The 56,591-nt window shown below is 38.5% G+C and carries 54 protein-coding genes, 21 tRNA genes, 2 pseudogenes, 1 riboswitch and 1 other annotated feature (1 of these 79 running past the window's edge); of the genes and pseudogenes, 53 read left to right on the forward strand and 24 right to left on the reverse strand.

The genetic code is table 11. The features are described from left to right. Positions 1-37: 37 nt before the first annotated feature. The 21 genes from CKJ95_RS02705 (at position 38) to CKJ95_RS02805 (ending at position 2,343) form a co-directional block, all read left to right on the forward strand. Positions 38-113, forward strand: a tRNA-Val gene (locus CKJ95_RS02705). Between the two features lie 17 nt (positions 114-130). After that, a tRNA-Thr gene (locus CKJ95_RS02710) sits at positions 131-206 on the forward strand. A 5-nt stretch (positions 207-211) separates the two neighbouring features. After that, positions 212-287: transfer RNA gene (locus CKJ95_RS02715), tRNA-Lys, on the forward strand. A gap of 14 nt (positions 288-301) precedes the next feature. Then, positions 302-382 (forward strand) — tRNA-Leu (locus CKJ95_RS02720). A 4-nt stretch (positions 383-386) separates the two neighbouring features. Next, a tRNA-Gly gene (locus tag CKJ95_RS02725) sits at positions 387-461 on the forward strand. Between the two features lie 17 nt (positions 462-478). After that, positions 479-567: transfer RNA gene (locus CKJ95_RS02730), tRNA-Leu, on the forward strand. A gap of 19 nt (positions 568-586) precedes the next feature. After that, positions 587-663, forward strand: a tRNA-Arg gene (locus CKJ95_RS02735). Between the two features lie 5 nt (positions 664-668). Next, positions 669-745 (forward strand) — tRNA-Pro (locus tag CKJ95_RS02740). A gap of 11 nt (positions 746-756) precedes the next feature. Next, positions 757-832 (forward strand) — tRNA-Ala (locus CKJ95_RS02745). A gap of 30 nt (positions 833-862) precedes the next feature. Next, a tRNA-Met gene (locus CKJ95_RS02750) sits at positions 863-939 on the forward strand. 13 nt (positions 940-952) lie between these two features. Then, positions 953-1,029, forward strand: a tRNA-Ile gene (locus CKJ95_RS02755). A gap of 19 nt (positions 1,030-1,048) precedes the next feature. Then, positions 1,049-1,141 (forward strand) — tRNA-Ser (locus tag CKJ95_RS02760). 42 nt (positions 1,142-1,183) lie between these two features. Then, a tRNA-Met gene (locus tag CKJ95_RS02765) sits at positions 1,184-1,260 on the forward strand. Between the two features lie 204 nt (positions 1,261-1,464). Continuing rightward, positions 1,465-1,540: transfer RNA gene (locus tag CKJ95_RS02770), tRNA-Asp, on the forward strand. An 8-nt stretch (positions 1,541-1,548) separates the two neighbouring features. Then, positions 1,549-1,621: transfer RNA gene (locus CKJ95_RS02775), tRNA-Phe, on the forward strand. A 26-nt stretch (positions 1,622-1,647) separates the two neighbouring features. Further along, positions 1,648-1,723: transfer RNA gene (locus tag CKJ95_RS02780), tRNA-His, on the forward strand. 178 nt (positions 1,724-1,901) lie between these two features. Then, positions 1,902-1,975 (forward strand) — tRNA-Gly (locus CKJ95_RS02785). An 11-nt stretch (positions 1,976-1,986) separates the two neighbouring features. Continuing rightward, positions 1,987-2,063 (forward strand) — tRNA-Ile (locus tag CKJ95_RS02790). A gap of 9 nt (positions 2,064-2,072) precedes the next feature. Next, positions 2,073-2,147: transfer RNA gene (locus CKJ95_RS02795), tRNA-Asn, on the forward strand. Positions 2,148-2,153: 6 nt separating this feature from the next. Continuing rightward, a tRNA-Ser gene (locus CKJ95_RS02800) sits at positions 2,154-2,244 on the forward strand. A 27-nt stretch (positions 2,245-2,271) separates the two neighbouring features. After that, positions 2,272-2,343 (forward strand) — tRNA-Glu (locus CKJ95_RS02805). Positions 2,344-2,450: 107 nt separating this feature from the next. Here CKJ95_RS02805 and CKJ95_RS02810 read toward each other — a convergent pair. Both CKJ95_RS02810 and CKJ95_RS02815 read right to left on the reverse strand, forming a co-directional pair. Then, a complete protein-coding gene (locus tag CKJ95_RS02810; protein WP_257215706.1) occupies positions 2,451-2,624 on the reverse strand; it encodes a hypothetical protein in 174 nt (57 codons plus the stop codon). Between the two features lie 48 nt (positions 2,625-2,672). After that, a pseudogene (locus tag CKJ95_RS02815) lies at positions 2,673-3,469 on the reverse strand (TIGR00266 family protein). Between the two features lie 189 nt (positions 3,470-3,658). Here CKJ95_RS02815 and CKJ95_RS02820 point away from each other — a divergent pair. After that, positions 3,659-6,068: pseudogene (locus CKJ95_RS02820) on the forward strand (penicillin acylase family protein). A gap of 34 nt (positions 6,069-6,102) precedes the next feature. On the opposite strand, the gene CKJ95_RS02825 reads toward CKJ95_RS02820, so the two are convergent. Together CKJ95_RS02825 and CKJ95_RS02830 are read right to left on the reverse strand one after the other, a co-directional pair. Beyond that, positions 6,103-6,858, reverse strand: coding sequence for a TraR/DksA C4-type zinc finger protein (locus tag CKJ95_RS02825; RefSeq protein ID WP_099351887.1), 756 nt, complete (start codon positions 6,856-6,858; stop codon positions 6,103-6,105). A 139-nt stretch (positions 6,859-6,997) separates the two neighbouring features. Further along, positions 6,998-7,933, reverse strand: a complete 936-nt coding sequence (locus tag CKJ95_RS02830; RefSeq protein ID WP_099351888.1) for a 1,4-dihydroxy-2-naphthoate polyprenyltransferase — start codon at positions 7,931-7,933, stop codon at positions 6,998-7,000. A 370-nt stretch (positions 7,934-8,303) separates the two neighbouring features. On the opposite strand from CKJ95_RS02830, the gene CKJ95_RS02835 reads away from it, so the two are divergent. The 6 genes from CKJ95_RS02835 to menC all read left to right on the forward strand — a co-directional run bounded on the left by CKJ95_RS02835 (position 8,304) and on the right by menC (position 15,784). Next, positions 8,304-9,695 (forward strand): isochorismate synthase, encoded by a 1,392-nt coding sequence (locus CKJ95_RS02835; RefSeq protein WP_257215707.1) that lies wholly within the window; start codon positions 8,304-8,306, stop codon positions 9,693-9,695. After that, complete coding sequence (gene menD / locus CKJ95_RS02840; RefSeq protein ID WP_099351890.1) at positions 9,688-11,436, forward strand: 2-succinyl-5-enolpyruvyl-6-hydroxy-3-cyclohexene-1-carboxylic-acid synthase; 1,749 nt, start codon at positions 9,688-9,690, stop codon at positions 11,434-11,436. Before CKJ95_RS02835 ends, menD begins: the two co-directional genes overlap by 8 nt. A 2-nt stretch (positions 11,437-11,438) precedes the next feature. Continuing rightward, the gene (menH, locus tag CKJ95_RS02845; protein WP_099351891.1) at positions 11,439-12,260 is read left to right on the forward strand and encodes a 2-succinyl-6-hydroxy-2,4-cyclohexadiene-1-carboxylate synthase; all 822 of its coding nucleotides are present in this window, start codon (positions 11,439-11,441) and stop codon (positions 12,258-12,260) included. 42 nt (positions 12,261-12,302) lie between these two features. Further along, positions 12,303-13,124 carry a 1,4-dihydroxy-2-naphthoyl-CoA synthase gene (menB, locus tag CKJ95_RS02850; protein ID WP_099351892.1) on the forward strand — a complete coding sequence of 274 codons (822 nt, stop codon included), beginning with the start codon at positions 12,303-12,305 and terminating at the stop codon, positions 13,122-13,124. 79 nt (positions 13,125-13,203) lie between these two features. Beyond that, a complete protein-coding gene (locus CKJ95_RS02855) occupies positions 13,204-14,682 on the forward strand; it encodes an o-succinylbenzoate--CoA ligase (protein ID WP_099351893.1) in 1,479 nt (492 codons plus the stop codon). Continuing rightward, a complete protein-coding gene (gene menC, locus CKJ95_RS02860) occupies positions 14,678-15,784 on the forward strand; it encodes an o-succinylbenzoate synthase (RefSeq protein WP_180271411.1) in 1,107 nt (368 codons plus the stop codon). The genes CKJ95_RS02855 and menC overlap by 5 nt, the downstream gene beginning before the upstream one ends. A 36-nt stretch (positions 15,785-15,820) precedes the next feature. Here menC and zupT read toward each other — a convergent pair whose 3' ends face one another. The 3 genes from zupT to CKJ95_RS02875 all read right to left on the reverse strand — a co-directional run bounded on the left by zupT (position 15,821) and on the right by CKJ95_RS02875 (position 18,058). Next, positions 15,821-16,630 carry a zinc transporter ZupT gene (gene zupT / locus CKJ95_RS02865; protein WP_099351895.1) on the reverse strand — a complete coding sequence of 270 codons (810 nt, stop codon included), beginning with the start codon at positions 16,628-16,630 and terminating at the stop codon, positions 15,821-15,823. Between the two features lie 233 nt (positions 16,631-16,863). Beyond that, entirely contained in the window at positions 16,864-17,022 is a 159-nt protein-coding gene (locus tag CKJ95_RS02870) for a DUF1540 domain-containing protein (protein WP_099351896.1), read from the reverse strand. A gap of 97 nt (positions 17,023-17,119) precedes the next feature. Then, the gene (locus CKJ95_RS02875; protein ID WP_099351897.1) at positions 17,120-18,058 is read right to left on the reverse strand and encodes a metal ABC transporter substrate-binding protein; all 939 of its coding nucleotides are present in this window, start codon (positions 18,056-18,058) and stop codon (positions 17,120-17,122) included. A gap of 223 nt (positions 18,059-18,281) precedes the next feature. Here CKJ95_RS02875 and CKJ95_RS02880 point away from each other — a divergent pair, with 223 nt between their 5' ends. After that, positions 18,282-18,842 carry a beta-class carbonic anhydrase gene (locus tag CKJ95_RS02880; protein WP_099351898.1) on the forward strand — a complete coding sequence of 187 codons (561 nt, stop codon included), beginning with the start codon at positions 18,282-18,284 and terminating at the stop codon, positions 18,840-18,842. Between the two features lie 148 nt (positions 18,843-18,990). Next, the gene (locus CKJ95_RS02885) at positions 18,991-19,755 is read left to right on the forward strand and encodes a FixH family protein (RefSeq protein WP_142353916.1); all 765 of its coding nucleotides are present in this window, start codon (positions 18,991-18,993) and stop codon (positions 19,753-19,755) included. Between the two features lie 16 nt (positions 19,756-19,771). Here CKJ95_RS02885 and yidD read toward each other — a convergent pair whose 3' ends face one another. Further along, on the reverse strand, positions 19,772-20,011 hold the full coding sequence (yidD, locus tag CKJ95_RS02890) for a membrane protein insertion efficiency factor YidD (RefSeq protein WP_099351900.1): 240 nt from the start codon (positions 20,009-20,011) through the stop codon (positions 19,772-19,774). Positions 20,012-20,194: 183 nt separating this feature from the next. Here yidD and CKJ95_RS02895 point away from each other — a divergent pair, with 183 nt between their 5' ends. Beyond that, the gene (locus CKJ95_RS02895) at positions 20,195-20,668 is read left to right on the forward strand and encodes an S-ribosylhomocysteine lyase (protein ID WP_099351901.1); all 474 of its coding nucleotides are present in this window, start codon (positions 20,195-20,197) and stop codon (positions 20,666-20,668) included. A gap of 30 nt (positions 20,669-20,698) precedes the next feature. On the opposite strand, the gene CKJ95_RS02900 is transcribed toward CKJ95_RS02895, so the two are convergent. Both CKJ95_RS02900 and ytzI read right to left on the reverse strand, forming a co-directional pair. Continuing rightward, positions 20,699-22,162 (reverse strand): amidase family protein, encoded by a 1,464-nt coding sequence (locus tag CKJ95_RS02900; RefSeq protein WP_099351902.1) that lies wholly within the window; start codon positions 22,160-22,162, stop codon positions 20,699-20,701. Further along, positions 22,152-22,316 (reverse strand): YtzI protein, encoded by a 165-nt coding sequence (ytzI, locus tag CKJ95_RS02905; RefSeq protein WP_099351903.1) that lies wholly within the window; start codon positions 22,314-22,316, stop codon positions 22,152-22,154. The genes CKJ95_RS02900 and ytzI overlap by 11 nt, the downstream gene beginning before the upstream one ends. 163 nt (positions 22,317-22,479) lie before the next feature. On the opposite strand from ytzI, the gene CKJ95_RS02910 reads away from it, so the two are divergent. Then, on the forward strand, positions 22,480-22,920 hold the full coding sequence (locus tag CKJ95_RS02910) for a Dps family protein (RefSeq protein WP_099351904.1): 441 nt from the start codon (positions 22,480-22,482) through the stop codon (positions 22,918-22,920). Between the two features lie 72 nt (positions 22,921-22,992). Continuing rightward, entirely contained in the window at positions 22,993-24,009 is a 1,017-nt protein-coding gene (gene ltaE / locus CKJ95_RS02915; RefSeq protein WP_099351905.1) for a low-specificity L-threonine aldolase, read from the forward strand. A gap of 37 nt (positions 24,010-24,046) precedes the next feature. On the opposite strand, the gene CKJ95_RS02920 is transcribed toward ltaE, so the two are convergent. Further along, positions 24,047-24,307, reverse strand: a complete 261-nt coding sequence (locus CKJ95_RS02920) for a DUF6154 family protein (RefSeq protein ID WP_099351906.1) — start codon at positions 24,305-24,307, stop codon at positions 24,047-24,049. A gap of 177 nt (positions 24,308-24,484) precedes the next feature. Between CKJ95_RS02920 and CKJ95_RS02925 the strand changes: the two genes are divergently transcribed. Further along, a complete protein-coding gene (locus CKJ95_RS02925; protein WP_180271412.1) occupies positions 24,485-24,823 on the forward strand; it encodes a hydrolase in 339 nt (112 codons plus the stop codon). 73 nt (positions 24,824-24,896) lie between these two features. Beyond that, entirely contained in the window at positions 24,897-25,385 is a 489-nt protein-coding gene (gene ytkD, locus CKJ95_RS02930; RefSeq protein WP_099351908.1) for an RNA deprotection pyrophosphohydrolase, read from the forward strand. 19 nt (positions 25,386-25,404) lie between these two features. Here the strand turns inward: ytkD and CKJ95_RS02935 are convergent, their stop codons facing one another. From CKJ95_RS02935 to CKJ95_RS02945, 3 genes are read right to left on the reverse strand one after another with little or no spacing between them, the layout of a single operon-like run. Continuing rightward, entirely contained in the window at positions 25,405-26,214 is an 810-nt protein-coding gene (locus tag CKJ95_RS02935; protein ID WP_099351909.1) for an ABC transporter permease, read from the reverse strand. Then, positions 26,192-26,971: an ABC transporter ATP-binding protein gene (locus CKJ95_RS02940; protein WP_099351910.1), complete on the reverse strand. Its 780-nt coding sequence runs from the start codon at positions 26,969-26,971 to the stop codon at positions 26,192-26,194. The genes CKJ95_RS02935 and CKJ95_RS02940 overlap by 23 nt, the downstream gene beginning before the upstream one ends. Positions 26,972-26,981: 10 nt before the next feature. Further along, positions 26,982-27,968, reverse strand: a complete 987-nt coding sequence (locus CKJ95_RS02945) for an ABC transporter substrate-binding protein (protein ID WP_099351911.1) — start codon at positions 27,966-27,968, stop codon at positions 26,982-26,984. Positions 27,969-28,124: 156 nt separating this feature from the next. On the opposite strand from CKJ95_RS02945, the gene CKJ95_RS02950 reads away from it, so the two are divergent. After that, positions 28,125-28,934 (forward strand): alpha/beta hydrolase family protein, encoded by an 810-nt coding sequence (locus CKJ95_RS02950; RefSeq protein WP_099351912.1) that lies wholly within the window; start codon positions 28,125-28,127, stop codon positions 28,932-28,934. 144 nt (positions 28,935-29,078) lie between these two features. Here CKJ95_RS02950 and pckA read toward each other — a convergent pair whose 3' ends face one another. Further along, positions 29,079-30,668 carry a phosphoenolpyruvate carboxykinase (ATP) gene (gene pckA / locus CKJ95_RS02955; protein WP_099351913.1) on the reverse strand — a complete coding sequence of 530 codons (1,590 nt, stop codon included), beginning with the start codon at positions 30,666-30,668 and terminating at the stop codon, positions 29,079-29,081. 282 nt (positions 30,669-30,950) lie between these two features. Further along, positions 30,951-31,113, forward strand: a riboswitch (SAM riboswitch). 234 nt (positions 31,114-31,347) lie between these two features. On the opposite strand from pckA, the gene metK reads away from it, so the two are divergent. Continuing rightward, entirely contained in the window at positions 31,348-32,547 is a 1,200-nt protein-coding gene (gene metK, locus CKJ95_RS02960; RefSeq protein ID WP_099351914.1) for a methionine adenosyltransferase, read from the forward strand. A gap of 34 nt (positions 32,548-32,581) precedes the next feature. On the opposite strand, the gene CKJ95_RS02965 is transcribed toward metK, so the two are convergent. Further along, a complete protein-coding gene (locus tag CKJ95_RS02965) occupies positions 32,582-33,109 on the reverse strand; it encodes a gamma carbonic anhydrase (protein ID WP_099351915.1) in 528 nt (175 codons plus the stop codon). A 119-nt stretch (positions 33,110-33,228) separates the two neighbouring features. Between CKJ95_RS02965 and CKJ95_RS02970 the strand changes: the two genes are divergently transcribed. Further along, a complete protein-coding gene (locus tag CKJ95_RS02970) occupies positions 33,229-34,293 on the forward strand; it encodes a tetraprenyl-beta-curcumene synthase family protein (RefSeq protein ID WP_257215708.1) in 1,065 nt (354 codons plus the stop codon). 22 nt (positions 34,294-34,315) lie between these two features. On the opposite strand, the gene CKJ95_RS02975 is transcribed toward CKJ95_RS02970, so the two are convergent. Together CKJ95_RS02975 and CKJ95_RS02980 are read right to left on the reverse strand one after the other, a co-directional pair. Beyond that, complete coding sequence (locus CKJ95_RS02975) at positions 34,316-34,888, reverse strand: class I SAM-dependent methyltransferase (protein ID WP_099351916.1); 573 nt, start codon at positions 34,886-34,888, stop codon at positions 34,316-34,318. Next, complete coding sequence (locus tag CKJ95_RS02980) at positions 34,885-35,847, reverse strand: TIGR01212 family radical SAM protein (protein ID WP_099351917.1); 963 nt, start codon at positions 35,845-35,847, stop codon at positions 34,885-34,887. Before CKJ95_RS02980 ends, CKJ95_RS02975 begins: the two co-directional genes overlap by 4 nt. Before the next feature lie 240 nt (positions 35,848-36,087). Here CKJ95_RS02980 and CKJ95_RS02985 point away from each other — a divergent pair, with 240 nt between their 5' ends. The 6 genes from CKJ95_RS02985 to CKJ95_RS03010 all read left to right on the forward strand — a co-directional run bounded on the left by CKJ95_RS02985 (position 36,088) and on the right by CKJ95_RS03010 (position 42,181). After that, positions 36,088-36,372: a YtzC family protein gene (locus CKJ95_RS02985; RefSeq protein ID WP_099351918.1), complete on the forward strand. Its 285-nt coding sequence runs from the start codon at positions 36,088-36,090 to the stop codon at positions 36,370-36,372. Between the two features lie 11 nt (positions 36,373-36,383). Further along, a complete protein-coding gene (locus CKJ95_RS02990) occupies positions 36,384-36,545 on the forward strand; it encodes a glycogen biosynthesis protein GlgD (RefSeq protein WP_099351919.1) in 162 nt (53 codons plus the stop codon). 517 nt (positions 36,546-37,062) lie between these two features. Beyond that, positions 37,063-38,247: an MDR family MFS transporter gene (locus tag CKJ95_RS02995; protein WP_099351920.1), complete on the forward strand. Its 1,185-nt coding sequence runs from the start codon at positions 37,063-37,065 to the stop codon at positions 38,245-38,247. A 116-nt stretch (positions 38,248-38,363) separates the two neighbouring features. After that, the gene (locus CKJ95_RS03000) at positions 38,364-39,737 is read left to right on the forward strand and encodes a sigma-54 interaction domain-containing protein (protein WP_099351921.1); all 1,374 of its coding nucleotides are present in this window, start codon (positions 38,364-38,366) and stop codon (positions 39,735-39,737) included. Between the two features lie 338 nt (positions 39,738-40,075). Next, positions 40,076-41,395 (forward strand): GntP family permease, encoded by a 1,320-nt coding sequence (locus CKJ95_RS03005; protein WP_099351922.1) that lies wholly within the window; start codon positions 40,076-40,078, stop codon positions 41,393-41,395. Positions 41,396-41,404: 9 nt separating this feature from the next. Continuing rightward, on the forward strand, positions 41,405-42,181 hold the full coding sequence (locus tag CKJ95_RS03010; RefSeq protein ID WP_099351923.1) for a 3-hydroxybutyrate dehydrogenase: 777 nt from the start codon (positions 41,405-41,407) through the stop codon (positions 42,179-42,181). Positions 42,182-42,314: 133 nt separating this feature from the next. On the opposite strand, the gene CKJ95_RS03015 is transcribed toward CKJ95_RS03010, so the two are convergent. Further along, positions 42,315-43,379: a multicopper oxidase domain-containing protein gene (locus CKJ95_RS03015; protein ID WP_099351924.1), complete on the reverse strand. Its 1,065-nt coding sequence runs from the start codon at positions 43,377-43,379 to the stop codon at positions 42,315-42,317. Between the two features lie 411 nt (positions 43,380-43,790). Then, positions 43,791-44,024, forward strand: a binding site (T-box leader). A gap of 246 nt (positions 44,025-44,270) precedes the next feature. On the opposite strand from CKJ95_RS03015, the gene leuS reads away from it, so the two are divergent. Further along, positions 44,271-46,688 (forward strand): leucine--tRNA ligase, encoded by a 2,418-nt coding sequence (gene leuS, locus CKJ95_RS03020; RefSeq protein ID WP_099351925.1) that lies wholly within the window; start codon positions 44,271-44,273, stop codon positions 46,686-46,688. A 69-nt stretch (positions 46,689-46,757) separates the two neighbouring features. On the opposite strand, the gene CKJ95_RS03025 is transcribed toward leuS, so the two are convergent. Beyond that, entirely contained in the window at positions 46,758-47,807 is a 1,050-nt protein-coding gene (locus tag CKJ95_RS03025) for a M42 family metallopeptidase (RefSeq protein ID WP_099351926.1), read from the reverse strand. 159 nt (positions 47,808-47,966) lie between these two features. On the opposite strand from CKJ95_RS03025, the gene CKJ95_RS03030 reads away from it, so the two are divergent. From CKJ95_RS03030 to CKJ95_RS03045, 4 genes are all read left to right on the forward strand, one after another. Further along, on the forward strand, positions 47,967-48,269 hold the full coding sequence (locus CKJ95_RS03030) for a rhodanese-like domain-containing protein (RefSeq protein ID WP_099351927.1): 303 nt from the start codon (positions 47,967-47,969) through the stop codon (positions 48,267-48,269). Between the two features lie 194 nt (positions 48,270-48,463). Beyond that, a complete protein-coding gene (locus CKJ95_RS03035; protein ID WP_099351928.1) occupies positions 48,464-48,994 on the forward strand; it encodes a hypothetical protein in 531 nt (176 codons plus the stop codon). Between the two features lie 69 nt (positions 48,995-49,063). Further along, positions 49,064-49,624: a hypothetical protein gene (locus tag CKJ95_RS03040; protein ID WP_099351929.1), complete on the forward strand. Its 561-nt coding sequence runs from the start codon at positions 49,064-49,066 to the stop codon at positions 49,622-49,624. A gap of 55 nt (positions 49,625-49,679) precedes the next feature. Then, positions 49,680-49,865 (forward strand): sporulation protein Cse60, encoded by a 186-nt coding sequence (locus CKJ95_RS03045; RefSeq protein WP_099351930.1) that lies wholly within the window; start codon positions 49,680-49,682, stop codon positions 49,863-49,865. 32 nt (positions 49,866-49,897) lie between these two features. On the opposite strand, the gene CKJ95_RS03050 is transcribed toward CKJ95_RS03045, so the two are convergent. Together CKJ95_RS03050 and CKJ95_RS03055 are read right to left on the reverse strand one after the other, a co-directional pair. Continuing rightward, positions 49,898-51,172, reverse strand: a complete 1,275-nt coding sequence (locus tag CKJ95_RS03050; RefSeq protein WP_099351931.1) for an NAD(P)/FAD-dependent oxidoreductase — start codon at positions 51,170-51,172, stop codon at positions 49,898-49,900. An 18-nt stretch (positions 51,173-51,190) separates the two neighbouring features. Next, complete coding sequence (locus CKJ95_RS03055; RefSeq protein ID WP_099351932.1) at positions 51,191-51,583, reverse strand: thiol-disulfide oxidoreductase DCC family protein; 393 nt, start codon at positions 51,581-51,583, stop codon at positions 51,191-51,193. Between the two features lie 228 nt (positions 51,584-51,811). Between CKJ95_RS03055 and CKJ95_RS03060 the strand changes: the two genes are divergently transcribed. After that, positions 51,812-53,440: a putative polysaccharide biosynthesis protein gene (locus tag CKJ95_RS03060; protein ID WP_099351933.1), complete on the forward strand. Its 1,629-nt coding sequence runs from the start codon at positions 51,812-51,814 to the stop codon at positions 53,438-53,440. 82 nt (positions 53,441-53,522) lie between these two features. Here the strand turns inward: CKJ95_RS03060 and CKJ95_RS03065 are convergent, their stop codons facing one another. Continuing rightward, complete coding sequence (locus tag CKJ95_RS03065) at positions 53,523-53,675, reverse strand: hypothetical protein (protein WP_306475349.1); 153 nt, start codon at positions 53,673-53,675, stop codon at positions 53,523-53,525. Positions 53,676-53,852: 177 nt separating this feature from the next. On the opposite strand from CKJ95_RS03065, the gene CKJ95_RS03070 reads away from it, so the two are divergent. Beyond that, positions 53,853-54,572, forward strand: coding sequence for a pseudouridine synthase (locus CKJ95_RS03070; protein ID WP_099351935.1), 720 nt, complete (start codon positions 53,853-53,855; stop codon positions 54,570-54,572). Positions 54,573-54,698: 126 nt separating this feature from the next. Here the strand turns inward: CKJ95_RS03070 and CKJ95_RS03075 are convergent, their stop codons facing one another. Then, positions 54,699-54,917: a DeoR family transcriptional regulator gene (locus tag CKJ95_RS03075; RefSeq protein WP_010678476.1), complete on the reverse strand. Its 219-nt coding sequence runs from the start codon at positions 54,915-54,917 to the stop codon at positions 54,699-54,701. Positions 54,918-55,278: 361 nt separating this feature from the next. On the opposite strand from CKJ95_RS03075, the gene CKJ95_RS03080 reads away from it, so the two are divergent. After that, a complete protein-coding gene (locus CKJ95_RS03080; RefSeq protein WP_099351936.1) occupies positions 55,279-56,001 on the forward strand; it encodes an ABC transporter ATP-binding protein in 723 nt (240 codons plus the stop codon). Then, a protein-coding gene (locus CKJ95_RS03085; protein ID WP_099351937.1) for an ABC transporter permease crosses the window boundary here: on the forward strand, positions 55,994-56,591 show its 5' portion. The gene runs 548 nt beyond the window's last position; only the first 598 of its 1,146 coding nucleotides appear in the window; its start codon is at positions 55,994-55,996; the stop codon falls past the right edge of the window. The genes CKJ95_RS03080 and CKJ95_RS03085 overlap by 8 nt, the downstream gene beginning before the upstream one ends.

Raw genomic sequence — 56,591 nt, forward strand, 5'->3', positions numbered from 1 at the left:
CCCTGTGAGAGTAGGACGTCGCTAGGTTGGATGAGACGGAGGATTAGCTCAGCTGGGAGAGCACCTGCCTTACAAGCAGGGGGTCGGCGGTTCGATCCCGTCATCCTCCACCATTTTAAAATTTATATTTGCCGGTGTAGCTCAGTTGGTAGAGCAACTGACTTGTAATCAGTAGGTCGTGGGTTCGACTCCTATCGCCGGCACCACTTGCGAGCCATTAGCTCAGTTGGTAGAGCATCTGACTTTTAATCAGAGGGTCGAAGGTTCGAGTCCTTCATGGCTCACCATTTAAATTAAATATGCGGGTGTGGCGGAATTGGCAGACGCGCTAGACTTAGGATCTAGTGTCTTTGACGTGGGGGTTCGAGTCCCTTCACCCGCATTATGCGGAAGTAGTTCAGTGGTAGAACACCACCTTGCCAAGGTGGGGGTCGCGGGTTCGAATCCCGTCTTCCGCTCCAGAGGTAATTTTAGAAATGCCGGGGTGGCGGAACTGGCAGACGCACAGGACTTAAAATCCTGCGGTAGGTGACTACCGTACCGGTTCGATTCCGGTCCTCGGCACCATCTAATAAATTCATAAAATGCGCCCGTAGCTCAATTGGATAGAGCGTCTGACTACGGATCAGAAGGTTATGGGTTCGACTCCTATCGGGCGCGCCATTTTACGGGAAGTAGCTCAGCTTGGTAGAGCACTTGGTTTGGGACCAAGGGGTCGCAGGTTCGAATCCTGTCTTCCCGACCATTAAAAAAATTGGGGCCTTAGCTCAGCTGGGAGAGCGCCTGCTTTGCACGCAGGAGGTCAGCGGTTCGATCCCGCTAGGCTCCACCAATAAATTTTTGAATAGTTACTATTAATTATGGCGGTGTAGCTCAGCTGGCTAGAGCGTACGGTTCATACCCGTGAGGTCGGGGGTTCGATCCCCTCCGCCGCTACCATTTGAAAAATCTAGGACCTTTAGCTCAGCTGGTTAGAGCAGACGGCTCATAACCGTCCGGTCGTAGGTTCGAGTCCTACAAGGTCCACCATTTACAACTTCTTATATGTGGAGGAATACCCAAGTCCGGCTGAAGGGATCGGTCTTGAAAACCGACAGGGGTGTTAAAGCCCGCGGGGGTTCGAATCCCTCTTCCTCCGCCATATTATTTAAAATGGTATGGCTTGAATTTAATATTTTATTATCGCGGGGTGGAGCAGTCTGGTAGCTCGTCGGGCTCATAACCCGAAGGTCGTAGGTTCAAATCCTGCCCCCGCAACCAAAAAAGATTGTTGACAAACAAAAAAAGTTATAGTAAAATAATTTTTGTTGTTAAAAAAATGGTCCCGTGGTGTAGCGACGAGCAATACATCGTCGAATCATCTACGAGTTGTCCCGACGGACAATACTCCTCGAATAAGCTATTAGAGGAAGGGACAGTTAATGCTCAATAATTTGCGCATTATAAATCTTAATAGTTTTTAATGGTCCCGTGGTGTAGCGGTTAACATGCCTGCCTGTCACGCAGGAGATCGCCGGTTCGATCCCGGTCGGGACCGCCATATATTGTGGCTCAGTAGCTCAGTCGGTAGAGCAAAGGACTGAAAATCCTTGTGTCGGCGGTTCGATTCCGTCCTGAGCCACCTTATTTATTTTCTAAACTTTAATGGCGGTTGTGGCGAAGTGGTTAACGCATCGGATTGTGGTTCCGACATTCGTGGGTTCGATTCCCATCAGCCGCCCCATATAAAAAATATAAATGCGGGTGTAGTTTAATGGTAAAACCTCAGCCACGAGCAAAGCTTCCTAGATTATGCTACGAGTTGCCTCGACGCATTTACATCCTAGATAAGCTAGAAGAGGAAGAGGCATGTAAGGCCAGAAAGACGTATTGCTTTATCTTATATAATTAAAATTTAATGTGCGGGTGTAGTTTAATGGTAAAACCTCAGCCTTCCAAGCTGATGTCGTGAGTTCGATTCTCATCACCCGCTCCAATTTATACAATGGGCCTATAGCTCAGCTGGTTAGAGCGCACGCCTGATAAGCGTGAGGTCGATGGTTCGAGTCCATTTAGGCCCACCATATAATTATTCCGCAGTAGCTCAGTGGTAGAGCTATCGGCTGTTAACCGATCGGTCGTAGGTTCGAGTCCTACCTGCGGAGCCATTTTTTGGGGAAGTACTCAAGTGGCTGAAGAGGCGCCCCTGCTAAGGGTGTAGGTCGCGTAAGCGGCGCGAGGGTTCAAATCCCTCCTTCTCCGCCATGTCGAATCATATAAATATTTTTTTCTGGCCCGTTGGTCAAGCGGTTAAGACACCGCCCTTTCACGGCGGTAACACGGGTTCGAATCCCGTACGGGTCATCAAACGTTATGAGAATTTCTCATGGCGTTTTTTTATTTTTAGTAGATTTCTAGCTTCTTATTTCTTTATGGTTAGCAAAAAGAAAAAAACACCTGTTGCCAGGTGCTTAATCTTGAGAAATGATATCATCTTCTATTTTCTTTGCGGGGTTGTCTAAATCTACATCTGAAAAGAGCCCGGGTGATATTCCGCGGAACATATCAAATGCTAGAATTTTATCATCTGGGGCATCAAATAGTGGAGCATCGGGTTTGTTATTAACGTCGTCTTTACGTTTCATCATCCACACCTCCATTTATTATCCTCCCAGTTAGTGTCTATAATTATTCTATCTGTTATCACCGTTTAATAAATTTCCGATTCCTCCTAGTATACTTCCTTCACCTGTGCTTCCCCCATTTCTAGGTGCACTCGCGAAAATACGGTCTGCCATACGGCTAAATGGCAATGACTGTACCCAAACCGTTCCAGGGCCACGTACATTTGCGTAGAATAGACCTTCACCACCAAAGAAAGCTGTTTTTATTTTTCCTACATATTCGATATTGTAATCTACTTCCTTCGTCATCCCAACTAAGCAGCCTGTGTCAATGCGAAGGATTTCACCTGGTTGGAGCTCTTTTTTATGGATGGTTCCACCTGCGTGTAGAAAGGCTAATCCATCTCCTTCTAATTTTGCATGATGAAGCCTTCTCCACCGAAGAAACCAGTACCTAATTTGCGTTGAAAGTCTATTCCGACTGATACTCCTTTTGCTGCACATAGAAAAGAATCTTTTTGGCAAATCACCTTTCCACCAAGCATGCTTAAATCAACTGGAATAATTTTACCAGGATACGGTGCCGCAAAGGAAACATGTTTTTTCCCTATATGGTTATTTGTAAATACTGTCATAAAAAGACTTTCACCAGTCAGGACTCTTTTACCTGCACCAAAGAGTTTACCTAAGAGACCTCCACCTCCAGATTCTGACCCATCACCGAATATGGTTTCCATTGAGATTCCATCTTCCATCATCATCATTGCTCCTGCTTCTGCAATAACACTTTCACTCGGATCTAACTCGATTTCAACAAATTGCATGTCATCTCCATATAGTTTGTATTCAATCTCATGAGCGTTCATTAAATTCTTCCTTTCACTTTTAAAATGATATTAAAGAAATAATTCGTCATTTGGTTTGTATCTTCCTTTAAACTTTGCACTAAGTATGAAAATAATGTCAGTCTATTGGAGATTTCAATGACAAAATGAAAATGGGATATTATAATATATTTAGAATTTTCTTGAAATAATTAGTCTAAGGGGGATTTTATGAGTTCGGAAGTCGTTGTAAAAAGACGTATTTGGCCTAGAAAGAAAAGATGGAGGGTTATTTTAGTATCAGGAATAATAATCATCCTCCTTCTTGTCGCAAGTATTTTGGCAGGCTATTTATATTTGAGAAAAAGTTTACCGGAAATTGAAGGGACAATTAGTGTTGCTGGTATTACTGATGAGGTTGAAGTGATTCGTGATCAAAATGGGGTTCCCCATATTATTGCAAAAAACACTCATGATCTGTATTTTGCACAAGGATATGTTACAGCTCAGGACCGGTTATTTCAAATGGATTTAAGCCGTAGACAGGCCTCAGGAGAGCTCAGTGAGGTCATTGGTAGCTCCCTTATTGAGCAGGATAAATATTATAGAGCTCTTGGCTTACGTAGAGCAGCTGAAATATCGTACGATGGATACTCAACAGAAGCAAAGGGTGTCTTACAATCTTATGCGGATGGTGTAAATGCTTTTATTAGGGAAGCAAACGAAGAGAATACATTACCCGTCGAATTTACTTTTGCTGGTTATGAACCAACTGAGTGGAGTCCTATCGACTCGCTCACGATAGGAAAGTATATGGCTTATGATTTAGGAGGCCATTATAAAGGTCAAGCCTTTCGATATTACATAGCACAACATGTATCAGAAGAAAAACTACTTGAATTATTCCCTACATATCCTGAAGATGGGGCTACCGTTCTTCAAGCGATCAAAGAAAATCCTGTTGATATTTCAAAAAGTATTGCACAAGCACCTTTTCCAAATGAGTTTAACGGGAGTAATAACTGGGTTGTTAGTGGAGAGAAATCTGATTCAGGTATGCCGATTCTAGCGGATGATCCTCATTTAGCATTGGCGACTCCATCGATTTGGTATGAAACGCATTTACAAAACGACGAGGTAAACGTTAGTGGTGTCATTTTTGCAGGTGTTCCAGGAATTATATTAGGACGGAATGAACATATTGCCTGGGGGGTTACCAATGTAGGTCCTGATGTTCAGGATTTATATATTGAAAAAAGAAATCCAGAAAATCCAAATCAGTTCGAGTATATGGGGGAGTGGGAGGATGCCACGATCATTGATGAGCCAATAAAGGTGAAGGATGGAGAAACAATTCCTTATCAGGTTCAGGTAACAAGGCATGGTCCGAATTTCAGAATTCACCCATGACCATAGGGAGGAGACGGCTTTAGCTTTAAGATGGACAGCTCTCGACCCTTCGACTGAGCTAGAAGCGGTGTTGATGTTTAACAAGGCGAAAAGTTGGGATGAATTTAAAGAAGCTCTTACATATTTTCATACCCCGGCTCAAAATTTTGTATTTGCAGCTACGGATGGAACCATTGCTTATCGAGCAAATGGGTTAATTCCTATTCGAAAAAAGGGAGACAGCTCGGTACCTGTACCAGGTTGGACGAATGAATATGAGTGGGATGGGTTTATTCCATGGGATGAACTCCCAACAATTGTGAACCCGGAGGAAGGTTTTATTTCTACGGCAAATAATAAAATTGTAACAGATGATTATCCATACCATATTACGAATACTTGGGCACAGCCATATCGTCAGCAACGTATACGGGATGTCTTAATGAGTAAGAATAAGTTTTCGGTTGACGATATGCTTCAACTACAGTTTGACCAACATAATTTGCAGGCGGAGGAATTTGTACCGATTCTTCTTGATGTATTAACAAGCCAAAAAGGTAAGCTAAGGGCAATCGATAAAGAAGTCTTAGAGCAGTTTGAAGGATGGGACTTTGTGGACCGAATAGAAGATGGGGAGCCTCTAGTCTTTCATAAATGGATGGAGGAATTCGGGAATGTATTGTTTGAAGAATCCATTCCAAATGAAATTGATAACTTGTTCGAAGGTAAATCCCAAATTGTAGACCAAATGATTAGAAATGCTACAAATGGAGTCGAAGGTGTATGGTTGAGTGAAGCTGGTGGCTTAGAGCAGGTGAGTCTAGAGTCATTTAAGCGAGCTGTTGATTTTGCTGTTAAAAAACAAGGGGAACATCCAGATAAATGGCAATGGGGTGAATTTCATAGGGTTCCTTTTAATCATCCGTTGTCGGCAATTTCACCGTTAAACTATCTATTTAATCATAATGAATTTGTTCCTATGGGCGGTAGCGGAGTATCGGTAGCTGCTGCAAGTTTTAATAAGAAATCAGGAGCTATAACACACGGAGCTGCATGGCGTTCAGTAATTGACCTATCAAACATGAATCAAAGCTATAATGTGGTAGGCCCAGGGCAATCTGGTCATGTATTAAGTCAATTCTATCATGATCAAATTACTGATTGGACGACAGGGAAATATCATATCACTCATACTGAAAAAGAGAACTTTATGAAAAATAGTTATAGACTTCTTTTACAACCAATAAAGTAACAAGAAAGCAGTGGAAGATTCCACTGCTTTTAATTTAATCTTGGGCTTCATCTTGTGTGTAAGGTTCTTTTTCATATGGAGGAAGGTCACCGAACATGGTCATGATTCCTTCTTCATCTAATACTTCTTCATATCGTTCATGCTGGTTGTTTGGATAGATGATAATTTCTTTTCCTTCGATGTCTGTTGCGACGAAGTTTTCGTAATCCTCTACATAGCCCACATTTTCATCTGATTCGAGGAATACTTCATTATAACTATCAACTGGGTCAGCAAGGTCTGAAGGAGTTTCAGATGTTCCATACTTTGCGACATCTTGCCATGAATCTTCTGCATCATAGGACACATTATCTTCTTCATCAACAAACTTTCCAAATGGTGGCATTAATACCCCTTCCTCAATAGGTCGATTATGAGATACGACTTGGGTCGGGCTGTGCTCAACACAATATGTTGTTGTAGGAATTGCTTCTAACCGATCAACAGGTATTTCCTTACCGCATTTTTCACATTTCCCGTATCTACCTTCAGCAATTGCTTGTAAGGCGTAGTCAATGTCTTTTAACTCTTTTTCAATATGCTCATTAAGTGCAATGTCCTTTTCACGTTCAAATAGCTCAGTTCCTTCATCCCCTGGATGGTTATCATAAGAAGAAAGTTCCCCCACCGACCCATGGAAATGACCGCGTTCTAAATCAAAATGATCGCTATCTGTTAATTGTTCTTCAACCTCTTTTTTTGCGTTTATCAACTGTGAACGGAAGGTTGATAATTGCTCATTTGATAACATTTAAAAGCACTCCTTCCATAATGATTTCGTAACGAATCTTGTTATGTATTATATACATAAACTCGAAAATCATAAATGTAAAAAAGTGCTTGTATGAAAGAAGACAAGAGAAAAAACACGATCGTAAAAAATCGTGTTTTTAAAAGAAGTAACCGATAAAGATTCCGATGGATAATAGGAAACCAAAAAATGTATTTGTTTGGGCAGTTGCTTTCATTGCTGGCATCATTTGGATTGGCTCTGATTTACCAATAAAACCAATTATCGCTTGAACTGCTTTTGGAACGCTCACCAGTACAAGTAGGCTCCACCATGACGCTATTCCCATAAATGACAAAGCAATAATCCAGACATATGAAATAATAAACAAAACCGCTAAGAACTTAATCGCATTTTTTCTTCCTAATAAAATCGGTAAGGTACGACGTCCGTTCTTTTTGTCGCCATCTAAATCACGAATATTGTTTGACATATTAATGGCACCAACAAGGATCATTATTGGAATAGAAATTAAAATACTTGTTGAAGTAACAGTACCCGTTTGGATGAAAAACGATATTAAAATAATAATCATACCCATAAAGAAACCAGCTGCAAGCTCTCCAAAAGGTGTTGATGAAATTGGGAATGGGCCACCTGTATATAAATAACCAACAGACATACATATAGTCCCCACTAATGCTAACCACCAGCTACTATTCATACTAATATAAACACCTAAAAGTGTGGCAATTCCCATAAAGGCAAATGCCAAGTTTATGATCACTTTTGGCTTTACTCCATCTCTAACAATTGTCCCACCAATACCGACTGATTCAGCGGTATCAAGACCACGTTTATAATCGAAATACTCATTAATCATATTAGTTGCTGCTTGAATGAGAAGACAAGCAAGTAACATTGTTAAGAATAATGCCATGTTTATAGATGTATCTGGAATTGCAAGAACTGTTCCTAGAATAACTGGAACAAAGGATGCAGTTAGTGTATGTGGACGCATAAGTCTCCACCATACTTGAAACCCATTTGAAGGCTTTTTAGATAGCTTCTGATTTGACTGAAGTTCTGTATGCATTAGACTTCTCCTCTCACGTCATATCATGTATATCCAAAGTTCAGTTTAGTGAATTGGACAAGTACTGTCAATGGTTTAATGTAACAAAAAAGACATAATCATTCTTCCCATGATTTAATCCCCAGACTAACCTAACTCTCAAAACGTAATAATAAGGAAGTAAGTGGTCATAGTGCGGGTAGGTATGGTAGAATCAAGTTTGTTGACAACTATTCATTATGAGGTATATCGTAGCATTTGATTCATTAATCAAAAATTATCGGGATTATAATACTAAGGGTAAATACACGTTAATGATATACTATAATCATATACTATTTCTAAAGTAAAATTTATTATGGAATACACTTCGGGGGGATATAAGTTGGTCATGATACAACAAAAAGGATTGAAGGATTACATAGAGAAAGGAATGTTCCGTTCAAAGGAGCTTTCAAAGCCGATACTTGTAAGTCAGGTTAGAGAGATAGAGAACATAGACCCCCTATTGTTCTTTTCTACTGGGAAAAAAGAAACGTTTGAAACGCGATGTTTCTGGTCCAATCCAACAAATGATACGATAATTGTTGGACTTGGAGAAGCCTATACAATTAGCGATAGCGAGTCTACAGAACGTTTTGTTGCAATAGAAGAAGAGTGGAAAAAACTCGTTCACAATTCGATTATAGTGGATGATTTCGCACCATATTCTACAGGGCCAATCTTAATGGGAGGCTTTTCATTCGATCCATTAATAAAGAGAACTGAGCTTTGGAATCATTTTGATGATGCAAAGTTTGTCTTGCCTACGATTATGCTTTCTGTCTACAAAGGAAGTACTTATTTAACCACAAATATTATTTGTGAGCCTACAGGAACAACTTTTGTTGAATCTGATATAGAACAATTAGAAGGACTGCTTGAGGGAAATCGAAAAGATCCAATAAGCAATTCCTTTACGAAAGAAGAAGTCCAACCAAAGGAATGGATGGAATCTGTTCGAAATGCAACAAAAAAGGTACAGGCCGGCGAGGTTGAAAAGGTCGTATTAGCAAGAGAAATTAAACTGCATTTTGATAAGCCAATTGAAACAGATGCCATTTTAGCACGTCTAAAAGAAGAGCAACCAATGAGTTATTTATTTGCAATTGAGTACGGAGATTCATGTTTTATCGGAGCTTCACCTGAACGACTCATTAAGAAAAAAGGTGGAGAATTTTTAACGACTTGCTTAGCGGGTTCGATACGACGTGGCAAAACACCTTCTGAAGATGAACAATTAGCTAATGAATTACTTAGTGACCGGAAAAATCTATACGAACATGATGTTGTTGTACAAATGATTAAAAATGCAATGAAAGAATCTTGTATACGCATCTCTTCACCAACTCAACCAGATATCTTAAAAATGCGAGATATCCAACATCTATACACACCTGTAAGAGGGGTAGCAAAAGAAAATGTGTCATTGCTTACTGTTGTGGATCGACTACATCCAACTCCAGCCCTTGGAGGACAACCTAAACAAAAAGCATATGAAATTATTCGTGAGCTTGAGGTTCTCGACCGTGGTTGGTACGGAAGCCCAGTTGGTTGGTTAGATACGAAAGATAATGGAGAATTTGCCGTTGCCATTCGTTCTGGGTTAATAAATAGCAACAATGCATCCTTATTTGCTGGATGTGGAATTGTAGGAGATTCAGAACCAGAAAGTGAATATACAGAAACAATGATTAAGTTTAGACCGATGCTATCCGCATTAGGAGGCTTAGACAATGAATAATGAAGCATTAACTCGATATGTAGCATCATTTATTGATGAATTAGTCCAAGTGGGTGTCACAGAGGCCATTGTGAGCCCTGGCTCCCGCTCTACCCCGATGGCAATATTAATGGCTGAACATCCTGATATGAATGTTACAATTAATATTGATGAACGATCATCCGCTTTTTACGCGCTTGGGGTAGCTAAAGCCACCAAAAAGCCTGTAGCGATCCTTTGTACATCTGGGACTGCAGCAGCGAATTATTTTCCGGCTATTGTGGAGGCCTATTATTCAAGAGTACCGCTTATTGTGCTGACAGCGGACCGACCACATGAATTGCGTGATGTTGGTGCACCGCAAGCCATAGACCAGAACCAGTTATATGGTAATCATGCGAAATGGTTTGTTGAAATGGCGCTACCTGAAGATTCTGAGCAAATGTTGGCTTATGTCAGAACAATGGCAGGAAGAGCAGCGGGTACAGCACAATCAGCTCCTGCAGGACCGGTCCATCTGAACTTTCCTTTTCGTGAGCCGCTCATACCAAACCTCGGTCTTGATCATCTATGGGGTACAAGCAAAATGGCTAAAAAAAATGTTAATGTCGTTGTTGGTAAACCGACAATGGACGAAGAACAAGCTCAACTGATAAGTGATGTAGTCAGTGAAAAACTGAAGGGAATTATTGTATGTGGTTCACATGATCATTCTGAATTTGGACATGCTGTAGCTAATCTAGCAGAAACTCTTCAATTTCCAATACTTGCTGACCCATTATCCCAACTGAGAAGTGGTACACATCCTAAATCATACATATTAGATGGGTATGATGCTTTTTTACGAAACGAAGAGTTCCGAGAAGCTTATAAACCTGACATTATTATTCGTTTCGGAGCAATGCCTGTCTCTAAGTCGCTACTACAATATATTCAAAAACAAAAAAACACACAACAAATCGTTGTAGATGGGGACGGTGGATGGAGAGATCCTACTTTATCGGCAACCGATATGGTGTACTGTGATGAAATAGAATTCTGCCAGGCGATTACGAAACGAATTCAGAAACGTAGTGATAATGGTTGGATAAGCTCTTGGATTAAAATAAATGAGATAGTAAAAGAAAATATCAACGCGGTACACCAAGAGGAAACCTTATTTGAGGGGAAGGTATTTACTGAACTTCAAGAAATCCTGCCAAATGGTTCTACTTTATTTGTCGGAAACAGTATGCCAATTCGGGACCTTGATACTTTCTTTACAAATAATGAAAAGTCAATTCATGCACTAGGAAACCGAGGAGCCAATGGCATTGATGGACTTGTTTCAACGGCAATGGGCATTAGTTCGCAAAATGAGCATACGGTTCTAGTGATTGGTGATCTTTCTTTCTACCATGATTTAAATGGATTATTAGCAGCAAAACATCATCGTTTAAATAGTACGATCGTGTTAATTAATAATGACGGTGGCGGTATATTTTCTTTCTTACCACAATCACAGGAAGTAAAGCATTTTGAAACCCTGTTTGGTACGCCAATCGGGCTTGATTATGAACATGCTGTAAAAATGTATGGCGGGAAGTTTACTAGTGTTGAGAATTGGCCGGAATTTCGAAAAGCCATATCTGCTTCATTAAATGGTAATGGCCTTCATGTTGTTGAAGTAAAAACGGACCGTCAAGAAAATGTCATGATTCATCGGAAAATGTGGAATAATGTTTCCCAGGAAATAAAAAACCTGCTTAAAAAGGAACAATAACTATGTTTATTCCATCAAGCGGGGTTACTTATCATGTGCAAGTGATGGGTGAAGGCGAACCGATTGTGTTCCTCCATGGTTTTACAGGTAGTATAGCAACTTGGAGCAGAGCAACCGAGCCACTTCATAAAAGTTATCAATGTATTTTCATTGATATAATCGGTCATGGAGAGACAGATAGTCCTGATGACTTTTCAAGATATCATATAGAAACTGTTGCTAAAGATATCATTCATATTCTTGATGCCTTAGTTATCCCAAAAACTCATATAGTTGGTTACTCCATGGGAGGAAGACTAGCTTTGGCCATTTCTATTCTTTATTCAACTAGAGTAACTAGCCTCGTACTAGAGAGTAGTTCTCCAGGATTAAGAACAGAAGAAGAGAGAGCTGCTCGTAGAAAATCTGATGAGCAACTGGCAAATCGTATTGAGCAAGAGGGAATCCAAGGTTTTATTGATTTTTGGGAGAAGATCCCGTTATTCTCTTCCCAACAGGCACTAACGAAAGAAAGTCAACTAGAAATACGCAAACAACGTCTTAAAAATAATCCAGTCGGTTTAGCTAATAGTCTTAAGGGGATGGGGACTGGTTCACAACCCTCATACTGGGATAGATTAAATGAGCTTAACCTACCAACTTTATTGCTTTGTGGAGAGCTTGACCAAAAGTATTGTGGGATTGCTGAAGAGATGAGTTTAAGCATTCAAAATGCAAAAGTGGAGAAAATAGTAGAGGTTGGACATGCAATTCATGTGGAACAACCACATTTTTTTGGTAAAATAATAAATGAGTTTGTTTCTGATCATCATTTTTCTCAATGATCAAAATTACATACAAACCTATACATAAAGGAGGACAAGCTAATGGCTGCAGTTGAATGGGTTGCAGAACGTAAGTATGATGAGATTTTATATGAAACTTACAATGGTATTGCAAAGATCACCATTAACCGACCACATGTTAGAAATGCGTTTACGCCGAAAACAGTGGCAGAAATGATTGATGCCTTTGCTTATGCAAGAGATGATTCAAATATTGGTGTTATTGTTCTTGCTGGTGCAGGAGATGAAGCATTCTGTTCTGGTGGAGATCAGAAGGTTCGAGGACATGGTGGATATGTTGGAGACGACCAAATCCCACGATTAAATGTTCTTGATTTACAACGTTTAATCCGTGTAATTCCAAAGCCAGTTATCGCGATGGTATCAGGTTATGCAATTGGTGGAGGACATGTATTACATGTTGTATGTGACTTAACAATTGCTGCGGATAACGCTATTTTCGGACAAACTGGTCCGAAGGTTGGAAGCTTTGATGCAGGTTATGGTTCTGGATATCTTGCTCGCATCATTGGTCATAAAAAGGCTCGTGAAATCTGGTTCCTTTGCCGTCAATATAATGCGCAAGAGGCATTAGACATGGGTCTTGTGAATACTGTTGTTCCATTAGAGCAGCTTGAAGAAGAAACAATTAAGTGGTGTGAAGAAATTCTTGAAAAGAGTCCAACAGCTCTTCGTTTCTTAAAAGCCGCAATGAATGCTGATACAGATGGCTTAGCAGGTCTACAACAAATGGCTGGCGATGCTACTCTTCTATACTACACAACAGAAGAAGCGAAGGAAGGCCGTGACGCATTTAAAGAAAAGCGCATGCCAGACTTTAAGCAATTCCCTCGTTTCCCTTAATGTTCAGTTCTCAGCTTGATGAAGACCTCATCAAGCTGTTTTTGCATTTTTAATACAAACATAAGAGGATTTGAAAAAGATGAATTCAACAGAAATACCAAATTGGCTGAAACAGCGTTCGTTTTTAACGCCAAATCGAATTGCGATAAAAACTGAAAATGAAGAGATATCATTTCTAACTTTACATAAAAATGTGTTAAAAAGGGCTAACCAACTCACTTTTGCAGGGATACAAAAGGATGACGTTGTAGCTGTGCTCCTGAGAAACAGTGTTGAGATGGTTGAGGTGATTCATGCACTGAAATATATTGGGGCAGTTACAGTCCTTTTGAATATTAAACTAACAAGTAATGAACTAGAATTTCAATTGAGTGATGCTGGCACAAAAATGCTGTTAACCGAAGAGCCTTTTCTTGAGAAAGTAGCTCATCTTAATATTAAAAACATACCATTAAATGAACTTTATGAGCTTCCTGAGAAAGACTGTGAGATTCAAGAGTATTTCTCTTTAGAACAGGCAGATACAATTATGTACACTTCAGGAACGACTGGAAAACCAAAGGGTGTTATTCATACATATGGAAACCATTGGTGGAGCGCGATTGGCTCAAGTTTAAATTTAGGGTTACACCAGGATGATTGCTGGTTACTTACTGTTCCGATGTTCCATATTAGTGGGTTATCGATTTTGTATCGAAGTGTCATTTACGGAATACCAGCGGTGATTCACGAAAAATTCGACCCCAAAAAAGCAAATGATGCGATTATGAATCAAGGTGTTACAATCATGTCAGCAGTGGGTGTCATGCTAACGAGGATGATTAGAGAGTTAGGGGATGAGCGCTACCCTAATCATTTTAGATGTATGCTTCTTGGAGGAGGTCCTGCACCAAAACCATTATTAGAGGATTGTATTGCCTATAATATTCCTGTTTTCCAGACTTATGGCATGACTGAAACAGCATCACAGGTTGTTACGTTAGGACCTGAGTATAGTATTTCAAAGCTAGGTTCAGCAGGTAAACCACTTTTTCCAGTACAAATCAAAATAGATAAAGATGGTACACCTACACGTCCTAATGAAATAGGGGAGATCGTTGTAAAGGCACCAAACGTGACGAAAGGCTACTTAAATCGGATTGATGCTACGATGACTTCAATAGTTGATGGCTGGCTATACACTGGTGACATTGGTTACATCGATGAGGAAGGGTTTCTATTTGTGTTAGATCGCCGTTCAGATTTAATTATTTCAGGGGGAGAGAACATTTATCCTGCTGAACTTGAAGCAGTTCTATTGTCACATCCTAACATTTTAGAAGCGGGTGTTACAGGTGTGGATGATGAAAAATGGGGACAGGTGCCAGCTGCCTTCGTAATAAAAGAAGAAGGAAGTAATCTAGATGAAGATGAAATCATTGCTTTTTGCCATGAACAACTTGCACGTTATAAAGTTCCAAAATCCATCCATTTTGTTGATGCCCTCCCACGAAATGCATCTAATAAACTTATGAGACGGAAATTAGTTGATCTACTAAAGGATGAGAAAAATGATTAAGGTGAAAAAGGTTACCCTCCATCTCATACAACAAAGTTTGCTCTCACCGTTTGTAACAAGTATGGGGCAGGTTAATACAAGAGAGAGTATTCTTGTTGAAATGGAGGATGTTGAAGGTTTCGTTGGTTGGGGAGAAGTTGTTGCCTTTTCATCACCTTGGTATACAGAAGAGACGATTAAAACTTGTTGGCATATACTTGTCGATTATCTGATCCCGCAAATTTTACAAGAGGAGGTTGAGCATCCTCAGCAACTACAGGAATGTTTTCAATTTGTAAAACGAAATAATATGGCGAAAGCTAGCATCGACATGGCCATATGGGATTTATATTCAAAAAAACAAGGAACTTCTCTTTCTAAAGCGATTGGCGGAACGAGAGATTCTATTGATTCAGGCGTAGTCGTAAGTATTAATTCACTTGAGGAAGTATTACGTAAAATTCAGGAGCACGTGAACACAGGTTATAAACGAGTCAAAATAAAAATTAAGCCTGGACAAGATTATGAGCTTCTAAAAGAAATTAGACGGGAATTTCCAAATCTACCGCTAATGGTTGATGCGAATTCGGCTTATACTTTACAAGATACTGAAAAACTTAAAGCATTAGATAAGTTTAAGTTGTTGATGATTGAACAGCCACTAGCGGAGAATGATATTTTTGATCATGCAAAGCTGCAAAAAGTACTTTCAACACCTATATGTTTGGATGAAAGCATCACATCGGCAGAAGATGCCCGTAAGGCAATTGAAATGGGGAGCTGTCGAGTAATGAATATCAAAATTGGGCGAGTGGGTGGAATCACTGAGGCAATACGTATTCATGATATTTGTAGGTCCCATCAAATCCCTGTCTGGTGTGGGGGAATGCTTGAAACCGGAATTTCAAGAGCCCATAATATTGCCTTAGCGAGCCTACCAAACTTCACAATTCCTGGAGATATTTCTGCGTCCTCTAGATATTGGTCAAGGGATGTTATTATTCCAGAAGTTACTGTAGAAAACGGCTGCATTACCGTTCCAGATGAACCAGGAATTGGATATGAGGTAGACCGCGAATGGATTCAGCATATTACGAAACAGAAACAGGTAATGCAATGTTAACTTTATTCAGCGTGGGATGGGCCCAGCTGAATAAAGTTAGATAAATAGTAGTAGACTTAACGCCATAACAGCCATACCTGCAATTAATCCATAAATGGATAAATGTCCACTATCATAACGTTTAGAAGCAGGGAGTAATTCATCAAGAGAAATAAACACCATAATTCCTGCTACGGCAGCGAAGATTATCCCAAACATGATATCGTTTAAAAATGGCATTAAAATCAAGAAAGCAACAATGGCCCCGACAGGTTCAGCTAAACCGGAAAGAAACGAGAGCTTAAACGCTCTTTTTTTATCTCCTGTTGCAAAATAGACCGGAACAGCAACCGCTATTCCTTCAGGTATATTGTGAATCGCTACTGCAACTGCTATAGCGATACCTAGACCAGGGTCTTGAAGAGCTGAAGTAAAGGTGGCTATACCTTCAGGAAAATTGTGAATCCCAATAGCGAGAGCTGTAAATGTTCCCATTTTTAATAATTGAGCTTCTTCTAACTTGGAAGATGACAGATTCATGTCCTCCACCTTTTTTACCTCATGTGGGTTACTACTCTCAGGGACAAACTTATCAATTAAAGCAATTAAAAGCATTCCCCCGAAAAATCCTGCAACTGTCATCCAGTTCCCTAGTTCATTCCCAAGTTCAGACGTTAGCGCATCTTTTGCTTTAACAAAGATTTCAACCATGGATACATAAATCATGACACCTGCTGAGAAACCGAGTGTCCAGGATAGAAATTTGGTATTCGTTCTGGACGTAAAGAGAGCTATTAAGCTCCCTATACCGGTTGCGAGGCCAGCGAATAAAGTTAAACCAAAAGCGAGTAAAAGATTTTCATACATCGCTTATTCTCCTCTCAAGCCTTTATTTTATATTATGTTTTTTGTTTTAATGAATAATTGTTTCCTTAGTGCAACTTTTAAAAGTATCATATGTTTATTTTTTTATTTTGTCAATTATTTTATTTCAAAAAATTCGACATGTTATAAGGATTATGCAAGTATAGGGGAATTTGTTTCGGCAATTTTAAAATATAAAAAGACAGCTGAGTAAATCAGCTGTCTTGGTCACATTTCTATAACTCACTTGGTATGAAAGTTTTACAATCCGTTTCAGTTTGTTCTGATGCTGTTTTCCCTGAGTGACTTACAACATAGATTGCATCAGCACTACATTTATTGCCGTTTGCCCAATAATGACAGTTTTTAACTTCACATAATACGTCTTGTGCCATTTTACTACACCTCTTTCTTAGGAATGTGGTCTAGCATCCTTTATTTTCTCCAAGTGAAGAAGCACGGATAACAAGCAACATATCCCAAGGGTGGTAGTTAATTTAGTGCCTTTTTTAATGTATCTAGGTTTTGTGTCATTAAGCTAAAATAATCTTTGTTATCTTCGATTTCTTGTTGTGTTAAGGCCTCCAAATTATGAAGGGTTAAGCTTTTTGTACCTGTTTCTTTTTGAACCGTTTCAGCAATTTTTGATGAAATGTTTTGTTCGAATAGGATATATTCTAGGTTTTGTTCTTTTACAGATTCAATAATAGTTGTTAACTCTTTTTGAGATGGTTCATTGGAAGGGGAAAAGCCAGTAATACTTATTTGCTTTATTCCATAACGAGCTTCCCAGTATCCGTAAGCCGAATGGGCAACTAGAATTTCTTTACGTTTTGCAGAGTTGGCTACTTCCATAAATTCTGTGTTCAATTTTTCTAATTGGCCTTTTAATACGTTGAAATTTTCTTGATATACATCTTGACTAGAAGGATTTAACTCAGTTAGCGCATTTTTAATATTTTCAGCAATCTGAATGGAGTAGACTGGATCTAGCCATATATGTGGATCAATATCTCCATGCTGATGATTTTCTTCATCATCGTGGTGGTGAGTATCGTCTTCCGCATTCATGAATTCTATCCCAGATCCTGCTTCAATTAATGCAACCTCTTCCTTTTCTAGGGTCTTTTTTGCTGAAGATACAAAAGCCTCAACACCGACCCCAGTGAAAATAAAAGCATCAGCACTTGCGATTTCTGTCATGTCCCTAGGAGTGGGTTCAAATGAGTGAGCATCAGCACCCGGTGGGTATACACTATTAACAATAACATCTTCCCCACCTATTCTTTTTGTAAAGTCTGTTAAAGGAAATACGGTTGTATAAATCGTGAGCATTCCTTCTTTATCTGATGATTTATTTTGATCTGCTCCACAAGCTGAAAGTATGCCAATTACTAGTAGGAGCGCGATATATCCACTTATTTTTTTCATAAACTCTTTCTCCTCTCAAGTACCAAAGTGGTGCCTGTTTGAAATCCTTTCATATTATATCGTAATTATTCCGATTTGAGAACAAAAAACTTCTTTAAGAGAAACAATGTCATTATTAGTATCTCTGCTACACACAAGAACTTGTGAATAATAATAAAAATATTATCTAAAAGGAACAGTTTTTGATAAAATATAATGAAATAAAGAGAGAAGGGTGAAAAGTATGTCACTACTGGATAATATTCTAGAATATAACCAAGAATTTGTTGAAACGAAAGAATACGAAAAATACCAAACGACAAAGCTTCCAAATAAAAGAATGGTTATTGTAACTTGTATGGATACACGACTCATTGAACTGCTTCCAAAAGCAATGAACATGAAAAACGGAGATGTGAAAATTTTAAAGGTTGCAGGTGCGGTTGTTTCACATCCATTTGGAAGTGTAATGAGAAGTATATTAGTCGCCGTGTATGAATTAAATGCGGACGAGGTTTGTATTGTCGGTCACCACGATTGTGGTATGAGTTCACTAAACTCAGATGCGATTTTACAAAAAATAAAAGACAGAGGCGTTACTCAAGGTAGAATTGATACATTAAAGTACTCTGGAATCGATCTTGATAAATGGTTTAAAGGTTTTAGCAGTGTAGAAGACAGTGTTCGACACAGTGTTGAAATGGTTGAAAACCATCCACTCCTTCCAGTGGAAGTTCCTGTTCACGGTCTCGTTATTAATCCTGAAACAGGTAAACTCGATGTAGTGGTTAACGGGTATAAATAAGATGGAAAGAGGTCATTTGACCTCTTTTTTAATGTTTAGAGGTTAAAGAGAAGTTAATATTGGTTATCATGGATAAGAGGAATAATGTCATAAAAAAGACACAGGAAAAAGTGGTCGTTTGTTGTACCATGTAGTTGAGGTGAAAGAAATGAAAAAAATAGGCCTTTTTCTCTTGATGGCTGCAATAATCATGCTTGCAGCATGTAATAATGAGACAGAAAAGAAAAATACGAATACGACAGAATTAGTACCAATTGCGGTTGATGTAAAGCTTGATCCTGAAAAAATCAATCCAGGTGAAGAAGCAACCTTACATGCGATTGTAACTCAAGGGGTAGAAGCAGTTGAAGATGCGGATGAAGTCCAATTTGAAATTGTACAAAAAGGCAGTGAAGAAAGCGAATTTCTAGATGGGAAGCACACTTCTGATGGTGAATATACGGCTGTTAAAACGTTTGAGCAGGACGGGATATATTTTGTGACAGCACATGTAACGGCGAGAAGCATGCACACCATGCCAAAGGTTGAAGTGGTAATTGGAAACCCTAGTGCAACAGAAGAGCCAGCGGATGAACCAACAGAAGATGGCGGACACCATGGAAGTGAACATCATCATGGAAGTGGGGATGTTTCAATCGACTTCCCTCTTGAGACTGAATACCCTGTAGGAAAATCATCTACATTACATGTATCTTTTGAAGAGTCAGGAGCACCTTTGACAGATGCAATCGTTCGGTTTGAGGTTTGGAAAGATGGCGCCGAGAAGCATGAGTTTATAGATGCAAGTGAAACTGAAAATGGTGTCTATCAATCAGACTATACATTCGCTGAAACTGGGAATTATAATATTCAAGTTCACATCGAAAAAGGAGAAATTCACGAACATCTTGAAAAGACAACAAACGTAAAATAAAAAAAGGAAGGTAGCATTAATGTTGATGCTTACCTTCCTTTTTTTCGGGTACAAAGTCAATCCCGCCTGGATGGAGGGGATGACACTTTAATAAACGTTTAATGGTCAGCCAACCACCCTTAAATGCACCAAAGCGTTTGATGGCCTCAAGTCCATATTGGGAACAAGTCGGATAAAAGCGACAAGTTGGCGGTTTTAATGGGGATATAAATCTTCGATAGAAACGAATAACACCTATAAATAACGTTTGAAGCAATTTTTTCTACTTCCCTTACTTGGTTTAAGTACTTATACTATACTATAGGAAGTAATTAAAAGCATCTGTAAAGGTTGTCCAAAAAGTCACCTCATCGAATTTTTTCCAATTCAAATTAAATTGATGAAAAAAATCGGAATTAGCGTTATGATAGATATAAAGTTTATTTAGGGAGTGAAGAGAATGCCATCAGTAGAAAGTTTTGAACTAGATCATTGTGCAGTTAAAGCTCCGTATGTAAGACATTGTGGTGTACACAAGGTAGGTACAGATGGAGTTGTAAATAAGTTTGATATTCGTTTTTGTCAGCCAAATAAACAGGCGATGAAGCCAGATGTTATTCATACACTTGAACATTTACTAGCTTTTAATCTTCGTGAGCATTGTGAGAAATATGATCACTTTGATATTATTGATATCTCTCCTATGGGGTGTCAAACAGGTTATTATTTAGTTGTGAGTGGGGAACCAACAGTTTCAGAAATAATTGACCTATTAGAAGCTACAATGCAAAGTGCCTTAGAAATTACAGAAATTCCTGCAGCGAATGAAACTCAATGTGGTCAAGCGAAACTTCATGACTTAGAGGGAGCAAAGCGCCTCATGCGTTTCTGGCTAACACAATCAAAAGAAGACCTTCATAAGGTTTTTGGATAAAAAAGGACCTCAGCCACTAGGGCTGAGGTTTTATAGTTTTGGTGGAATTCGATATTTTGTTCCTTGTTCGTATGCATATGCCAATTTTATCAGTGCGGCTTCTGAATAGGCAGTTCCTGTGAAGGTGATTCCAACTGGCTCTCCTTCAGATGTATAACCCGCAGGTACCGTTATTGATGGATAACCAGCTTTAGCCGGTATACTTGCTCCAATATTGTTCGGGAATACAATGGCATCTAATTGATGCTCGTTTAAAACAAAATCAATCCCGTTTTCGGTTGAATGATAATGGTCATTCTCAAGTGCTTCAAGATATTCTTTTTCTGTCAGCGTCCCACTCGTTCTTTCTGCCTCTTCCAAAATAATTTGGCCGTATTTTAACATTTTTTCTTTATTTTCCTTGTTGAATGCAATCAAGTCAGATAAATTTCGAACCTTTACGGAAGAGTCTAGGTTTCGTAAATAAGTATTTAGGTCTACCTTAAATTCATATGTTAACACATCATAGCTCCACTTGTTTTTTGAAGAAGGAATTTTTACATCCTCAATAACAGTTGCCCCAAGTTCCTCAAGCTTCTTTACTGCCTTATCCATGACTGCACGTTTTTCCTCACTTAGGTAGTCAAAATAAACCTCTCTAGCAACACCAATCCGTGCACCTTTTAGCCCATCAGCATCTAAAAAATGGGTGAAATCGGTAGCGGTTAACGTTCTGCCTGTGTAAGTGATTGGATCCCGTTCATCTACTTCTGCCATTGCTGTTAATAGGTAAGCTGCATCCTTTACGGTACGTGCCATTGGTCCGGCAGTATCTTGTGTATGAGCAATAGGAATGATTCCTGCCCGGCTTACTAATCCAACGGTTGGCTTTATGCCGACAAGTGAGTTTTGACTTGAAGGACTTAAAATGGAGCCTGACGTTTCTGTACCAACTGCAACAACTGCAAAATTTGCGGCAATGGCTGAGCCAGAACCAGCGCTTGAGCCCCCGACATCAAATTTACCGGGTCCATATGGATTTAATGTTTGCCCTCCTCGTGAGCTATATCCACTAGGCATTCCTTCTGTCATGAAATTTGCCCATTCTGTCATATTTGTTTTTCCTAAAATAATAGCACCAGCTTCTCTTAAGAGATACGCAACATATGAATCTTCAGATGCATGCGAGTCTGCTAAAGCGAGTGAGCCAGCAGATGTGTGCATCTTATCGTTCGTGTCTAGATTATCTTTCAGTAATACTGGAATTCCGTGAAGCGAGCCACGTGGTCCGATTTCTTTTCGCTCCGCATCTAGAGCCATTGCGATTTGCAATGCATCTGGATTGATCTCTATGATGGAACGTAATGCTGAGTCATAGTTTGCAATTCTACGTAAATACATGAGTACCAATTGTTTGGCTGTTAATTCTTCTTTTTCATACTTTTCTTGGATGGAATCAATAGTTGCCTCAATTAACCAATTATTTGCAAGTTCTTGAAGAAGTTTATTTTCCATCAGAATTCTCCTTATTTTCAGGTTGGTTTAAATGTGGATTATCTTCTAAATCATCTACTGTATGTTTGTACTTATACGCTTTGGATGTCGTACTAACAGCTAAAAACAGGACAACAAAAACAATAATGATTGATAAAATTAATACGATAAACATAGCAACCTCCTCTTTTTTCCTTTATTTTAACATGAAAAATGATAGAAGATATTGATATTCCAATTAAATTGAAAAAGTATGAAATTTGTCAAGAAACAAAATTAAAATTTATGTTTCACTGTGTTATAAAGGGGGTATGTTAACAAATAAGGAGGAGATATGAATGTCAACACAATTAGTCGAAATGGTAAATAAGCAAGTTGCTAACTGGAGTGTGCTTTACATTAAGCTACATAATTATCATTGGTTTGTTAAAGGTTCTAATTTCTTCACCCTTCATGAAAAATTTGAGGAATTGTACAATGAGTCAGCAGTTCATATTGATGAGTTAGCGGAACGATTACTGGCAATTGGTGGACAACCTGTTGCTACGATGAAAGAGATTCTTGAATTATCTTCTATTAAGGAAGCAAACGGTAATGAAAATGCCGATGATATGGTAGCTACTATTTCAAATGATTTTTCAATATTAACGGGAGAATTAAAGGAAGGTATGAAGGTAGCTGGTGATGTGGATGATGAAACAACAGGCGATATGCTGCTTGCAATTCACCAAACACTTGAAAAACATATTTGGATGCTCCAATCCTTCTTAGGAAAATAAAAAATAGTTTGCCCTTCTTTCTTGTCGAAAGAAGGGTTTTGTTATATTTTTTTAGTAGGGGAGGAGAGAACTATGATCGATTTACGAAGTGATACAGTTACAAAGCCAACTGCCGAAATGAGAAAAGCAGCTTATGAAGCTGAGGTTGGAGATGATGTATATCAAGAGGATCCAACTGTAATAGAGTTAGAGCAAACAGCAGCTGATATGCTAGGGAAAGAAGCGGCATTATTTGTTACGAGTGGAACTCAAGGCAATCAAATTGCTGTGTTAACTCATACACGAAAAGGGAATGAAATCATCGTTGAACAAGATTCTCATATTTTTAATTATGAAGGTGCTGCGATTTCTGCGTTTGCTGGAGTACAGCCACGAACAATAAAAGGGAACAGAGGCGCAATGGATCCTACAGAAGTGGAGTCTGCTATTCAAGAGGATGATGTTCATAACCCTGAAACCGGCTTGATTTGTATTGAAAATACACATAATCGAGCGGGAGGTGCCGTCATTCCAATTGAAAATATGGCAGCGATTCATCATATTGCAGCTGCAAATCATATTCCTGTTCATTTGGATGGTGCACGTCTATTCAATGCAGCAGTAGCATTAGGACGACCTGTAAAGGACATTGCGCAATATACGGATTCTGTTCAATTTTGTATATCAAAAGGTTTAGGCGCCCCGGTAGGTTCGATCATCGCTGGGAGCGAAGAGTTTATTAAGCAAGCAAGGAAATGGAGAAAACGTCTTGGTGGAGGTTTAAGACAGGTTGGGATTATAGCAGCCCCAGGACTTGTTGCACTTCGCACGATGGTTGACCGTCTTGCCCTCGACCATGAACATGCAAAATTTCTTGCAGAAGGACTCGGAAATATCAAAGGGATAAAAGTCGTAAATCAGATTGATACCAATATCATTTTAGTTGACGTGAGTGAAAGAGGCTTAACCTCAAGTCAATTTGCTGCGTTATTAAAAGAACATGGTGTATTGGTTTCAACATTTGGACCTAAACTTGTCCGATTTGTCACTCATTATGATGTTAATCAAGAGTCAATTGAGGACGCATTAAGAATCGTAAGTAAACTTTAAAACTGAGTTAGGAAGGATTGTCAAAAGACAATCCTTTTTAATGTATATCCCTCAACTCATTAATCGTCATCATTTTTGATTGACCAATTCCATCACGTGCCATTTTTGCTTTAAGGTTTTCAATCATGTAGAAACCAACTAAATTTCGTAATTCTTGATCAGTTAAATCTCTTAAAAGGTCTATCAGATCTTCGCGTTCAAATTGTTCAAGCACGGAAAAAGCAATGATGTCCGCATCTTCTTCATCACCTGTTAATTTATCTCTATACAGTTCATAAATTTCATCAATTATTTTCATAAGTGGTTTCCCCTTTGCCTGCTTATTTCACATGTTTTCTTGGAAATTAGTATATGGGGGAATGTCTTAAAAGATACTAATTTTAACGAAATTTAGGCAAGGGCCATATTGAATGTTGAATATTTTTTCCACGAGAGGAAAAAGCTAAAATAACGTAAATCACTGTTAGGAGTGACCATAGTGGAACAACAGTCTAAGAAAACCTATTATATTGCTGTAGGAAGTGGGGAAATATCTCAAGTGAAGTCCGGGTCTACTTGGGAGTACAAAATTGAAGCAACAGACGAGGAAATTCATCAACTGCGAAAGCTTTTTGATTCGAATTATGCAAATGAAGTTGAAGGATTTTTACGTGCACACGTTCCTTTTGTGGAATATCATAATGATTCATCAAATGATAAGTACGACACAAACATGCTGCAGGTTTTTCAGATGGTCTATCGACTTGGAGATCAGGAAACAAAAGAATTCATACAATCACAAGGCATACTTGATGTATTAGGTAATATTGATTAAGCCACTTCTACATGAAGCGGCTTGTTTTTATGTTATCATAATAATAAAACCAACGATATTGGAGAATAAAAAAATGATTGTTTTTCAAGACATGTATCATAATGAAGTGAATTTATCGTTTACACCCAATCCTTTTTCGGACCAACCGAAGCATGTGTGGGTCATCTGTCGATATCGGGACCAATGGCTTTTAACAAACCATTCTGAACGAGGACTCGAATTTCCAGGGGGAAAGGTTGAGAAGGGGGAGGCTCCTAAGGCTGCCGCGATTCGTGAGGTAATGGAAGAAACAGGTGCTGAGGTTCAGGAAATCGAATATATTGGTCAATATAAGGTTATAGGAAAAGGGAAAACGATTATTAAAAATATTTATTTTGCTGAAATTGCACGCCTTCTTGAGAAGAATAATTATTTTGAAACAAAAGGGCCTGTCTTGCTAAAAGAAATTCCACTAGACAATGTAAAAACGGACCGACGATATAGCTTCATCATGAAGGATGATGTCTTAACCCATAGCATTGACTATGTAGAAAAGTATTTGAAAACGAAAAAAGCTCTCTAGTTGATACTAGAAGAGCTTTCTATTTAGAATCCTTTATTAGCTTTCTCTCCAGGAGTTCAACCCCTTGGTACATGAGTGTTGCGCAAATGGCAATCAATAATAAGCTTAGGAAAATGAGTGTGAAATTAAATACCTGGAATCCATAAATGATAAGATAGCCTAAGCCTTGCTTAGAAACAAGGAATTCTCCGACAATGACTCCGACCCATGACAATCCAACGTTAACTTTTAATGTGGAGATAATGGCTGGAAAGGATGAGGGGAGAATGACATCGCGGAAGATTTGTTTCCGATTTGCTCCAAAGGTCTGTAGTACTTTAATGTAGTTATAATCGACTTCCTTAAACGAAGTGTAGATGACAATTGTCGTGATAATAACCGAAATTATTGCACCCATTGCAATAATAGACACATATCCGGTGCCTAAGGCAACGATTAAGATTGGGCCTAACGCTACTTTTGGCATTGCATTTAAAACGACTAAATACGGATCAAGGATGTTTGAAAGACGTTCTGACCACCATAAAAGCGCGGCAATTAAAACCCCTAAGACCGTTCCTATAATAAACCCTAGTACTGTTTCAAACAATGTTACAGCAAGATTATTAAATAGGCTTCCATCATTTATTTTATCTAAAAATAGATTCCAAACTTTTGAAGGAGCACTAAAGATTAAAGGGTCTATCCAATGGCTACGACTCGCAATTTCCCAGAACCCGAAAAAGACAATAAAAATTAGGATTTGATAAAATCTGACTAGTCTTTTCTCTTTTTTAATCGACTGCAGATAATGGTTGTGAAGGTCTTTAATGTTCAGGTTTTGTTTCAAGTTTATCTAACTCCTCCCATATTTGCTGAAAAATAATCGAATACTCTGGGTGTTGTCTTGCATCAAAGGGAGTCTCATTGCGCAGGTTCTCTGGGATATCAAATACTTTTGCAATCTTACCTGGTCTTTTAGAAAGAAGGAAGATTCGATCGCTCATGGCAATAGCCTCACCAATATCATGTGTGACAAGAATGGCTGTTTTTTGGTATTCCTTTAAAGTTTCTGAAACAAGGTCCTCTAATTTCAGCTTCGTTTGAAAATCCAGTGCAGAGAATGGTTCGTCAAGTAGAAGAATTTTTGGATTTGTTGCAAGAGTGCGAACCAATGCGGCTCTTTGTCTCATCCCTCCTGAGAGCTGTTTCGGATAAGCTTTTTCAACCCCTTTTAAGCCAATTTCTTCAAGTAGTTCTAAGGTGTTTTTTCTTGTTTGTTCTGTTTCTAGGTTCATGATTCGCAAGCCTACAAGGATGTTCTCCTCAATTGTCTTCCATGGAAATAAGTAGTCCTGCTGCAGCATATAGCCGATGTCGGACTTCGCTTTTTCGATCTTTTTACCTTCGATTAAAACCTCTCCATAGGTCGGTTTTAATAATCCAGCAATAATAGAGAGTAAAGTGGTTTTACCACACCCACTAGGGCCGAGAAGAGAGATAAACTCTCCCTCCTCGATTGTGAGCGAAATATCCTCGAGTGCGGTCGTTGTTGAATCCTTTGTAAAGTAAACATGGTGTATATCTTTTACTGACAAAAAGCTCATAGTAACACTCCTATTTGGAAATTACTTTTTCAGCAATACTTGTGTTCACAAGTGTGTTGTAGTCAATTCTCTTTGGTAATTCTCCTGCTTCATCCATAATGTCTTGAAGGTTATTCCAAGCTTCCTCTGATAAAACAGGATTAGTTGCGTAAGAACCTTGATTCTTGTAACGTTCAATAGAAGAAGTGATTAGATCAAGCGGTGTATCTGGGAAGAACTCTTGAACGGATTCTGCGATTTCATCTGGGCTATGGGAATCCACCCATTGCTGTGCTTTATAAATCGCTCTTGTGAATTTTTCAACAGCTTCTTCATTTTCATCAATAAAGCTTTGCTTTGTCATAAAGGATGTATATGGAACCTTCCCAGATTCTTCACCGAATGATGCTACAATATAGCCACGGCCTTCTTTTTCAAAAAGGCTTGCAGTTGGTTCAAATAACTGGACGAACTCTCCTGTGCCTGACGCATAAGCACTAGAAATATTCGCAAAGTCAATGTTTTGAATGAGATTCAAATCACCTTGTGGGTCAATATCATGCTTTTTTAATACAAACTCCCCAACCATTTGTGGCATACCGCCTTTACGTTGGCCAAGGAATGTACTATCTTTGAGTTGTTCCCAGCTAAAGTTTTCGATGTTCTCTCTTGCGACTAAAAATGTACCATCTGTTTGTGTAAGAGCTGCGAAATTTATAACAGGGTCGGTTGAGCCTTGTGCCTCAACATATATGGATGTTTCAGAACCAACTAAGGCTACATCAGCACCACCAGATATTAACGCAGTCATAGTCTTATCTCCACCTGGTACAGTTGTTAATTCAACTTCTAAGCCCTCTTCTTCAAAAAATCCTTCCGTAATCGCTACATACTGAGGTGCATAGAACACCGAACGAGTAACCTCTGCAATACGAATTTTTTGGACCTGGTCATTATTACAAGCGACTAACGGAATAATAAGCAGTAATGCAAAAAGACTTGCAAGAATACGGCGCATGTATTCATTCCTCCTTGACAGTTCATCTGTCGACTTTAGTAATTACTTAAGATAGATTATGAAACGTGACAAAAATGTGTGAATGCCTATTTTTGCGTTTTTTTAGAACATTTAAAGTAAAGGTTGTACAATAATGTTGTAGAGAGGATGGATCATATGGTGGAAGGCACTATTATCGAAAAACAGAGATTTCCGTCTCCCAATCCGGCAATCAATCTTTATTTAATTACATATTGGAGTAAAGGATTAAAAGTGAAAGGTTTTCTTGCTGAACCAAAGGAAGAGGGAGTATACGACGGTTTTTTATATTTACGTGGTGGTATAAAAAATGTAGGTATGGTCCGAATTGGACGCATCATCCAATTTGCTTCAGAAGGTTTTGTGGTGATGGCACCTTTTTATCGGGGAAATCAGGGCGGAGATGGGAATGAAGATTTCGCTGGTTATGACAGGTATGATGCATTTTCTGCTTTTAAAGTGCTTGAGGAGCATGAAAAAGTGAACCCGACACGGATCCATGTCTTTGGATTTTCACGCGGGGGAGTAATGGCCCTTCTTACGGCCATTCAGCATCCACAGATATGTTCGATCGTTACATGGGGTGGCGTGAGTGATTTAAGCCTAACGTATGTGGAACGAAATGATTTGCGGCGAATGTTGAAGCGGGTAATTGGAGGGACACCTACCAAATATCCGGAACGTTATAAGTGGAGAACACCATTATACGAACTTGAAAAGCTTGAGGCTCCAGTTCTTATTATTCATGGTGAAAAAGATAAAAATGTATCTGTTAACCATGCTAATCGTCTAGAAAAAAGAATTAAGGAACTCGGAAAAGAGGTAGAAAGTTGGTATTTCCCACAATACACTCATTACTTTCCTCCACATGAAAATCGAGAAACAGTAAGACGATTAACGGAGTGGATGAAAACAAGGGAGCCGAAGACAAAAAAGCTCGAGGACTAATCTCCTCGAGCTTCCTTTACGTCTAGTTCCAGCGCCTAGCCCCTCGAGGTCACAAGCCAATCCGTCGAGAAGGTCAAAGAGCAACCTTCAAGCCGGCTCGTCTTGTGCTTGTCAGGGCTGAGCAAGGCACTTACACATTTGTTATTAAATGCGTGGTCCGCCCAATAATTCGATTTCTTTAGCAACATTAGAGAACTTTTTGAAGTTTTCTTTGAATTTAACTGCTAATTCTTTTGCTTTTACATAGTATTGACTTTGGTCTGCCCATGTTTTTGATGGTTGAAGTACATCATCAGGAACCCCAGGAATATGAATCGGAATTTCCAGACCAAAGATATCATTCTTCACGGTTTCAGCATTGTTTAACTCGCCTTCTAAAGCAGCTTGAACCATTGCGCGAGTATATGATAGTTTCATTCTGCTTCCAACGCCATATTCTCCACCGGTCCAGCCTGTATTCACTAGGAATACTTGAACATTGTGCTCATCAATCTTTCTACCCAACATTTCTGCATATTCTGTTGCAGGAAGTGGTAGGAATGGAGATCCGAAGCAAGTTGAGAATGTTGCTTGTGGAGCAGTAACTCCACGCTCTGTTCCTGCTAGTTTACTAGTATAGCCGCTTAAGAAATGGTACATGGCTTGTTCCTTAGTTAGTTTACTGATAGGAGGTAAAACACCAAAAGCATCGGCTGTTAAAAATACGATTGTATTTGGATGACCTGCAATACTAGGCACAATAATATTATCAATATTATCAATTTGGTATGCAGCTCTTGTATTTTCAGTTAATGAATTATCATCATAATCTGCTATTCTGGATTCTTTATCCACAACCACATTTTCTAACACAGAGCCAAAGCGAATGGCATCGAAAATTTGTGGTTCCTTCTCGCGTGAAAGGTTGATGCATTTAGCATAGCAACCGCCTTCAATATTAAACACTCCAGAGCTAGACCAACCGTGCTCATCATCTCCAATAAGACGACGTTTTGGATCTGCTGAAAGAGTTGTTTTTCCTGTTCCAGATAGACCAAAGAATAGTGCAACGTCACCTTCTGGGCCTACGTTTGAAGAGCAGTGCATGGAAAGGATATTTTTTTCAGGCAATACATAGTTCATCACAGAGAAAATTGATTTTTTAATTTCTCCAGCATATTCTGTTCCTCCGATTAACACTGTTCGTTTTTCAAAGGAAATGATAATAAATGTTTCGGAGCGGGTACCATCTACCTCAGGATCAGCCTTAAAATTCGGTGCGCAAATAACTGTGAATTCAGGTTGATGTGTTTTTAGATCCTCTTCTGATGGTCGAACAAACATTTGTTGTGAGAAAAGATTATGCCAAGCATATTCATTGATTACTTGGATTGGCATGCGTACTTTTTTGTCAGCACCAGCATATCCATTGAATACAAAAATCTCATCTTTTTCTGTTAAGTATGAAAGTACTTTTGTATAAAGTTTTTCATATACCTCTTCAGAAATTGGTTTGTTTACCTTACCCCAATCAATTCTATCTTTAGTAGATGCTTCTTCTACGATGTATTTGTCTTCAGGTGATCTTCCGGTGTATTTCCCAGTTGTCGCACGTATAGCCCCAGTCGAAGTAAGGATTCCCTCTTGTCTAGATAGTACTTTTTCAACTAAAATAGGAACAGATAGGTTATGGAGTGCGTTTTTTCCATTCACTAATTCTAATAGCTGCTCATTTGAAACTTCAACTGAATTCATGTTAAACCATCCTTTATTAATTTTTAAATTTCCATAAATTATCTCAAATTTACAATTAGTATAACACATTAATAAAAATAGTCTATACTATTTAACGTATTTTACGTAACATATCATTAAAAAGTGCGCACAGATTCTAAAATAGTCCTTTATAATCGATAATTCTTTTAAAGTTTGTCGATTTCGTGGAAATAGTGTGACACAGTTCGACTTTGTTTTTTTTCGAAATTCTGTTGACACCTTAAGGAATACTGCGATATGATATGTCATTGAACGGATACTCTCTTATCCCGAGCTGGCGGAGGGACAGGCCCAATGAAACCCGGCAACCATCACTTTTCTTACATATCAAATGTTTTTTTGTGAAACCTATTTAGTAGGTCTCCACATTCGTAAAAGTGATAAGGTGCTAACCTGAGCAAGGTATGACCTTGATCGATAAGAGTGAAAGGCTGGATAAACGATAAACCTTTCCTCAAAAAAGTGGGAAAGGTTTTTTATTCTTTATTGGTTTTATTGATGTTACTTAACGCGTAATGTGTGTTTAACGCAGATAACTGTTCATTAATATAGGATAGAAAATCGTGAAGGTAACAATACTAAGGGAATGAGTACCGTATCAATGAATGTCAGAACTCGAACCTATTTCGATTCTGAATCCGAAAAGGAGGAAGCGTTTGTGACAAATAGACGCCGTTTATTTACTTCAGAGTCTGTTACAGAAGGACATCCAGATAAAATCTGTGACCAAATTTCAGATTCTATTTTAGATGCGATTTTAGCAAGTGATGCAAATGCACGCGTAGCGTGTGAAACTTCTGTCACAACAGGTCTTGTACTTGTTGCGGGAGAAATTACAACTTCTACATATGTAGATATCCCAAAGATTGTCCGTGAAACGATTAAAGAGATTGGCTATACACGTGCAAAATACGGATTTGACTATGAAACTTGTGCTGTTTTAACATCCATTGATGAGCAATCACCAGATATTGCAATGGGGGTTGACCAAGCGTTAGAAGCACGTGAAGGTCAAATGACAGATGAGCAAATTGAAGCAATTGGTGCTGGAGACCAAGGATTAATGTTTGGTTATGCTTGTAACGAAACAAAAGAATTAATGCCTCTACCAATTTCATTAGCTCACAAGTTATCACGCAGACTAACAAAGGTACGTAAAGATGAGATTCTTCCATATTTACGTCCAGATGGAAAAACTCAGGTTACTGTTGAATATGATGAGAACAACAATCCAGTTCGTATCGATACGATTGTTATTTCAACTCAGCACCATCCTGAAATTTCATTAGAGCAGATTCAACGTAATTTAAAAGAACATGTAATCAATCCTGTAGTTCCTAGTGAACTAATTGATGAGAATACAAAATATTTCATTAATCCTACTGGCCGATTTGTAATTGGTGGTCCTCAAGGGGATGCTGGTTTAACTGGCCGTAAAATTATTGTTGATACGTACGGTGGATATGCACGCCATGGCGGTGGCGCATTCTCAGGTAAGGATCCAACTAAGGTTGACCGTTCAGCTGCGTATGCTGCTCGTTATGTTGCGAAAAACATCGTTGCAGCTGGTTTAGCTGATAAATGTGAAGTTCAGCTTGCGTATGCAATTGGCGTTGCTCAACCAGTTTCTATCTCAGTTGACACATTCGGAACTGGAACTGTGTCAGAGGATGTACTTGTAGAATTGGTTCGTGATAATTTTGATTTACGTCCTGCTGGAATTATTAACATGCTGGATCTTCGTCGTCCAATTTATAAGCAAACTGCTGCATATGGTCACTTTGGTAGAAATGATCTTGATCTACCGTGGGAGCGTACTGACAAAGCAGAAGCACTAAAAACACAAGCTGCAAAATAAGATAGAAAAAAAGCTCGCCTTAATGGCGGGCTTTTTAGTTTCCACGTTTTTCTTTTTGTAATTGCTTGTAATGCTGCCCTTTTTCCACATATTCACGGCGAATTCTTGCCATATCTTTTCTATCATCTTCATTTAATTCACGAATAACTTTAGCTGGTCTTCCGAATGCAAGAGTGTTTGGTGGAATCTTTTTGCCTTGTGGAACTAGGCTGCCGGCACCTATAAAAGCCCCTTCACCAACCTCGGCCCCATCAAGAATAATCGACCCCATCCCAATCAGAGCATTTTTACGGATAATAGAGCTATGTAGGATCACCTGATGTCCGATTGTGACATCATCTTCAATAACTAAAGGATTATTTGGGCTTTGATGCAAGGTTGAGTTATCCTGAATGCTCACTCTTTTTCCGATAATTGTCGGTGCCACATCACCTCGTATAACAGTATTAAACCAAATATTTGTTTCCTCACCAATTTTTACGTCACCTGTAACAGTCGCGTATTCCGCAATATAAACAGAATCGGCAATTTCAGGATATTTCCCTTTGTATGGATAAATCATAATAGATACATCCTCTCGTTTGATATTCAATAAATAATCATTTATGGTAAGTGTATCAACTTTTACAAATATCGTAAATCGTACATATATTCAATTTTCCTAAAAATGAGGTGATAGCGATGGTACCAACAAAACCAATTAGTTTAATGAAGAAAGTGTATCGTGAGGTATTTCCGATTGTACATCGTGAATTATCAATTTGGAAAAAGAAAGCGGAGGCTATTCCAAATGAGGAACTTCGGAAACAGGCATTAGCGAGTATTCAAACTAAAACGTTTCACTGTGAAGGTGGGGCGATTCTCGCCTTATTATCAGAAGGACAAATGGAGGAATGTATTCGTTTTATCGTAGCCTATCAAACGATTAGTGACTATCTAGATAATCTTTGTGATCGCAGTACCTCACTTGATCCGTTAGATTTTAGTTCGTTGCATGACTCTATGCCAGATGCATTACAACCAGGACAGCCAACAAAAAACTACTATCAATATCGAGAGGAAAAAGATGATGGAGGATACTTGGAAAGCCTAGTCACAACCTGTCAGGGTGTTCTTCATGACCTTAATCATTATGATAAGATTGCTGATTATTTACAGGAACTGGCAAGTTATTATTGTGCTTTGCAAATACATAAACATGTAAAGGTAGAAGAGCGAGTACCAAGACTTGAGAATTGGTTTAATGATCACCAAAAGAATCTACCTGGCATGGAATGGTATGAATTCTCAGCCTGTTCAGGGTCTACACTAGGGATTTTTTGTTTAGTTGCGTACGCTTTTCATGAAGAATTTAACGAAGATATGGCCAAAAAAGTTCGAAATGGATATTTTCCATATATCCAAGGGTTGCATATCCTTCTTGATTATTTCATTGATCAAGAAGAGGACCGTCAAGGTGGAGACTTGAATTTCTGTTTTTATTATTCACATGAAAATGAATTGGTGGATCGCCTTAAGCACTTTATCATGGAAGCAGATAAACATACAGCAGGGCTACCTAATGAAAAATTTCACCGAATGATTAACAGGGGGTTATTAGGTCTCTATCTATCAGATGAAAAGGTAAGGACACAACGAAGTGTATTAAAAATTGCGAAGAAAATCATTAGACTTGGTGGGAAGACTTCGTTTTTCTTTTATGTAAATGGACGAGCCTATCGTAGATTTCAACATGTGTTTGAATAAGAAAAAGATAGAGTGCTGGGCTCTATCTTTTTTCAATGGCAATAATAAAAGGTGGATTGTTCATTTGATTCATAAATCGGTACATTAAAACATGAGCACGGTTTTGGTCAAGTGTTGAACAGTATTCTAATAGCTGATCTCGTTCGACTGCACCTTCTTCATGGCCATGGTACACAACAAGTACGATGATACCTTCAGGCTTCATGATGGTAAGTAATTGCTCAATTGCCTCAATCGTAGAATCAGCCTTTGTAACAATTTCCTTATTCCCCCCTGGTAAATAGCCTAAATTAAAGACGGCCCCTGTAATTTTGCCGTGGGCTTCAGTTGGAATTATCGTTAAAAGTTGACTATGGCTTTCATGAAACAAACGAACACGCTCATATAGGTCTTGCTCTTTCAAACGATTGGTGGTGTTTTCAATGGCTTCTTTTTGTATGTCAAAGCCAAAGACCTGTCCATTTTCACCAACCAATGAAGCGAGCATTGCTGTGTCATGACCATTTCCGATTGTAGCGTCAACTGCATAATCCCCTTCATTCACAGCAAGTTTTAGTAAATTTCGGGCAAATGGAAGGATGCGATCTAATTTCATACGTTTTCAGCTACCTTCTCATAAAATTTTCCTTGATAGCTGTCACGACGTTTCAATTCAGCATCTATTGTATTTAGAACCTCCCATTTGTTAACGCTCCACATCGGCCCAACCATTAAATCAATCGGACCGTCCCCTGTAATGCGATGAACAATCATTTCCGGTGGTAGAATTTCAAGCTGGTCACAAACTAATTGTACATAATCATCAAAAGAGAGAAATTCCAATAGTCCTTTTTCATATTGCTTCACCATTGGTGTTCCTTTTAACAAATGCAGCAAATGAATTTTAATACCTTGTACATCAAGTTTCGCAACTTCTCGTGCTGTTTCCATCATCATCTCCGGTGTTTCCTGTGGTAGTCCATTAATAATATGGGAGCAAATCCGGATATTATGTTTACGAAGCTTATTAACTCCTTCAACATAACACTGAAAATCATGTGCACGATTAATTAGCTGCGCTGTTTTTTCATGTACAGTTTGTAAACCAAGCTCAACCCAGAGGTAGGTTCTTTCATTTAATTCTGCTAAGTATTCAACAACATCATCAGGCAGACAATCAGGTCTTGTAGCAATAGAGATTCCGACTACACCTGCTTGACTTAAAACAGGTTCAAACCGTTTACGCAAGACCTCTACAGGGGCGTGCGTATTTGTAAACGCTTGGAAGTATGCCATGTACTTGCCATCCTTCCACTTTTCATGCATTTTATCTTTAATCGTATGGAATTGTGTAAGTATATCGTCCGCACGGTTTCCGGCAAAGTCACCTGACCCTGAGACACTACAAAAAGTACATCCACCATGTGCGACTGTACCGTCACGGTTTGGGCAGTCAAATCCGCCATCAAGTGCTACTTTAAATACTTTATGTCCAAAGGTATTACGCAGGTGGTAATTCCATGTATGATAACGTTTATTATCTGTTGAATATGAAAATGGATTTCCTTGAGGCATTGAATCGCCCCTCCTAACTAAGTAAAAAATTTGCTACGTAAATTTTAGCACGGGGGCTTTTAAGAACTCAAATGGAAATTCGAAGAACAAAGAACGCCACTTACTGCGGCAACGTATTTGTGACCTGCCTCGTTTGGGCCTCATAAATTGGAAATAACTTTTTGAGAGAAGAAATGAAGGATGAACAAACTATAGTTGAGAAGGCTTTTGCTTCTCATTTCGAATGTAGGAGGGGGAAGAATGGCTACTCGACAATCAGTAGATGCCTTTTTACAGCGCTGCGAGGATTCAATCCGAAATGCTCAAGAACAAATTACGACTGCAAGAAGACAGGAGCATTATAATACTACGGAATATACAGATGCTCAAATGCAATTGGAAGAAGTCACGAATGAATTAGCAAAGTTAGCTCAAAGTTGTAATGACCAGCAACGCGAGGAATTGCACCGAATGAGGTTGCAATTACAGCAACTTCAAAATGATATGACATTGGATGCAAACGTGATTCAACAGTATAAGATGTAGGGGATGAATTCATGAAAAAGCGTTCGAAACAAAATAATCCAGAGCAAAAAACAAAAAACGGTGTAAACAGCAATGATGTGGAGTTTGGGCAGGATTTTGATCCTGTGAAAAAATCAAAGCAAAACTATCAAAAAAAGGGACAACCCATCAAATCAAAACAGCGTCCCGAATAAAATGACGTACCGACAAGCGAATTTCGCTTGTCGGTTTGTTTTTTTGTGTCCATTTTTAGTAGCATGGCTTCAAATTGTTTTTGGGGTACACGCTCGCGCTGAGATTGCCCGAGCATGCACCTTGATACCGTTCTTGCGGTACACGCTTGCGCTGAATATGCCCGAGCATGTACCGTGACACCACTCTAGCGGTACACGCTCGCGCTGAATCTGACTGAACATGTACCGTGACACCGCTCTAGCGGTACACGCTTGCGCTGAATTTGCCCAAGCATGCACCGTGACACCACTCTTTCTTGTCCATTTATCCCGCATTAACGGGCAGTAATTCCCCAAGGGGAAACTGCCCGTAAAAGCCCGATTGGTTCAACTAACAAACAGTGGGGGTTAAAGGCAACCCTCACTGTTTGAAGTTTCACTTTATCCGAATACTTTTTTAAATTGAATTAACGTGTGGAAAGGAATAGAATATTTATTTGATATACGATAAATACGTAAGAATGAAGGAGGTGCCCGTATGCCGAGAGCGCTTTGGATGATTATTATTGGAATGATCATTAATGTCACAGGTTCATCTTTTTTATGGCCGTTAAACGCGATTTACATTCATGGTCATCTTGGTAAATCTTTATCTGTTGCAGGTCTTGTATTAATGGTTAATGCGGGTGCAACCGTTATTGGGAATTTAGTAGGTGGCGTGTTATTTGATAAAATAGGTGGCTATAAATCAATTCTGACAGGTATCCTGATTTCATTAGTGGCTCTAATAGGACTTACCTTTTACCATGGTTGGCCACATTATGTTATTTTCCTAACCATCATTGGGTTTGGTACGGGTATGGTATTCCCCGCCATGTTTGCAATGGCAGGAGCTGTTTGGCCAGAAGGTGGAAGAAAGTCATTTAATGCCGTTTATATTGCACAAAACCTAGGTGTTGCGATTGGATCAGGACTTGGTGGATTTGTGGCATCTTATTCATTTGATTATATTTTTATGGCGAATACATTTATGTATATTCTATTTTTCTTAGTGGCATTGTTCGGTTACCGAGGAATTTACGCTGAAAAGGCTACCCAATCAAGCTTATTAGAACAGTCGAAAATGGTGAAAAATCGCTCAAAATTAAATGCATTACTGATTCTTTGTATTGGATATGTTTTATGTTGGGTGGCCTATGTGCAATGGCAAGCGACCATTTCAAGCTATACACAAGACATCGGGATCACATTAAAGCAATATAGCTTATTATGGACTGTAAATGGAGGCTTGATCGTTCTCGGGCAGCCATTACTGAACATAGCAATAAAGTCATTTGCAAAGTCCTTGAAAAAACAAATTATCATAGGAATTCTTATATTTATTTGTTCTTTTCTTATTGTTTCAGCGGCGAGCTCATTTAGCGGATTTCTAGTTGCGATGATCATATTAACGGTTGGAGAAATGTTTGTATGGCCAGCTGTACCGACCATTGCAAACGATCTTGCACCAAAGGGTCGCGAAGGTTTTTACCAAGGGATTGTTAACAGTATGGCTACTGGCGGACGTATGATTGGGCCAGTACTTGGTGGCATGCTTGTTGACTTATGGGGTATGAGCATGTTATTTACGGTATTAGCGGTATTATTGTTCGTTTCCATCTTCACTACCATGAAATATGATAAAAAACTAAAAGAAAAAACAAATGTTGTTATTACTGCATAACGAAGTAGACTTGATACGAAAAATTGGTATCAGGTCTTTTTTTATTCTCTTTAATGAATACCTATTCAGATGATATGATGAACATATAAAGGGAGAATAAAGAGGTGTGGGAATAAATGTTTAATCACAATGATTTTGAGTTCAAAAACAAAATTCTTGAAACGATTATTGACACTGCTTATGAATGGATTGTTGTAGTAGATCATCAAGGTAAAATTATGTACATGAATAAAAATTATTGTGATTTCCTTGAAGTTAATCGAGAAGAGGTTATTGGCACACATGTAACAAAGGTAATCGAAAACACAAGGATGCATATTGTTGTTCAAACCGGAGAAGAGGAAATTGGCAGTCCGCATTATATAAAAGGGAATTATATGATTGCGAATCGAATTCCAATTTATTCTGATCATACAATAGTTGGGGCAGTAGGGGCCGTTATTTTTAAAGATACAAAGGCATTAAATAAGATGAATAGCCATATTAAAAGCTTAATGTCGCAGCTGCAAACCTATATTGAGGATTGGCAGGAAAACAATGGGGCTAAATATACGTTAAATGATATTAAAACGGTTTCAAAGCAAGTACTTGAATTGAAGGAAAAGGTTAAAAATATCGCATCAGGTGATATTTCTGTATTAATTCGAGGCGAAAGTGGAACTGGGAAAGAATTGTTCGCCCACAGTATTCATCAATTAAGCGAAAGAAGTCAAAATCCTTTTATTAAAATTAATTGTGGAGCAATCCCTGAGCATTTATTAGAATCTGAGTTATTTGGTTATGAAGAAGGAGCATTCACTGGAGCAAAAAAGGGTGGAAAAAAAGGCAAGTTTGTTCTTGCACATGGTGGAACCATTTTTTTAGATGAGGTGGGTGACATGCCATTAAATATGCAGATAAAGCTATTGCGCGTTCTCCAGGAAAAAGAAGTCGAACCGGTGGGAGCAGTAAAGCCTATCCCAGTTGATGTTCGTGTGATCGCAGCTACGAATCGACCTTTGGAGCAGATGATTGAAGAAAATCGATTTCGTGAGGATTTATTTTACCGAATCAATGTAATCCCGTTCAGAATTCCGCCCCTTCGTGAACGGCCAGAAGATATTGGTCCTTTAACCCAATTTTTTATCGAAAAAGTTTCAAAGCGTACTGGAAAAAGAATTACTGCAATTGACGATGAGGTTATGAATATTTTTAATCAACATCAATGGCCAGGAAACCTTCGTGAGCTTGAAAATGTAGTAGAGGCTGCTATCCATTTAACAAGTGGAGAAAAAATAGAGATCCGTTCGTTACCGGATTATTTGGTTGACGATCCCAAATTATTAATCGGCCAAAAAACGTTAAAGGAAATACTTGAAGATACTGAAAAAAGGGTGCTCGAGAAAACATTGCAAAAATATAGTGACGATAAACAATTAGCTGCCAAAGCACTTGGGATAAGTAAATCTAGTATGTATGAAAAACTTAAGAAGCTAAAGCTAGAATCGTAAATTCCAGGAATCCGGAACGTTATTCCAGATCTCTGGAATTCTTTTTTTGCCCATGTAAACTCATTTTCTAAAAAACTAGGAAACTATCATTCCAGAATTCTGGAATGATAGGGTGGAAAATAAATTAAAATATGGCGATTTAGTGACCTTTTTGATTTTGGCATACTACTTGCAATATTTAAAACTGAAACGATCAAAAGGAGGTCTAATATAGCGAATTGAAAAAAGAGGGCGAAAGGAAATTGAAAGCGGTTACTAAGTGAGGCAGGATTGGAGATGGAGTTGCTGTATTTGGTTGACAATGTTTCACAATAAAATTTGAGTAAGGGGGATATAAAATGCTCAGTATGATTGGGTTGGTTGGGGGCTTAGTGCTTTTAATTGTTTTAACAATGAGAGGCATGAACTTACTAATTGCAGGGCCATTATGTGCTCTAGTTGTAGCTGTTTTAAGTGGCCTTCCATTGTTTCCACAGTTAGCAGGTGAGGGAGAAGCAAACTTTGTTGGCAATTATATGAGTGGATTTTCAAGTTTCGTTACGTCTTGGTACCTCATGTTCCTATTAGGAGCTATATTTGGAAAAGTGATGGAGGATAGTGGTGCGGCTGATAGTGTGTCAAAGTGGATTGTTGATAAATTAGGCATGAAATATGCCATTTTTGCAATCGTCTTAGCCTGTGCAGTTCTCACCTATGGCGGTGTAAGCTTATTTGTTGTTGCTTTCTCTGTATATCCAATGGCAATTAGTCTATTTAAAGAAGCAAATTTACCGAGAAGATTTATCCCTGCAACATTAGCTTTCGGTTCTGTTACATTTACAATGACATCAGCAGGTTCTCCAGAGATTCAAAACTGGATCCCTATTGAATATTTAGGTACATCACCATTAGCAGGTTGGGAAGTTAGTGCCATTGTCGCGGTATTTATGATGATTTTTGGCGGCTGGTGGTTAAAACGGATGATTAATAAGGCAGTGGCAAAAGGGGAAACCTTCGTTTCAAGAGAAAATGACCCAATTGTTGAAAATAAAGAACTGCCACACCCGATTACAGGACTTATTCCGTTAGTAGTGGTTCTTATTATTTCGTTTTTCTTTCATGACAAGCTTGCACAATCCGCCCTTATCATTGCTTTATTAGGTGGGGTTATTTCAACTTATTTATTAAATCGTAAGTATTTTACATCTGTTAATAAAGCACTTTCTGAGGGAACACTTGGTGCATTAATTGCGATTGGTAACACTGCGGCCGTTGTTGGGTTTGGAGGAGTTGCAAAAGCGGTTCCAGCTTTCGAGGTTGCGGTTGATGCGATGACAAGTATCCCAGGTAGCCCATTAATTGGAGGAGCAATTGCAGTTAGTGTCATTGCTGGAATGACAGGTTCAGCTTCTGGAGGTCAGGCAATCGCACTCCCATTATTAGCGCCACATTATATTGAAACAGGCGTTAATACAGAGGCACTTCATAGAGTTGTGGCCATTTCGTCAGGTGCATTGGATTCACTCCCACATAATGGCTATGTTGTTACAACTGTTCGTTCAATTTGTGGAGAATCACATAAGGATGCATATGGTGCAGTTGGTGCGTTAACAGTTATTGTTCCATTAATTGGGTTAGCCATTGCCATTATTTTATTTTCTTTAGGTCTAGGGATTTAGGAGGACGTCATGTTTACAAATCAGGTTATCTTAATTACCGGGGCAGCACGAGGGATTGGATTTGAAATGGGGAAAACCTTTGCTAAGAATGGCGCGCGTGTTGTGTTAACGGATGTAGATGAATCGGCAGTGAAAAAATCTTCATCAGAGCTTCAAGAGGCAGGCTATGATGCGATTGGTTTAAAATGTAATGTCACAAATGAACTAGAGATTGTTGAGATTATTAATAATACGGTTTCAACATACGGAAAAATTGATTGCCTAATCAACAATGCGGGGTTGCAGCATGTGTCTCCAATTGAAGAATTTCCAAAAGAAAAATTTGAATTATTACTATCCGTTATGCTTACTGCCCCATTTGTAGCAATTAAGCATGTGTTTCCGATTATGAAACAACAGAAATTTGGACGGATTATTAATATGGCTTCCATAAATGGTTTAATAGGTTTTGCTGGTAAAGCTGCCTACAATAGCGCAAAGCATGGTGTTATTGGATTAACAAAGGTTGCTGCATTAGAAGGAGCAGAGCACGGAATTACAGTGAATGCAATATGTCCTGGGTATGTCGATACACCACTTGTAAGAAATCAACTTGCAGACTTAGCCAAGACACGAAAAGTGGATCTGGAAAAGGTTTTGGAGGAGGTAATTTATCCTCTTGTCCCACAGAAGCGTCTTTTAGAGGTTGAGGAAATAGCAAATTACGTTATGTTTTTAGCAAGTGAACATGGAAAAGGAATAACAGGTCAGGCATGTGTAATTGATGGGGGCTATACAGCTCAATAAAAGTGAAAAAGAATCTCATATTCTGAGATTCTTTTTCTGCTATTTTTCTATTTTTATGGTAAACTTTATTTAGCGAATTTTTGTTGACCTTATAAAAGGGTGCCACTAGTGTACTTTTTTATAGGGTCTTTTTTTAATGTCCAACAGTTTCACTGCCGTCATCTGTTCCGTCAGCTGTAACTTTTAATAATGCAACTGCTCCCTTTGTAGCATGGTTGAACTGGTGAGTTACGATTGAGTAGGTTCCTTCTCTTGTAACCGTAAATTCGACAACTGCTCCACCGCTAGCTGGGAGCATAACAGTTTGTAGGCCTTGCATATGGTTGTATGGGTTACCATCAATATATACATCATCAAATATTGTACCAACTACGTGGAAGGAGCTCACTTCATTTGGACCAACATTATTAATATAAAGTCTTACACGGTCGCCTACTTTAGCAAGAAGTGGTGTTTCTTTTAATGAGAATGTATCACCGTTTGTGTTTAAATCTCCTTCTTTTAGGGCTTTAGTAGAAAATACGACTTGGCTAGGTACACCATTTGTAAAGTCATTTAAATCGTTGTATTTGTACCATTCGTTTTGAATGATAAGGAATTCTCTATCAATCTCTTTATCTGTTGGATACCCATCTTTAGGCTTTACAATGATCGTTCCGTGCATACCGTTTGCAATGTGTGAAAGAACTGGTTTTGTACCGCAATGGTACATAAATACTCCAGGCTTATTTGCTGGGTAAGAGAATGTTCCAGATTCATCAGGCATTACATCAATGAAATCTTTTGAAGGTGATGCATGTACTGCGTGGAAGTCCATGCTGTGTGGAATAGCTGGATCCATATTTTTAAGTGTAAAGTTAATTGTGTCACCTTCATTTACAACTACTACAGGTCCCGGTGCTTCACCGTTAAAGGTCCACGCCTTATAGATATACCCTTTGTCAATTTCAATGTCTGTAATCTGAGCAGTCATTTCAACATTAACTTCATTTTCTGATACCCTTTCTACTTTTAAAGGAACGGGTTCTTGGTTAAGGTCTTTGTGAGGTGCAATTACTTCTCCTTGGCCAGACTCAGAACCAGCTGTTTGTGCTTCTACTTTCTCCTCCTTCACTGCCTCTTGATTACTACCACATCCGGATAAAATGATTGAAGTTCCAACTATTGATGCAACCAACAATTTAATTTTTGTGTTCATGAATAATACCCCCTTGGATACTTGGTATTTGCTTTCTACACCCTTATCATATTCGGAGGGCATCTCTGAAAACGTGATTTTAATCACGCATTTTGACTTAATCTGTGGACAGTTTGTGAATTGGTGAGCATATAAACATCGTTCCAATAGTGATAAGGGTTTAAACGCTTTCGAAGCGGTGTTTTTAGTCAAAATTCCTTCACATATCTGGCCTTTTTTTCCTAAGGGAATGGTTGTCTTAATAACCCGTTTTTGATGTTAAAAGCAGCTATGATTAATGATCGAAAATCGAAATTGCATACGTTTAGGAAAAAATATAGTGGGTAAAATGATGGAGGAAAAGCCCAATTTTTCCTATTTCACTTGCAGTTCTTATATAAATTCTATACAATACTGAATATAATCAAAAATTAATGAGCGTTGAAAAGGAGTAGTAATGTTCTACACACGTGTTAGAGAGTTGACGGGTGGTGCAAGTCAATCGTTGATGAACATGAACTCGCCTTTGAGCAATAAGCATGAACTGCAAATGTGCAAATTAGTGCTTGTCGTATGATCCGCGTTAAGGGTGAATGAAGTGAGTGCACAATTTGTCACTAATGTGGGTGGTACCGCGGGAAGAATACATATCCTCTCGTCCCTTTTGGGATTAGGGGTTTTTTGTTTTTTTATAGGTTTAACTTTATTCAGTAGAATTATATTAAGTGCTGGATAGGTTTCGTAAGAGTAATAAATTCAGTGGGGTCCAATTCCCGTCTGAATAAAGTTAAAGCCTCCGGCGGATGCCTCGATTTTTCAATGGTAATTTTTCGAGCATGCTCGAAAAAAATCGGGCGCAAATACGCCAAGGCGCATTTGATAGCATTTGTAACTGATTAAGGAGGAAGTCTTATGAGTTTTAAACACCAAAAGATCGAGAAAAAATGGCAGCAGTACTGGGAACAGAACAAAACATTTAAGACAACTGAAGACCAAGGAAAGCGTAAATTCTATGCGTTAGACATGTTCCCATATCCTTCTGGAGCGGGACTGCACGTTGGCCACCCTGAAGGCTACACGGCTACTGATATTTTAGCAAGAATGAAGCGTATGCAAGGATACAATGTTCTTCATCCAATGGGGTGGGATGCATTTGGTTTGCCAGCTGAGCAATATGCATTAGATACTGGAAACGACCCTGCTGAGTTCACAGAAAAAAATATCAATACCTTCCGCCGTCAAATTAAAGAACTTGGATTTTCCTATGATTGGGATCGTGAAATTAACACAACAGATCCTAATTACTATAAATGGACACAATGGATTTTCACAAAGCTATTTGAAAAAGGTTTAGCATATGTAGATGAAATTCCTGTTAACTGGTGCCCTGCGTTAGGAACTGTACTTGCAAACGAAGAAGTAATCGATGGGAAAAGTGAACGTGGTGGCCATCCTGTTGAAAGACGCCCAATGAGACAATGGGTATTAAAAATTACGGAATATGCAGAACGTTTACTACAGGATTTAGATGAGCTTGATTGGCCAGATAGTTTAAAGGAAATGCAACGTAACTGGATTGGCCGCTCTGAAGGAGCTCACGTAACCTTTAACATTGATGGACATGAGGAAACATTTACTGTGTTCACAACTCGTCCAGACACCTTATTTGGAGCTACTTATGCAGTACTTGCGCCAGAGCATCCATTTGTTGATAAAATCACGACTCCAGAACAAAAAGAAGCAGTTAATGCCTACCTAGATAAAATCAAGAGTAAGAGTGATTTAGAGCGTACAGACTTAGCAAAAGATAAAACTGGTGTATTCACAGGGGCATATGCCGTTAACCCTGTAAATCAAGAAAAAATGCCAATCTGGATTGCCGATTATGTTCTAATGAGTTATGGAACAGGAGCTATTATGGCAGTTCCTGCTCATGATGAGCGTGACTATGAATTTGCACAAAAGTTTGAATTGCCGATTAAGGAAGTCGTTGCTGGCGGTGATGTTTCCAAAGAAGCATATACAGGTGACGGAGAGCATGTTAATTCAGATTTCCTAAATGGATTAAATAAAGAAGAGGCCATCTCAAAAATGATTGCATGGCTAGAAGAAAATAAGTTAGGTAAAAAGGAAATTACCTATAAATTACGTGATTGGTTATTTAGCCGCCAGCGTTATTGGGGTGAACCAATTCCAGTCATTCAATGGGAAGATGGAACAATGACTACTGTTCCAGAGGAAGAACTTCCACTTGTACTTCCAAAAACGAAGGAAATCAAACCGTCCGGAACTGGTGAATCACCACTTGCAAATATCACAGAGTGGGTAAATGTCGTTGATGAAAAGACTGGCAAAAAAGGCCGTCGTGAAACAAACACAATGCCACAATGGGCAGGAAGCTGTTGGTACTACTTACGCTATATTGATCCACATAATGATCAAGCAATCGCAGATCCGGAAAAATTAAAAGAATGGTTGCCAGTTGATATATATATTGGTGGAGCAGAGCATGCAGTACTTCACTTACTTTATGCAAGATTCTGGCATAAAGTTTTATATGATATCGGTGTTGTTACAACGAAAGAACCATTCCAAAAGCTATTCAACCAAGGTATGATTCTTGGTGAAGGTAACGAAAAAATGAGTAAGTCAAAAGGAAATGTTGTAAACCCTGATGACATCATTGAATCTCATGGAGCAGACACTCTTCGTTTATACGAAATGTTCATGGGGCCATTAGATGCTTCCATTGCTTGGTCAACAAACGGCCTAGATGGTTCTCGTCGTTTCTTAGATCGAATCTGGCGCTTACTTGTTGATGACAATAGTAGCCTATCTTCCAAAGTTAAAGCTGATTCAAATGATACTACACTTGAACGCGTGTATCACCAAACAGTGAAAAAAGTAACAGAAGACTATGAAGCATTACATTTTAATACTGCAATTTCACAATTGATGGTATTCATCAATGATGCATACAAAGCAACTGAATTGCCTAAGCCGTTTATTGAAGGCTTTGTAAAACTTCTTTCTCCAGTTGCTCCTCACTTGGCTGAAGAGCTTTGGGAGAAGCTTGGAAATACAGGAACTATTGCTTATGAATCATGGCCAGCATTTGATGAAGCAAAATTAGTTGAAGCTGAGATTGAGATTGTTATCCAAGTGAATGGAAAAGTAAAAGCAAAGCTTCATGTTCCTGCAGATGCTTCTAAAGAAGTACTTGAGCAAATTGCGATGGGTGCAGACCCAGTTAAGGAACAAATCGAAGGAAAAACAGTTCGCAAGGTTATTGCGGTACCAGGTAAGCTTGTAAATATTGTAGCTAACTAATAGCAAAAAGCCCTCCATTTGGAGGGCTTTTAACATGTAAAAGGATACCACTTATGGCAGCCTTACCATTTACTCAACCATTTCAGATTGTAGATAGTGATAGAGTAGCTTTGTAGTGTTTTCAATTGAATCTTTATGTGTTCGCTCAAATGCGTGAGAAGAGTCGATTCCAGGTCCGATTAATCCATGGATAATATCATGTCCAGAACGAATAGCTGCGGATGCATCAGATCCATAGTATGGATAAATATCTAGCTTATATCCGATTTCATGTTTTTCAGCAAGTTGGACAAGTTTTTTTCGGAAAGCATAATGATAAGGTCCACTAGCATCCTTCACACAAATGGAAACTGTATATTCATCGGTTGATTGACCGTCACCCATTGCTCCCATATCTACGGCTAAGTACTCTACTGTTTCAGGTGTGATATTGGAGTTCCCGCCATAGCCGATTTCTTCGTTATTTGAAATGAGAAAATGTGTTGTATACGGAAGTTCAATATTTTCTGCCTTGATTTGTTTAATCAATTGAAGCAGGATACCAACACTTGCTTTGTCATCCAGATGACGAGACTTTATAAAGCCATTGGCTGTAACTTCCACACGTGGGTCAAAGGAAACAAAATCGCCAACTTCAATACCAAGAGCTCTAACTTCATCCGCATTTTTTACTTTCTCGTCAATCCGGACTTCCATATTTTCTTGGTTACGTTCAGCTTTACCTGCATCTTTGTATACGTGTACAGATTGCTGATGCATTAAAATAGTCCCAGTATAAAATTTGCCAGTTGAAGTTTCGATTCGGCAGTATTCTCCTTCAATCGAGTTGTATTTAAATCCACCAATCAGATCAAGTTTTAATCGCCCACTCGGCTTAATTTCTTTTACAATAGCACCCAATGTGTCCACATGAGCTGTGAGCATACGATGTTTTTGTGTGTCCTTTCCAGGAATAGTGGCAATTATCCCGCCCTTTCGGTTTCGGTATGTATCTACATTTTCCTCTTTTAGAAGCTTTTCTACGAAAGTGATCACTTCGCTTGTGTTTCCAGATGGACTTGGAATCGAAACAAGCTCTTTTATAAGTTGAATGGTTTCGTCTGTATTTGGATACGTCAACTTCTTTTCCCCCTTGATTTTAAGCTAGTTATAGCATACTCTTTTTTAAAAAGAAATTCTAGTTTTCAAGAATATGGAAAACTTAAGTTTTGGAAAATTGTAATCCGTATTTTCGGTTTGCTATAATGGTCGAGATAGAAAGTGAAAGGATGGGACCTAATGATTGAAGAAATAACAACCGAAGAACTTAAACAAAAGCTTGAAGCAGGGGAGAAACTAGAGCTTGTTGATGTTCGTGAAGATGAAGAAGTAGCAGAGGGAATGATCCCTGGAGCAAAGCATATTAAAATGGGAGAAATTCCGGAAAACCTAGGGTTTTTTGATAAAGATACGGAATACATCATTATTTGCCGCTCTGGTGGTAGAAGCTTCAATGTCTGTGCATATCTCGATGACCAAGGCTATAAAGTCCGAAACATGGTCGGTGGAATGATGAATTGGACAGGAGAAACGAAGCGTTAAAAGGCATGGTTACCTGTATTCCTGATAAAAAGTTATAAAAATTAATTTCAAATAAGTATTTAACGTGAATTCATATAGGATTCACGTTTTTATTTTGCTAAAACAATAATAAGATAGTAAATAACGGTAATAATTTATTGAAAAACAATAAAAATATGTTTATTATTAAAATAATAACATTTGGAGGGGAAGAAATGACACTTGTTTTATTGCTCGGTATCTTATTAGTCGTTGTTTTAGGAATTTATCAAAACAAACTTGTGAATTACATAGGTACCAATAATCGCATAGTAAAAAAACTATCAAGCTATAATTGGTTCCAAAATCCATGGCTTAGTGGATTATTTCTATTTGTTTTGAATGCAATTTTATTTGGCTCTACTCTATTAATACTCTATGGACTGAGCTTCCTGATGATCCCTTACATCCATTTATTCATTATGGTGGGAGCTGTTCTAGTAAGTCTGGTTGCATGGATTATACTTTTAAATGCCTGGAAAGGTGATAAAAAGGGACGTTTACTAAGAGGATTTCTAGGCAGTAGCTTTTATTTAATCCTGACACTTGTTTTCACTTATATGATTGTCACCCTTAAACCACAATTTCCAGGAGACGATACCTTTATGGCATTCATCGGACTCGTAATGGCCATCACCGTAACCCTAGTTGCTTTCATTACCTGCTTTTTATTTACAGGACTGTTTGCAAGAAAGGATATGAACTAATCTAAAACTTAAAGTTATATGCAACCCTTGCATTCCTTTTTTCGACTATACCTAAAAGGGGGTTACGAAATGAAATATATAAAAGGGATAATTGTTTTAGTGTTACTTTTCCTGCTTTTTATTGGTTTATTCCCACGTCAAGCATCTGCATGTTCATGTGCCTATCCTGAATCTGTAGAGGATGAGTTAAATAGAAAAACGGCCGTATTTTCTGGAAAGGTCATTAAAATGGAGGATGAAAATAAACGTTCTTATATTCAATCCAGTGCCGATCCAATTCAGGTATTATTTGAAGTCAATGAAAGTTGGAAAGGTGTTGAGACCTCTCAAGTTATTGTAAGCGCTGCAAGATCTAGTGCAAGTTGTGGGTATGAATTTGAATTAGATAAAGAATATATTGTCTATGCCTATGGGGAAATCGATAATTTAGAAACAGGATTATGCGAGAGGACAGCATTATTATCTGAAGCAGGGGAAGATTTAGCGATTCTTGGCCAAGGGAAAGCCCCCACCGAACAAGTGGATTTACAAGATGAACTAGGAAATTCGAATCTGTTTTTGTATCTTGCCATCAGTGTCATTTTACTCGTTATAGGATTCATATTCCGTAAAAGAATGAAAAAATCTTAATTTGTAAGCTTATAAGTCTAAAACTCTGTCAATACTAGTGTTGGAGGTGGAGTTTATGGCTTTGAAGGTGAAGGTTTTTGATGAAGAACATGAAGAGGACCTTGAACATAAGATGAACCGCTTTTTAGAACAAATTGGCGAAGGAGATATTATTGATATTAAATTCCAGGTCGGCGTTTCTTGCGATCAAGAGGATGACCAAATCTTTTGTTTTTCTGCGATGGTCATATATAGAGCCTAACCCACAATAACTAGAGTGAGTTAGGCTCTGCTTTAATTTCGAATGGCTGATGCTTGTTTCCCTGCGTTTTCGCCTGCTAATCTTCCCGTCACAAGGGCTGATGTTATATTGTAGCCACCCGTATATCCGTGTATATCAAGAATTTCTCCACAGAAAAAGAGTCCCTTCATGAGCTTTGACTCCATTTCCTTTGGATGAATCTCTTTGATTGAAACACCACCACCAGTTACAAATGCTTTCTCAATTGGTAAGGTGCCATTTACTGTGAATTGGAATTGTTTACAATCCTTAGCAAATGCACGAATCCGATCATGAGGCAAGTTTGCAAATGTAACCTGAGGGTCGATCTCATTTCTTTCTAATAAAAAGAGTAAATATCTTTCTGGTAAAAATCCTTTTAAGATATTTTTTAATGCCTTCTTAGGCTCTTCTTTCATTAGTTTCAATATTTGCTGAAAAATTTGCTCTTCGTTCATTGTAGGAAGCGCATCAATACTAATGACTACATCATCTACTTTAAACTTCTTCATCGTCTTTACAACAAACTGGCTACATCGTAAAACAGCCGGTCCCGAGATTCCGAAATGAGTAAACAACATGTCCATCTGATGGGTAATTACCGTCTTACCTTTAGGGTTCAGGACACTAACAGCAACATCTCGTAATGCTAGTCCTTGTATGGATTTATTCTTAATAAAATCTTCGCTAGATGTTACCGGAACCTCGGTAGGGAATAGGTCTGTGATCGTATGACCGGCAGCCTTTGCCCATGCATATCCGTCCCCAGTCGAACCTGTTTGTGGTACAGATTTACCACCGACAGCGACAACTACACAACTGGCTTCTAGGTATTCACCGTTTTTTAAGTGTACACCTGCGACCCGACCATCTCTATACTCGAGCTTAGCAACAGGTGTATCTGTTTGGATATGAACGTGTAAAGACTCAAGTTGATTTAATAGGGCATCGACAACAGACTGGGCTTTATTTGTCGTTGGAAACATCCTGCCATGGTCTTCCTCTTTTAGTTGTATCCCTAACTTTTCAAAAAACGCGATAATATCTTCATTATTAAATACAGAGAACGCGCTATATAAAAATCTACCGTTACCTGGGATATGCTTGATGATTTCTTCTATGGGAAGTCGGTTTGTGACATTGCAACGTCCTCCACCTGAAATGGCAAGCTTTCTCCCTAGCTTGTTCCCTTTATCTAAAAGAAGAACCTTTGCTCCTTGCTCTCCAGCAGCAATCGCAGCCATTAAGCCAGAAGGTCCCCCTCCAATTACAATTACATCATACTGCAAATAGAACACTCCTTAACTTCAATCTAAGAATCGTTGGCGGTCCTCTGGAGAAGGAAGCATACAGCTTTCCTGTTTTCCAAACCATTTATAACGATTATTGGCAATAACATGATAAAATATATCCCTGATCGGTGCTGGCACAAATCTAAAAATCGAAAGGAAACGATATGGCCCTTTGAGATTTCGACAGACCCTAAGTGCAGCACTTGATTTTGTAAAATAATGCTCATCTTCAATTAATATAAAACTATTTATGTTTTCGGGAATACCATGTTTTCTCAACAGGTCTTTTCCCACTTCACTTTGAAGGGATGCAAAAAGATATCGTTGTTTCGAATCTCTTTTAAGGATAAATTGGACACTGCTGTTGCAAAACGTACAAACGCCATCAAACAAAATAATATCTTTCATGGCTTTACACACTCCCATACTTTCCTTATTACATCATATCATGGGATTGCTATATTGTTGAAACATAGAATAAGTTTGAAATTAAAAACTAACAAGTCTAAACTATACATGACAAAGCTTAAGAAGCCAATAAGTTAACAAACAGACAAATTATTTTAGGTTAATAATTTTTGTAAGTATGATAAAATTATTTGGTTAGTCTTCAAATATAAAGATTGGGGATTTTATATGTCAGATTCGAAACTATTGCGTGGGACGTTTGTTTTAACCCTTGCTACATATATTTCTCGAGTACTAGGGATGATCTATGTGTTTCCTTTCGTTTATTTAGTTGGAAGCCTAGGATCTGCCCTTTATTCGTATGGTTATGCACAATATACAATATTTTTATTTATATCAACAGCGGGAATTCCAGCTGCTGTTTCTAAATTTGTATCTAAATATAATTCATTAGGCGATTATCATACTGGGATGAGGATGTATAAATCTGGGCTAATCGTAATGGGGCTTACAGGTTTAGTTGGTTTTACAATCCTTAACTTAATTGCACCGATTCTTGCACCAATTGTTCTTGGTGGGGGAGATGCAGGAAATACGGTTGAAGATGTTACATTCGTGATACGAATGGTAAGTTTTGCTTTACTTGTGGTTCCGATTATGAGTATTCAACGAGGATTCTTCCAAGGTCACCAATCAATGGGACCAACTGCTGTTTCACAGGTTGTGGAACAGATCGTCCGAATTTCCTTTGTACTTGCAGCAACTTTTATTGTAATGAAGATAATCGATGGAGAGAGAGTATTTGCTGTTGGCTTAGCTACATTTGGTGCCTTTATTGGGGCGCTTGGTGGATTGGCAGTACTCCTATGGTATTGGTTTAAGCGAAAACCATACTTAGAGGAAATGCTCGCGAAAAGTAAACCACAAACAGATATGACAACAAAGGAGATGTTTAGGGAGCTGTTTTCCTATGCGGGACCTTTTGTCATTGTAGGACTTGCGATTCCGCTTTATCAATATGTTGACCAACTTACGTTTAACAAAACAATGATGAGCAACGGAGTCGATAAAGATATATCTGAAGGATTATTTTCATATGTCACCTTCATGGTTCCAAAATTGGTTATGATTCCTGTGTCTTTAGCGACTGCATTTAGTCTAACGCTTGTACCAACGATTACAAAGTCGTTTACATCAGGGGACTTTAGTTTACTTAGAAGTCAAATTGATAAGACCTTTCAAATTTGTGTGCTGTTAGTATTACCAGCCGTTGTAGGTTTATCAGTATTAGCCTATCCAGCCTTTAATGCATTTTTTGAAATGAGTGAAGCTGGTGGTCGAATTCTAAGATGGTATGCACCTGTCGCGATTCTATTTTCTTTCTATTCGATTTCAGCTGCTATTCTACAAGGAATTAATAAGCAAAAGTTTGCAGTCGTAAGTTTGTTTATGGGGCTAATTCTCAAAATTAGTTTCAATAGTCCGTTTATCTCCTGGTTTGGTGAGATTGGTTCAATTCTTGCTACTGCCTTAGGATACACGGTGGCCATTTTATATTGTTTCTGGATGATTGCAAGACATGCAGGATATAAATACTCAATGTTTGCAAGAAGGTCGTTATTAATGGCTATTTTCGCAACTGTTATGGCATTGGCTATATTTTTAATCGGATGGTTATTATCTTTTGTTGTTGGTTTTGAAAATGGAAGGGTGCAGTCAGTCTTCGTGCTCTTAGTTGGGGTTGTAGTTGGTGCTGCTGTTTACCTATTTTTAGCTTATCGTTCACGACTATTGGAGGTCCTTCTTGGTAATCGATTTGCATTTTTATCTAGAGATAGAAAAAAGGCTGTTCAGTAAGTGACAGCCTTTTTTTCGAATATATCTATTCGATTTGTGTGAGAGGAACAACTTTTTCGGGTTAGAAGGATCTTACAAAGTGTTAGCCTTGGAAAGTCCCAATGCCTAGACGACGCTCAATGCGGTCGATACGGCGGTCTAAACGGTCGATCTGATTTTCTAATCTTTGGACTTGGCGCTCAAGACGGTCGAGACGACGATCTACGTTTCCGCCTCCACCTGGAAATCCAGGCATTCCTGGGAAGAAGCCCTGAGGTTGTTGACGATAATCATAATAATACATAGTGGTATCGCTCCTTTTTCTTTATAAAAATACAATAACAGTGTATGTATGAAGGGCGTTTGTGCAATGAATAAAACGCCCATTCTAATAAAGAATGGGTATTCGCGGAGTAAAAAGGAGGTATTTGAATTGCGAATTGATAAATTACTTGCCAATCGAGGATTTGGAAGTAGGAAAGAAGTTAAAAGCCTATTAAAATCAGGAGCTGTTCAAATAAATGGCGTAGCTATCAAAGATTCTAGTAAGCATGTAAATGTAGAATCAGATTCAGTCACCGTTCATGGTGAAATAATCGAATACAAGGAATTCATTTATTTAATGCTAAATAAACCTCAGGGTGTTATATCGGCAACTGAGGATCATCTTCATGACACTGTTCTTGATTTATTAGAAATGGAAGATAGTGTCTACAATCCTTTTCCAGTCGGACGTTTGGATAAGGATACAGAAGGTTTATTGCTGTTAACTAATGACGGTCAGCTTGCACATCAATTGCTTTCACCAAAAAAACATGTGCCCAAAACCTATATTGCCATTATTGAAGGTGAAGTAACTCAAGTGGATGTGGAGGCATTTCGAAACGGGGTTACGCTTGATGATGGATATGAAACAATGCCAGCAGAACTAAAAATCATTAGCAGTGGATTGCGCTCTGAAATCGAAGTAATCATTGAAGAAGGAAAGTTCCATCAAGTAAAGCGAATGTTTGAGTCGGTAGGGAAGCGAGTCATCTATTTGAAAAGGGTTAAAATGGGGCCGTTACCACTAGATGAGTCTCTCGAGTTAGGAGAATATCGTGAGTTAACAGATGATGAGGTATTGCAATTAAAAAACTATACGAAACATTAACAAGGGCTGTCATTAAGACAGCCCTTTATCATTGCAAATATAGTTTCTATGTATGTATCTGTATGGATAGGCTTTCTAGTGTGAAGTTATTTGCTACCTTCTTCAAGCGCCCCTTATAATTGGTTGCTAAGATATTTTGACTTTCTTTTTTGTGATTGTCCATTTTCCTCGGCTAGGGCTGCGAACCAAATCATTATATGCTAACACATTCAAATCACGCTGAATGGTTCTTGATGTTATTCCAAATTCATCCACAAGCTCCTGTGTTGTTACAGTCCCTTTTTCGTTAATAAACATGTAGACTGATTTGATACGAGTTAACATACGGTTTGTTGAAGGCTTCAAAAAACCACTCCTTATCATTTTTGTACATGCCAGACATGCCTCAGTCTTCCTATTAATTAAATCACTTTTCAAAAATATCAATTGGTATTACGTATTCATATTTTAAACAAACAATCTTATATATATGTCCTTTTATCACCTCTTCTCTTTACAGGTGCGTTTGCTATATATATATAGTTGTAACTGAATAGTATGACTATTTCCACAAAAGTTTTCAAGAATTTACATTTTACTTCTATTATTATCATAAATTATTTCTACTATTCTGTTTTTTACATTTTAATTACAGTTTGGTAAAGGTCGTCCAAAGTAAGGAAACTTTTTTTAAGGATTTTCGTACATAATGGTGGAGGGGTTGTGAATGGAACAGATATTATTGGAAGTCTCGATACAGGATTCTGGCTATGAAGAAAATAATAAGATTGTAGAGGATCTTTCTTTTTCAATCAACCGCGGCGAAATCGTTGGGCTTATTGGACCTAATGGTGCAGGTAAAAGTACAACGATAAAAACAATTCTCGGATTATTAGAAAACACAAATAGCAAGATTGATTTTATCAATAACCATACATATGCTTATATTCCAGAACGTCCGGTTTTTTATGATGAATTGACATTATGGGAACATCTCGATCTTGCGGCGGGTGTGATGGAGATTGAAGACTCACAGTTTAATAAAAGGGCGATGAAACTAGTTAATCTATTCCATATGGAAAAAGTGATACATAAGCTTCCAAGTACTTTTTCAAAAGGGATGCAGCAGAAGGTAATGCTCATAACTGCCTTTCTTATAAAACCGGATATTTATATAATCGATGAACCGTTTGTCGGTTTAGATCCAATGGCTATGCAGGATTTTTTAACACTAATTGATGATGAGAAAAAACGTGGTGCAGGAATTCTGATGAGTACACATGTATTAGATACTGCAGAAAAGGTATGTGATCGTTTCCTATTGGTAGCGAGTGGCAGGCTTAAGGCTGAGGGGAATCTTGAAAACATTCGTACAGAAGCCAACCTTCCTGAGGCTGCACTTTTACAGTGCTTTAACCAAATTGTACAAGGTGAAACATCGAATGAATAAAAGTTTATTTAGTACTCGACTTCGTAAGGAAATTGGGTATCAATGGGGTGTATTTAAAAGTGTAGTAGACTGGACCATTTTCCTGTATTTATTCATTCCTGCAATTGCAATAGGGGTCTACCATTATTATTTTTGGTGGTCTGATATTCCAAACTGGATTACTGGTTTCCCACTTTCCTTAATATTTATTTTGCTCTATTTTTTTTGCTGGGAAGGACGTATTCGGACATTTTTGGAGGAAGCAGACCAATTATTTTTACTTCAAAAGCGCTACCTTGTAGTAGTTTTGAAAAAATCGACACGTAATCTATTTGTCCTTGGCTATAGTATAGAAGTATTCATTCTTGTAGGAATACTAGCGCCCTTCTTATTCAATTATTACAACCTATCTTGGTTAGAAATTCTTAGTGTTACCTTTTATTTTATCAGCCTAAAAGCCCTTATTCTCGGATGGAAGCAAAACCTGGACGATATCGTTTCACCATGGAAAAAAGGCTTTATTACAGTTTCCTTATTCATTGTATTAGGTGCTATCACATCTGTAATTGTAGCTTGGGCAGTTGAACAGTTTGCTTTACTATTGGTAATGA

Source organism: Fredinandcohnia onubensis (genome assembly GCF_002734285.1).
Lineage (GTDB): Bacteria > Bacillota > Bacilli > Bacillales > Bacillaceae_L > Ferdinandcohnia > Ferdinandcohnia onubensis_A.

Bases quoted from the DNA above. Each gene is read 5' to 3' on its own strand.
- CKJ95_RS02835 (WP_257215707.1), top strand. From the start codon at position 8,304: ATGATACAACAAAAAGGATTGAAGGATTACATAGAGAAAGGAATGTTC.
- CKJ95_RS02995 (WP_099351920.1), top strand. From the start codon at position 37,063: ATGCCGAGAGCGCTTTGGATGATTATTATTGGAATGATCATTAATGTC.
- CKJ95_RS02895 (WP_099351901.1), top strand. From the start codon at position 20,195: ATGCCATCAGTAGAAAGTTTTGAACTAGATCATTGTGCAGTTAAAGCT.
- CKJ95_RS02920 (WP_099351906.1), bottom strand. From the start codon at position 24,307: ATGAAAATAATTGATGAAATTTATGAACTGTATAGAGATAAATTAACA.
- CKJ95_RS03010 (WP_099351923.1), top strand. From the start codon at position 41,405: ATGTTTACAAATCAGGTTATCTTAATTACCGGGGCAGCACGAGGGATT.
- ytkD (WP_099351908.1), top strand. From the start codon at position 24,897: ATGATTGTTTTTCAAGACATGTATCATAATGAAGTGAATTTATCGTTT.
- CKJ95_RS02830 (WP_099351888.1), bottom strand. From the start codon at position 7,933: ATGCATACAGAACTTCAGTCAAATCAGAAGCTATCTAAAAAGCCTTCA.
- CKJ95_RS02980 (WP_099351917.1), bottom strand. From the start codon at position 35,847: ATGCCTCAAGGAAATCCATTTTCATATTCAACAGATAATAAACGTTAT.
- zupT (WP_099351895.1), bottom strand. From the start codon at position 16,630: ATGTATGAAAATCTTTTACTCGCTTTTGGTTTAACTTTATTCGCTGGC.
- CKJ95_RS02970 (WP_257215708.1), top strand. From the start codon at position 33,229: ATGGTACCAACAAAACCAATTAGTTTAATGAAGAAAGTGTATCGTGAG.
- CKJ95_RS03005 (WP_099351922.1), top strand. From the start codon at position 40,076: ATGCTCAGTATGATTGGGTTGGTTGGGGGCTTAGTGCTTTTAATTGTT.
- menD (WP_099351890.1), top strand. From the start codon at position 9,688: ATGAATAATGAAGCATTAACTCGATATGTAGCATCATTTATTGATGAA.
- CKJ95_RS02945 (WP_099351911.1), bottom strand. From the start codon at position 27,968: ATGCGCCGTATTCTTGCAAGTCTTTTTGCATTACTGCTTATTATTCCG.
- CKJ95_RS02825 (WP_099351887.1), bottom strand. From the start codon at position 6,858: ATGTTATCAAATGAGCAATTATCAACCTTCCGTTCACAGTTGATAAAC.
- CKJ95_RS03080 (WP_099351936.1), top strand. From the start codon at position 55,279: ATGGAACAGATATTATTGGAAGTCTCGATACAGGATTCTGGCTATGAA.
- CKJ95_RS03045 (WP_099351930.1), top strand. From the start codon at position 49,680: ATGGCTTTGAAGGTGAAGGTTTTTGATGAAGAACATGAAGAGGACCTT.
- CKJ95_RS02910 (WP_099351904.1), top strand. From the start codon at position 22,480: ATGTCAACACAATTAGTCGAAATGGTAAATAAGCAAGTTGCTAACTGG.
- menH (WP_099351891.1), top strand. From the start codon at position 11,439: ATGTTTATTCCATCAAGCGGGGTTACTTATCATGTGCAAGTGATGGGT.
- CKJ95_RS03035 (WP_099351928.1), top strand. From the start codon at position 48,464: ATGACACTTGTTTTATTGCTCGGTATCTTATTAGTCGTTGTTTTAGGA.
- CKJ95_RS02965 (WP_099351915.1), bottom strand. From the start codon at position 33,109: ATGATTTATCCATACAAAGGGAAATATCCTGAAATTGCCGATTCTGTT.
- CKJ95_RS02985 (WP_099351918.1), top strand. From the start codon at position 36,088: ATGGCTACTCGACAATCAGTAGATGCCTTTTTACAGCGCTGCGAGGAT.
- CKJ95_RS03030 (WP_099351927.1), top strand. From the start codon at position 47,967: ATGATTGAAGAAATAACAACCGAAGAACTTAAACAAAAGCTTGAAGCA.
- CKJ95_RS02950 (WP_099351912.1), top strand. From the start codon at position 28,125: ATGGTGGAAGGCACTATTATCGAAAAACAGAGATTTCCGTCTCCCAAT.
- leuS (WP_099351925.1), top strand. From the start codon at position 44,271: ATGAGTTTTAAACACCAAAAGATCGAGAAAAAATGGCAGCAGTACTGG.
- CKJ95_RS02990 (WP_099351919.1), top strand. From the start codon at position 36,384: ATGAAAAAGCGTTCGAAACAAAATAATCCAGAGCAAAAAACAAAAAAC.
- CKJ95_RS02885 (WP_142353916.1), top strand. From the start codon at position 18,991: ATGAAAAAAATAGGCCTTTTTCTCTTGATGGCTGCAATAATCATGCTT.
- CKJ95_RS02880 (WP_099351898.1), top strand. From the start codon at position 18,282: ATGTCACTACTGGATAATATTCTAGAATATAACCAAGAATTTGTTGAA.
- CKJ95_RS03040 (WP_099351929.1), top strand. From the start codon at position 49,064: ATGAAATATATAAAAGGGATAATTGTTTTAGTGTTACTTTTCCTGCTT.
- CKJ95_RS02810 (WP_257215706.1), bottom strand. From the start codon at position 2,624: ATGAAACGTAAAGACGACGTTAATAACAAACCCGATGCTCCACTATTT.
- CKJ95_RS02975 (WP_099351916.1), bottom strand. From the start codon at position 34,888: ATGAAATTAGATCGCATCCTTCCATTTGCCCGAAATTTACTAAAACTT.
- CKJ95_RS02900 (WP_099351902.1), bottom strand. From the start codon at position 22,162: ATGGAAAATAAACTTCTTCAAGAACTTGCAAATAATTGGTTAATTGAG.
- CKJ95_RS03015 (WP_099351924.1), bottom strand. From the start codon at position 43,379: ATGAACACAAAAATTAAATTGTTGGTTGCATCAATAGTTGGAACTTCA.
- menB (WP_099351892.1), top strand. From the start codon at position 12,303: ATGGCTGCAGTTGAATGGGTTGCAGAACGTAAGTATGATGAGATTTTA.
- CKJ95_RS03055 (WP_099351932.1), bottom strand. From the start codon at position 51,583: ATGAAAGATATTATTTTGTTTGATGGCGTTTGTACGTTTTGCAACAGC.
- CKJ95_RS02855 (WP_099351893.1), top strand. From the start codon at position 13,204: ATGAATTCAACAGAAATACCAAATTGGCTGAAACAGCGTTCGTTTTTA.
- ytzI (WP_099351903.1), bottom strand. From the start codon at position 22,316: ATGTTTATCGTATTAATTTTATCAATCATTATTGTTTTTGTTGTCCTG.
- pckA (WP_099351913.1), bottom strand. From the start codon at position 30,668: ATGAATTCAGTTGAAGTTTCAAATGAGCAGCTATTAGAATTAGTGAAT.
- CKJ95_RS02875 (WP_099351897.1), bottom strand. From the start codon at position 18,058: ATGAAAAAAATAAGTGGATATATCGCGCTCCTACTAGTAATTGGCATA.
- CKJ95_RS02940 (WP_099351910.1), bottom strand. From the start codon at position 26,971: ATGAGCTTTTTGTCAGTAAAAGATATACACCATGTTTACTTTACAAAG.
- CKJ95_RS03065 (WP_306475349.1), bottom strand. From the start codon at position 53,675: ATGCCTGGATTTCCAGGTGGAGGCGGAAACGTAGATCGTCGTCTCGAC.
- CKJ95_RS03000 (WP_099351921.1), top strand. From the start codon at position 38,364: ATGTTTAATCACAATGATTTTGAGTTCAAAAACAAAATTCTTGAAACG.
- CKJ95_RS02870 (WP_099351896.1), bottom strand. From the start codon at position 17,022: ATGGCACAAGACGTATTATGTGAAGTTAAAAACTGTCATTATTGGGCA.
- CKJ95_RS03060 (WP_099351933.1), top strand. From the start codon at position 51,812: ATGTCAGATTCGAAACTATTGCGTGGGACGTTTGTTTTAACCCTTGCT.
- ltaE (WP_099351905.1), top strand. From the start codon at position 22,993: ATGATCGATTTACGAAGTGATACAGTTACAAAGCCAACTGCCGAAATG.